The 57,671-nt window shown below is 71.4% G+C and carries 40 protein-coding genes (1 of these 40 running past the window's edge); 18 read left to right on the top strand and 22 right to left on the bottom strand.

Annotated features, from left to right (window positions below; translation table 11 throughout):
- The 8 genes from glgX to glgB form a co-directional block, all read left to right on the top strand.
- Positions 1 to 813: the final stretch of a glycogen debranching protein GlgX gene (gene glgX, locus MFF40_RS12380; RefSeq protein WP_238260651.1), read on the top strand. Its footprint begins 1,302 nt before the window's first position; 813 of the gene's 2,115 nt are visible here — the last part of the coding sequence; the start codon falls outside the window, past its left edge; its stop codon occupies positions 811 to 813.
- Positions 814 to 995: 182 nt separating this feature from the next.
- A complete protein-coding gene (locus MFF40_RS12375) occupies positions 996 to 1,220 on the top strand; it encodes a hypothetical protein (RefSeq protein WP_047170722.1) in 225 nt (74 codons plus the stop codon).
- 3 nt (positions 1,221 to 1,223) lie between these two features.
- Positions 1,224 to 1,784 (top strand): type II toxin-antitoxin system VapC family toxin, encoded by a 561-nt coding sequence (locus MFF40_RS12370; protein ID WP_238260649.1) that lies wholly within the window; start codon positions 1,224 to 1,226, stop codon positions 1,782 to 1,784.
- A gap of 174 nt (positions 1,785 to 1,958) precedes the next feature.
- A complete protein-coding gene (gene treZ, locus MFF40_RS12365; protein ID WP_238260647.1) occupies positions 1,959 to 3,764 on the top strand; it encodes a malto-oligosyltrehalose trehalohydrolase in 1,806 nt (601 codons plus the stop codon).
- A complete protein-coding gene (locus MFF40_RS12360) occupies positions 3,761 to 8,680 on the top strand; it encodes a malto-oligosyltrehalose synthase (RefSeq protein WP_147897970.1) in 4,920 nt (1,639 codons plus the stop codon). The genes treZ and MFF40_RS12360 overlap by 4 nt, the downstream gene beginning before the upstream one ends.
- Positions 8,681 to 9,234: 554 nt before the next feature.
- A complete protein-coding gene (locus MFF40_RS12355) occupies positions 9,235 to 12,621 on the top strand; it encodes a maltotransferase domain-containing protein (protein WP_238260645.1) in 3,387 nt (1,128 codons plus the stop codon).
- Positions 12,622 to 12,768: 147 nt separating this feature from the next.
- The gene (treS, locus tag MFF40_RS12350) at positions 12,769 to 16,047 is read left to right on the top strand and encodes a maltose alpha-D-glucosyltransferase (RefSeq protein WP_147897972.1); all 3,279 of its coding nucleotides are present in this window, start codon (positions 12,769 to 12,771) and stop codon (positions 16,045 to 16,047) included.
- A complete protein-coding gene (gene glgB / locus MFF40_RS12345) occupies positions 16,044 to 18,353 on the top strand; it encodes a 1,4-alpha-glucan branching protein GlgB (RefSeq protein WP_238260643.1) in 2,310 nt (769 codons plus the stop codon). The genes treS and glgB overlap by 4 nt, the downstream gene beginning before the upstream one ends.
- A 244-nt stretch (positions 18,354 to 18,597) precedes the next feature.
- On the opposite strand, the gene glgA is transcribed toward glgB, so the two are convergent.
- Both glgA and MFF40_RS12335 read right to left on the bottom strand, forming a co-directional pair.
- Positions 18,598 to 20,139, bottom strand: coding sequence for a glycogen synthase GlgA (gene glgA, locus MFF40_RS12340; RefSeq protein WP_147854645.1), 1,542 nt, complete (start codon positions 20,137 to 20,139; stop codon positions 18,598 to 18,600).
- Between the two features lie 213 nt (positions 20,140 to 20,352).
- The gene (locus MFF40_RS12335; protein ID WP_238260640.1) at positions 20,353 to 21,936 is read right to left on the bottom strand and encodes an alpha-amylase family glycosyl hydrolase; all 1,584 of its coding nucleotides are present in this window, start codon (positions 21,934 to 21,936) and stop codon (positions 20,353 to 20,355) included.
- 321 nt (positions 21,937 to 22,257) lie between these two features.
- Between MFF40_RS12335 and MFF40_RS12330 the strand changes: the two genes are divergently transcribed.
- On the top strand, positions 22,258 to 24,798 hold the full coding sequence (locus MFF40_RS12330; protein ID WP_147854647.1) for a glycogen/starch/alpha-glucan phosphorylase: 2,541 nt from the start codon (positions 22,258 to 22,260) through the stop codon (positions 24,796 to 24,798).
- Between the two features lie 481 nt (positions 24,799 to 25,279).
- Here MFF40_RS12330 and MFF40_RS12325 read toward each other — a convergent pair whose 3' ends face one another.
- The 7 genes from MFF40_RS12325 to thrC all read right to left on the bottom strand — a co-directional run bounded on the left by MFF40_RS12325 (position 25,280) and on the right by thrC (position 34,242).
- Positions 25,280 to 26,332 carry an SGNH/GDSL hydrolase family protein gene (locus tag MFF40_RS12325; RefSeq protein ID WP_238260638.1) on the bottom strand — a complete coding sequence of 351 codons (1,053 nt, stop codon included), beginning with the start codon at positions 26,330 to 26,332 and terminating at the stop codon, positions 25,280 to 25,282.
- A 115-nt stretch (positions 26,333 to 26,447) separates the two neighbouring features.
- Positions 26,448 to 27,371 (bottom strand): ferredoxin reductase domain-containing protein, encoded by a 924-nt coding sequence (locus MFF40_RS12320; RefSeq protein ID WP_238260636.1) that lies wholly within the window; start codon positions 27,369 to 27,371, stop codon positions 26,448 to 26,450.
- 29 nt (positions 27,372 to 27,400) lie between these two features.
- Positions 27,401 to 27,796: a hypothetical protein gene (locus tag MFF40_RS12315; RefSeq protein WP_238260634.1), complete on the bottom strand. Its 396-nt coding sequence runs from the start codon at positions 27,794 to 27,796 to the stop codon at positions 27,401 to 27,403.
- A gap of 103 nt (positions 27,797 to 27,899) precedes the next feature.
- Positions 27,900 to 28,313: a globin family protein gene (locus tag MFF40_RS12310; protein ID WP_238260631.1), complete on the bottom strand. Its 414-nt coding sequence runs from the start codon at positions 28,311 to 28,313 to the stop codon at positions 27,900 to 27,902.
- A gap of 67 nt (positions 28,314 to 28,380) precedes the next feature.
- Entirely contained in the window at positions 28,381 to 31,299 is a 2,919-nt protein-coding gene (locus MFF40_RS12305; RefSeq protein ID WP_147856512.1) for a sensor domain-containing phosphodiesterase, read from the bottom strand.
- 226 nt (positions 31,300 to 31,525) lie between these two features.
- Positions 31,526 to 32,821 carry a M16 family metallopeptidase gene (locus MFF40_RS12300; RefSeq protein WP_147897976.1) on the bottom strand — a complete coding sequence of 432 codons (1,296 nt, stop codon included), beginning with the start codon at positions 32,819 to 32,821 and terminating at the stop codon, positions 31,526 to 31,528.
- Entirely contained in the window at positions 32,818 to 34,242 is a 1,425-nt protein-coding gene (thrC, locus tag MFF40_RS12295; protein ID WP_147897977.1) for a threonine synthase, read from the bottom strand. Before thrC ends, MFF40_RS12300 begins: the two co-directional genes overlap by 4 nt.
- A 233-nt stretch (positions 34,243 to 34,475) precedes the next feature.
- Here thrC and MFF40_RS12290 point away from each other — a divergent pair, with 233 nt between their 5' ends.
- Both MFF40_RS12290 and MFF40_RS12285 read left to right on the top strand, forming a co-directional pair.
- Positions 34,476 to 34,832 carry a hypothetical protein gene (locus tag MFF40_RS12290; RefSeq protein ID WP_238260629.1) on the top strand — a complete coding sequence of 119 codons (357 nt, stop codon included), beginning with the start codon at positions 34,476 to 34,478 and terminating at the stop codon, positions 34,830 to 34,832.
- 70 nt (positions 34,833 to 34,902) lie between these two features.
- A complete protein-coding gene (locus MFF40_RS12285) occupies positions 34,903 to 35,349 on the top strand; it encodes a hypothetical protein (protein WP_147856685.1) in 447 nt (148 codons plus the stop codon).
- A 22-nt stretch (positions 35,350 to 35,371) separates the two neighbouring features.
- On the opposite strand, the gene MFF40_RS12280 is transcribed toward MFF40_RS12285, so the two are convergent.
- Positions 35,372 to 35,785: a DUF4864 domain-containing protein gene (locus MFF40_RS12280; protein WP_147856686.1), complete on the bottom strand. Its 414-nt coding sequence runs from the start codon at positions 35,783 to 35,785 to the stop codon at positions 35,372 to 35,374.
- Positions 35,786 to 36,101: 316 nt separating this feature from the next.
- On the opposite strand from MFF40_RS12280, the gene rutA reads away from it, so the two are divergent.
- Genes rutA through rutC form a run of 3 tightly spaced genes read left to right on the top strand, consistent with a single transcriptional unit; the run spans position 36,102 to position 38,364 of the window.
- A complete protein-coding gene (gene rutA, locus MFF40_RS12275; protein WP_147856689.1) occupies positions 36,102 to 37,196 on the top strand; it encodes a pyrimidine utilization protein A in 1,095 nt (364 codons plus the stop codon).
- A complete protein-coding gene (rutB, locus tag MFF40_RS12270) occupies positions 37,196 to 37,933 on the top strand; it encodes a pyrimidine utilization protein B (protein WP_147856687.1) in 738 nt (245 codons plus the stop codon). Before rutA ends, rutB begins: the two co-directional genes overlap by 1 nt.
- A 44-nt stretch (positions 37,934 to 37,977) precedes the next feature.
- Positions 37,978 to 38,364, top strand: coding sequence for a pyrimidine utilization protein C (rutC, locus tag MFF40_RS12265; protein WP_147856688.1), 387 nt, complete (start codon positions 37,978 to 37,980; stop codon positions 38,362 to 38,364).
- Here the strand turns inward: rutC and MFF40_RS12260 are convergent, their stop codons facing one another.
- Genes MFF40_RS12260 through MFF40_RS12250 form a run of 3 tightly spaced genes read right to left on the bottom strand, consistent with a single transcriptional unit; the run spans position 38,365 to position 40,494 of the window.
- Positions 38,365 to 39,303, bottom strand: coding sequence for a glycosyltransferase family 2 protein (locus tag MFF40_RS12260; protein ID WP_238260627.1), 939 nt, complete (start codon positions 39,301 to 39,303; stop codon positions 38,365 to 38,367).
- Positions 39,300 to 40,277, bottom strand: coding sequence for a glycosyltransferase family protein (locus tag MFF40_RS12255; protein WP_238260625.1), 978 nt, complete (start codon positions 40,275 to 40,277; stop codon positions 39,300 to 39,302). The genes MFF40_RS12260 and MFF40_RS12255 overlap by 4 nt, the downstream gene beginning before the upstream one ends.
- Positions 40,270 to 40,494: a hypothetical protein gene (locus tag MFF40_RS12250; RefSeq protein WP_238260622.1), complete on the bottom strand. Its 225-nt coding sequence runs from the start codon at positions 40,492 to 40,494 to the stop codon at positions 40,270 to 40,272. Before MFF40_RS12250 ends, MFF40_RS12255 begins: the two co-directional genes overlap by 8 nt.
- Before the next feature lie 198 nt (positions 40,495 to 40,692).
- On the opposite strand from MFF40_RS12250, the gene MFF40_RS12245 reads away from it, so the two are divergent.
- Together MFF40_RS12245 and MFF40_RS28845 are read left to right on the top strand one after the other, a co-directional pair.
- Entirely contained in the window at positions 40,693 to 44,595 is a 3,903-nt protein-coding gene (locus tag MFF40_RS12245; RefSeq protein WP_238260620.1) for a glycosyltransferase, read from the top strand.
- Positions 44,592 to 45,311 (top strand): CatB-related O-acetyltransferase, encoded by a 720-nt coding sequence (locus MFF40_RS28845; RefSeq protein WP_283206102.1) that lies wholly within the window; start codon positions 44,592 to 44,594, stop codon positions 45,309 to 45,311. The genes MFF40_RS12245 and MFF40_RS28845 overlap by 4 nt, the downstream gene beginning before the upstream one ends.
- Positions 45,312 to 45,314: 3 nt before the next feature.
- On the opposite strand, the gene MFF40_RS12235 is transcribed toward MFF40_RS28845, so the two are convergent.
- The 6 genes from MFF40_RS12235 to MFF40_RS12210 form a co-directional block, all read right to left on the bottom strand.
- Positions 45,315 to 45,455, bottom strand: coding sequence for a hypothetical protein (locus tag MFF40_RS12235; protein ID WP_187277887.1), 141 nt, complete (start codon positions 45,453 to 45,455; stop codon positions 45,315 to 45,317).
- Positions 45,456 to 45,541: 86 nt separating this feature from the next.
- Positions 45,542 to 46,744, bottom strand: a complete 1,203-nt coding sequence (locus MFF40_RS12230) for a Zn-dependent hydrolase (protein ID WP_238260618.1) — start codon at positions 46,742 to 46,744, stop codon at positions 45,542 to 45,544.
- 164 nt (positions 46,745 to 46,908) lie between these two features.
- Positions 46,909 to 48,336, bottom strand: coding sequence for a methylenetetrahydrofolate--tRNA-(uracil(54)-C(5))-methyltransferase (FADH(2)-oxidizing) TrmFO (gene trmFO / locus MFF40_RS12225; protein WP_238260616.1), 1,428 nt, complete (start codon positions 48,334 to 48,336; stop codon positions 46,909 to 46,911).
- Between the two features lie 78 nt (positions 48,337 to 48,414).
- Positions 48,415 to 48,561 (bottom strand): DUF1127 domain-containing protein, encoded by a 147-nt coding sequence (locus tag MFF40_RS12220; protein WP_147857367.1) that lies wholly within the window; start codon positions 48,559 to 48,561, stop codon positions 48,415 to 48,417.
- Positions 48,562 to 48,832: 271 nt separating this feature from the next.
- The gene (locus tag MFF40_RS12215) at positions 48,833 to 49,102 is read right to left on the bottom strand and encodes a GCG_CRPN prefix-to-repeats domain-containing protein (protein ID WP_147857368.1); all 270 of its coding nucleotides are present in this window, start codon (positions 49,100 to 49,102) and stop codon (positions 48,833 to 48,835) included.
- A 154-nt stretch (positions 49,103 to 49,256) separates the two neighbouring features.
- Positions 49,257 to 50,231: a S1C family serine protease gene (locus tag MFF40_RS12210; protein ID WP_238260614.1), complete on the bottom strand. Its 975-nt coding sequence runs from the start codon at positions 50,229 to 50,231 to the stop codon at positions 49,257 to 49,259.
- A gap of 255 nt (positions 50,232 to 50,486) precedes the next feature.
- On the opposite strand from MFF40_RS12210, the gene MFF40_RS12205 reads away from it, so the two are divergent.
- Together MFF40_RS12205 and MFF40_RS12200 are read left to right on the top strand one after the other, a co-directional pair.
- Positions 50,487 to 51,092, top strand: a complete 606-nt coding sequence (locus MFF40_RS12205; RefSeq protein ID WP_378996759.1) for a sigma-70 family RNA polymerase sigma factor — start codon at positions 50,487 to 50,489, stop codon at positions 51,090 to 51,092.
- Complete coding sequence (locus MFF40_RS12200; RefSeq protein WP_238260612.1) at positions 51,089 to 51,856, top strand: anti-sigma factor; 768 nt, start codon at positions 51,089 to 51,091, stop codon at positions 51,854 to 51,856. Before MFF40_RS12205 ends, MFF40_RS12200 begins: the two co-directional genes overlap by 4 nt.
- A 63-nt stretch (positions 51,857 to 51,919) precedes the next feature.
- Here MFF40_RS12200 and MFF40_RS12195 read toward each other — a convergent pair whose 3' ends face one another.
- The 3 genes from MFF40_RS12195 to uvrA all read right to left on the bottom strand — a co-directional run bounded on the left by MFF40_RS12195 (position 51,920) and on the right by uvrA (position 57,385).
- Positions 51,920 to 52,489 (bottom strand): fasciclin domain-containing protein, encoded by a 570-nt coding sequence (locus MFF40_RS12195; RefSeq protein ID WP_147897762.1) that lies wholly within the window; start codon positions 52,487 to 52,489, stop codon positions 51,920 to 51,922.
- A 239-nt stretch (positions 52,490 to 52,728) separates the two neighbouring features.
- Positions 52,729 to 53,712, bottom strand: a complete 984-nt coding sequence (locus MFF40_RS12190; RefSeq protein ID WP_238260610.1) for a transporter family protein — start codon at positions 53,710 to 53,712, stop codon at positions 52,729 to 52,731.
- A 523-nt stretch (positions 53,713 to 54,235) separates the two neighbouring features.
- Positions 54,236 to 57,385: an excinuclease ABC subunit UvrA gene (gene uvrA, locus MFF40_RS12185; RefSeq protein WP_238260607.1), complete on the bottom strand. Its 3,150-nt coding sequence runs from the start codon at positions 57,383 to 57,385 to the stop codon at positions 54,236 to 54,238.
- Between the last annotated feature and the right edge of the window lie 286 nt (positions 57,386 to 57,671).

Here is a 57,671-nt window from a genome sequence, read left to right as displayed (position 1 = left end):
TCCCGCCGCTCGCCGCTCGCCAGCGTCAACTTCATCGCCAGCCACGACGGCTACACCCTGGCCGACACGGTGGCCTACGAGCAGAAGCACAACGAGGCCAACGGCGAGGACAACCGCGACGGCCACGGCCACAACGTCAGCTGCAATTACGGCGTCGAGGGCGACACCGACGACGTGGGCATCCTGGCCGTGCGCGCCCGCCAGAAGCGCAACATGCTGGCCACGATGATGCTGGCCCAGGGCGTGCCAATGCTGCTGATGGGCGACGAGCGCTCCCGCAGCCAAGGCGGCAACAACAACGCCTACGCCCAGGACAACCCGATCAGCTGGATGGACTGGACCAGCGACCCGGACCCGCAGCTCACCGCGTTCGTGGCGAATCTCCTGGCCCTGCGCCGGGCCCAGCCGGCCCTGCGGCGGCGGAGCTTCTTCACCGGCGCCCCGGTCGCCCCCGAGGCGCCCCTCCGGGACGTGCACTGGCTCGCCCCCGAGGGCACCGAGATGGAGAACCACCACTGGGCCGACGACGGCCTGCAGGTGTTCGGCATGCAGATCGGCAACGACGGGGACGGCGACCGCCTGCTGCTGCTGTTCAACGCCGGGGTGGAGCCCCTCGACTTCCGCCTCGCCCCGGTGATCGGCGGCCCCTGGCAGCCGGCCTTCGACACCGGCGAGGCCGCCGGCACGGTCCCGCCGGGCGCCCCGTCCTACGGGCCGGACGCGCCGGTGCCGCTGCCGGGCCGCTCGGTGCTGGTGCTCACCGCGGCGGGCGTGGGGGCGGGGGTGTCGAGCGGTTGGGTGCCGAGGGGTTGAGAGCAGGCCCCAGTTCGAGCCGGTCGAAGCGAGATGATTGCGCGCGGGGGTCCTGCGCGTTACGTTGCCTGATCATACGATTTGTTGAACGTCATCGGAGCATCGCCATGGCTGGAGATCGTTCGCAGCCGAGGCAGGCCTCAGGAACTGAGACAGCCCTTGCCCCTTCCGTTACCGCTGTCATGGCCCGCGCGCAGGAAAGCGGCCTGACCCGGGGCAAGGCCAGCCGGATCTCCGGACGCGTCGCGCCGGAATTGATCGAACGCGCCAAGGCCCGGACGGGGCTTCACTCCGATACCGCGCTGATCGAGTTCGCGCTCGCCAACATCGCCATCGAGGATGGCTTCGCGGACGTATTCCGCACGCTGCGGGCCTCGGTCGACCCGGAACTCGACCTGAGCTTCTAGCGAGTGGCCTTCACCTTCAAGGCTGCGGAACGGCTGCGTCGGCAGGCACCGAAGACGGCGTTGCAGCGCCGGGACGATACCGCATTGCCCTTCCTGGAGGGGCAGGCGCAGGCAGGCCGTCCGCTCCTGCTCGATACCTGCGTCTACATCGACCAGATGCAGGGGAGGGCGCCGCCCCTGGTCGAGGATCTCCTCGGCATCCGGATCGTGAACCACAGCACTGTCGCCATCCAGGAGTTGATGCACACGGTAGGGGTCCTCGATCCCAAGGACCCTCGCAGCGCCCAGGCCGTCGCGGCAATCGGAACCGCGATCGACGCGATGCCGGCGCACCGGATCTTCACGCCCGACGCCGAGATCCTGGGAAGCGCCGCCGTCTATGCGGGCATGCTCTGCCGGATCCAGGGCTATGCAAAGGACGACCGCATGGGCGCACTCCACGATTGCGTCCTGTTCCTGCAGGCGCTCAAGCTCGGCTTCTGCGTGCTCACGCGCAACCTCAGGGACTTCGACGCCCTGTTGCAACTCCGCCCGGATAGCCAGGTCCTGTTCTATCGAACGTGACCCCACAGCCTACCACTTGGTCCCCCGCGCCATTTTTCGCACGCTGGCCGTCTCATCACGTCGCCATAGCTGCGCTGCGGGAACCGGATCGTGCGCGGGGCCTTCTCCCACGACAATGATCCCTGCCGCGCTTGTCCCTCGGGGCGCACGGCCAACGACGAGGACCGTGGCCCGATGCGGCGCGCCCACAGCATGGATTTCGGAGCCGAGATGGTGGGGGGCGGCGTGCGCTTCGCGCTCTGGGCGCCGACCGCCCAGAGCGTCGAGCTCGTCGTCGACGGCGTCGCGCATCCGCTGCCGGAATCCGGCGGCGGCTGGCGGCGCACCGCCCTGCCCGGGGTGAAGCCCGGCGCCCGCTACGGCTTCCGGGTCGACGGCGACCTCGTGGCGCCGGACCCGGCCTCGCGCTTCCAGCCGGACGACGTCTCGGGCCTCAGCGAGGTCATCGATCCGCGCGCCTTCGCGTGGACGGACGAGGCCTGGACCGGGCGCCCGTTCGAGGAGGCGGTGATCTACGAGTGCCATGTCGGCACCGCGACCCCGGAGGGCACCTATGCCGCCCTGCAGGCGCGCCTGCCCGATCTCAAGGCGCTCGGCGTCACCGCGATCGAGCTGCTGCCGCTCGCCGACTTCAAGGGCTCGCGCAACTGGGGCTACGACGGGGTCCTGCCCTACGCCCCCGACGGCGCCTATGGCCGCCCGGACGACCTCAAGCGCCTGATCGACGCCGCCCACGGGCTCGGGCTGATGGTCTACCTCGACGCGGTCTACAACCATTTCGGGCCGGCCGGGAATTACCTGCACGCCTACGCCAAGACCTTCTTCACCGAGCGCCACCAGACCCCGTGGGGCGCCGGCATCAACTTCGACGGCAAGGAGAGCGGCGCCACCGTGCGGCAGTTCTTCATCCAGAACACCCTGTACTGGCTGGAGGAATACCATTTCGACGGCCTGCGCTTCGACGCCGTCCACGCCATCCTCGACGATTCCCCGCGCCATTTCTTGGCCGAGCTCGGTGAGACGGTCCGCAAGACCTTCCCGGACCGCGACATCCACCTGATGCTCGAGAACGAGGCCAACCAGGCGCGCTGGCTCGAGCGCGACGGCGCCGGGCGGCCGAAGATGCACGACGCGCAATGGGCCGACGACCTGCACCATTGCTGGCACGTGCTGCTCACCGGCGAGGACGCCGGCTATTATCAAAGCTTTGCCGACAAACCAGTCGAGCGCCTGGCCCGCTGCCTGGCGGAGGGCTTCGCGTATCAGGGCGAGCCGTTCGCCACCCTCGACAACCACCCGCGCGGCGAGCCCTCGGGCCACCTGCCGCCCTCGGCCTTCGTGACCTTCCTGCAGAACCACGACCAGGTCGGGAACCGGGCGCTCGGCGAGCGGCTCTCGCATCTGGCCGACCCGAAAAAGCTCGATCTCGCCCGGGCCGGCTTTTTGCTGGCGCCGCAGATCCCGATGCTCTGGATGGGCGAGGAATGGTCGGCCTCGACGCCGTTCCTGTTCTTCGTGGACTTCGCCCCGGATACGGACCTCAACACCGCGGTGCGCGAGGGCCGCCGCCGGGAGTTCAAGAGTTTTGCGGCGTTCGCCGACGATACCTCGAAGATCCCGGATCCGACCGAGCGCGAGACCTTCGAGGCCTCGAAGCTCGACTGGTCGGAGCGGGCGCGCTCGCCGCACCGCGAGGTGCTGGCCGAGACGACACGGCTGCTCTCTCTGCGCCGGGACGTCGTGGTGCCGCTGGCGAAGTCCGGCTACCAGGGCGCCGCCGCCACCCTGCCGCGATCCGACGTGGTCGATTGCACCTGGCGCTTCGGCGCCGGCACCCTGCGGTTCGTCGCCAATGTCGGGGACGCGGCCTTCGCGGTCGATCCGGGCGATGCCCGGGTGGTCTGGACCAACGCCCCCGACAAGACCGGACGGGACCTGCCCGCCTGGACCGGCCTGTTCCTCGCGGAGACCCACGCGTGAGCCCCCTCGAAAAACTCGCCGCCCTCGTCGGCGTCGCCTCCGGATACACCGACGCCTTCGGCCAGCCGGTGGAGACCTCCCTGGAGGTCCGGCGCGGCCTGCTCGCGGCGCTCGGCTTCGCGGTCGAGGACGAGGCCGGCATCAGCGAGAGCCTGGCCCAGGTCGAGGCCCTGCGCTGCGGCCTGGTCCCGCCGCTCCTGCCCGTGGAGGCGCGCCGCGCCGCGCGAGTGCCGGTGCGCGTCCAGGACGGCGCCCCGCACACCCTGGTCTGGCGCCTCGTGGACGAGCGCGGCGCGGCGCGCGAGGGCCGGGCCAACCTGCAGGGGGCGGAGCCGGGCCAGGGTGCGGGCTTCGAGCTGCCGCCGCTGACCCCGGGCTACCACCGCCTCACCGTCCAGGCCGGCCGGATCCGGGCCGAATCCTGGGTGATCGCCGCGCCCCAGCGCTGCTGGCGCCCGCGGCCCTACACGGAGGAGGGCGCCTCCGACTGGGGCATGGCCGCCCAGCTCTACGGCCTGCGCTCGGCCACCAACATCGGCATCGGCACCTACGCGGATGCCGGCGAGGCCGCCCGCGAGGCGGCCCTGCGCGGGGCGGCGTTCCTCGGCTTGAGCCCGGTCCACGCCCTGTTCGGCTCCGACCGGACCAAGATCTCGCCCTACTCGCCGTCCTCGCGGCTGTTCCTCGAGACCCTCTTCATCGCGCCGCGCAGCCTGCCGGGGCTCGCCGGCTCAAGGGCCGAGGCGCTGCTCGCCGAGCGCGCCGAGGCGATCACGGCGCTGCGCGAGGCGGCGCTCGTCGACCACCAGGGCGTGGCCGACATGCTCGACCCGGTGCTGCGCGCCCTCTGGCTCGAATCCCCGGCCCGGGCCGGCACCGACGCGGACTTCGAGCGCTTCCGCCAGGAGGGCGGCGTCGACCTCGCCGCCCACGCGGTGTTCGAGGCCCTGTCCGAGCATTTCCGGCAGCAGGGCGCCCATTGGCTGGGCGACTGGCCGGAGGAGTACCGCCGCGCCGGAACCGACGCGGTCGTGGCCTTCGCGGCCGAAAAGGCCGAGGCGGTGGGCTACCACGCCTGGCTGCAATACCTCGCCGACCGCCAGCTCGCGGCGGCCTCCGCGACGGCGCTCACGGCCGGCATGCGGGTCGGGCTCTACCGCGACCTCGCGGTGGGCGCCGACCGGGGCGGCTCCGAGATCTGGTCCCATCCCGAGCGCTTCGCCGACCGGGTCTCGATCGGCGCGCCCCCGGACCTGCTCGCCCCCAAGGGTCAGAACTGGGGCCTGCCCGCCTTCGACCCGCTGGAGATGGAGCGCGACGGCCTCGCGGCGTTCCGGGCCCTGGTCCAGGCCAACATGCGCCATGCCGGCGCGATCCGCATCGACCACGCCTTCCAGCTCGCAAGGCTGTTCCTGATCCCGCTCGGGGCCGGCGCCCATGCCGGCGCCTACGTGGCGATGCCGTTCGAGCCGATGCTGGCGGTGCTGCGGCTGGAGAGCCACCGCAACAAGTGCCTGGTCATCGCCGAGGATCTCGGCACCGCGCCCGAGGGTTTTTCCGACGCCCTGATGCGGGCCGGCGTGCTCAGCTACCGGATCCTGGCCTTCGAGCGGGAAGGGGACGGACGGTTCAAGGCCCCCTCCGCCTACCCGCGCGACGCGCTCACCGCCATCACCACCCACGACCTGCCGACCTTCGTCGGCTGGTGGCGCGGGGTCGACACCGACACCCGCCAGTCGCTGGGCCTGTACGACCAGGACCGCGCCGAGGCCGAGCGCGGCGAGCGGGTGGTCGAGCGCCGCCGCCTCACCGAGGCGCTGGCCGGGGAGCAGCTCCTGCCGACGGCCGAGCCCCCCGAGGCCGCGCCGTTCGAGGCCGCCGCCCGCTACCTCGCCCGCGCCCCCTCGATGCTGACGGCCGTGCAGTACGAGGACGTGGTCTCGGAACTGGCCCAGGCCAACGTGCCGGGCTCCACCGAGGGCTATCCGAACTGGCGGCGCAAGCTCGACCGGGACCTCGTGGACATCGCCGCCCCCGGGGGGCCGCTCGCCAAGCTGGCGGCCTCGCTCTCGGCCGAGTCCCGGGGCCCGCGCTCGGGCTCCGCCCGGCTGGCCGTGCCGCCGCCGCAATCGACCTACCGGCTGCAGTTCCACAAGGACTTCACCTTCGCGGACGCGGAGCGGATCGTCCCGTATCTCAAGAAGCTCGGGATCAGCCACGTCTACGCCTCGCCGCTGCAGAAGGCGCGGCCCGGCTCGACCCACGGCTACGACATCGTCGATCACGGCGCGATCAACCCGGAACTCGGCGGCGAGGCGGATTTCGTCCGGCTCTCCGAGACCCTGCACGGGCACGGGCTGAAGCTGCTGCTGGACATCGTCCCGAACCACATGGGCGTCGGCGGCTCCGACAACCCGTGGTGGCTCTCCGTGCTCGAATGGGGCTCCCTCTCGCCCTTCGCGGACGCCTTCGACATCGACTGGCAGCGCCTCGGCGCCGGCCGCAACCTGGTGATCCCGTTCCTAGGCGAGCGCTACGGCGAGGCCCTGGAGCAGGGCACGCTGGAGCTGAAGTTCGATCCCGAGGCCGGCGCCTTCAGCGTCTGGCACTACGAGCACCAGCTGCCGATCCGCCCGTTGAGCTATCCGACCATCCTGAACCGGGTGATCGCCGCCATCGGCGCGGTGGACGACGACACCACCGCGGAATTGCTCGCCATCTCCGAGCGCCTGCGCGCCATGGCGATCGACGCCGACGAGACCCGCCGGACGGGCTTCCCGGAGGAGGCCGAGGGGCTCAAGCGCCGGCTCGCCGAGATCTACGGCGTCTCGCCGCTGATCCAGGAGGCCACCGCCAGCACCCTGGCGCTGCTCAACGGCTTCAAGGGCCGCCCGGACAGCTTCGGGCCGCTGCACCGGCTCCTGGAGGCCCAGGCCTACCGGCTGGCCCATTGGCGGGTGGCGTCGAGCGACATCAACTACCGCCGGTTCTTCGACGTGAACTCGCTCGCCGGCCTGCGGGTGGAATTGTCCGACATCTTCCACCGCTCGCACGAGACCGTGTTCCGCCACATCCGCGAGGGCCGGATCGACGGGTTGCGCATCGACCACATCGACGGGCTCGCCGACCCGCTGGGCTACGCCCGCGCGCTCCAGGCCGCCGTCGGCCCGGGCTTCTACGTGGTGGTGGAAAAGATCCTGGAGCCCGGGGAGCGGCTGCGGCCCTGGCCGGTGGCCGGGACCACGGGCTACGACGTGCTCAACCAGCTCGACGGCATCCTGGTGGACAAGGAGCGCCAGGGGAAGGTCCGGCGCCTGTACGAATGGGCCTCGGGCTTCGACGAGCCCTACGGGTTCCAGCTCCGCGCCGCCAAGGCCGAGATCCTGGAGATCAGCTTCGCCAGCGAGCTGGAAGTCCTGACCTCCGATCTCAAGGAGGTGGCCGACGCCGACCGGCGGACCCGCGACTTCACCGTCAACGCCCTGCGCCGGGCCCTGATCGAGGTCATCGCCCGCTTCCCGACCTATCGCAGCTACCTGCCGCCGGAGCTGGAGGAGGGCGAGGTCGAGCCCGAGGACGTGCGGCTGATCGAGGGCGCGGTCGCCAAGGCCAAGCGCTGGTCGAGCCTGCCGGACCGCTCGGTGCACGACTTCGCCGCCGACGTGCTGCTCGGGCGGATCGAGACCACGGGGCCGGGGCGCCCGGACCCGCGGGTGGTCCTGCGCTTCCGCCGCCGGTTCCAGCAGCTCACCGGCCCGGTCATGGCCAAGAGCCTGGAGGACACGCTGTTCTACCGGTACGCCTGCCTGCTCGGCCTCAACGAGGTCGGCGGCGATCCCGGCGAGTACGGCATCGACGCCGAGCATTTCCACGACCTCCAGATCGCCCGCGCCCGCGACTGGCCGAACGCCATGATCACCACGGCGACCCACGACACCAAGCGCGGCGAGGATGCCCGGACCCGGATGCTCGCGCTGTCCGAGATCCCGGAGGGCTGGGCCGGCGCCTGGGACCTGTGGCAGCGCACCGCCGGGCCGCACCTCGCCCGGATCGACGGCGAGCCGGCCCCGGATGCCAACGACCAGTGGATGTTCTTCCAGGCGATCCTCGGCGCCTGGCCGCTGGAACTGCTGGAGCGGGACGAGACGGCGGCGATCGCGGACTTCCGCGACCGTCTGATCGCCTACGGCGAGAAGGCCATGCGCGAGGGCAAGCGCCGGTCGAGCTGGGTCAACGTCGACGAGGTCTACGAGGGCGCGGTCAAGAAGCTGTTCTCGGCGCTGATCGCCCCGGGCTCGGACTTCCTGCGCGAGTTGCGCCCCTTCGCCCGGCGGCTCGCCCATCTCGGCATGCTGGCGGGGCTGGGCCGTACGGTCCTGAAATGCACCCTGCCGGGCCTGCCCGACACCTACCAGGGCACGGAGGTCTGGGACTTTTCCTTCGTGGATCCCGACAACCGCCGCCCGGTGGATTACCCGGCCCTGGAGCGGATGCTCGAACAGGGCGGCGAACCGGCCGCGCTCCTGGCGCACTGGCCGGACGGGCGGGTCAAGCAGGCGACCCTGGCGCGTCTGCTCGCCGAGCGGGCCGAGCGGCCGGCCTTCTACGCCAGCGCGGCCTACGAGCCGGTCGAGGCCAGGGGCGACCGGGCGGCCCACGTGATCGCCTACCGGCGGACCGACCCGGGCGAGGAGGGCGGCGACCTGTTCGTGGCGGTGCCGCGCCTGTTCGCCGGCATCGTCGGCGACGCGGTCTGGTCGGGCGAGGCGTTCGCCGGCACCCGGGTCGATCTCGGGGTCGGCACGATCTGGCGCGACCTCGTCTCGGGGCGGGTCGTGGAGACCGGAGGGGAGGGGGCCGACCTCGGCCAGCTCCTGCGCGACCTGCCCTACGCGGTCCTGCGGCGGGAATCGTGAGGGAATCGGCCGGATCGGCGGATCTCCCTCCCCCCTCTGCCGGCTACCGGATTCACAGATCAGGCTGGGCAACACGGTCGCAGGATCAGGCGCGGGTCCCCTCTCCCGTGCGGGAGAGGTCTGCTCTCGCAGAGAGCCGGGTGAGGGATCAGGTCTTTCCGGAGATGTCGCATCCCTCACCCCAACCCTCTCCCGCACGGGAGAGGGGGTTCGTCGCGCCCTATGAGTGCCGATGTCTGAACGTCGTAGCCTCTGCGGGGGAGGGTGGACCAGCATGAAGGCCGCGGCCTTCTCCTGCACCGTCGCTCCCCTCTTGCGGGACTTCGTCCCGGCCCGACCCCCTTCGAGAGCCACCCTCCCCCGCAAAGGGGGGAGGGAGGATGCACGGGTCCGCCGCTGCTACGAAGAACACGATCGGCAGGCCCCTCGCGGCCCTGTCATGCGAATCTGCTGAGAGGCGGGTGGCGCGGACCTGAACATCCGCGCCGTCCCACGTAAGGCACGCCCGCGCGGTTCGGGCGTTACGAGACATGGACCAGGAGCCAGAGACCAGCATGAACGCACCGACCAAAGCCGCCGCCGCGACGACCGGGGCCGAGGCCGTCCTGCCCGCCTCCCCGGCGCCCCGCGCCGCGGGGCCGCGGATCTACAACCTGTTCCCGCTGCTGGTCGGGCGCGTCTCCGACTGGGCGGCCGAATTGCCCCGGATCGCGGCGCTCGGCTTCGACTGGATCTACCTCAACCCGTTCCACCAGACCGGCGGCTCGAAGAGCCTCTACGCGGTGGCCGATCCCGAGCGGCTCGACGAGCGGTTCCGCGACCAGGACGGCACGCCCGACGACGAGCAGATCCGCCGCTTCTGCGCCGCCGCGGAGGCCGCCGGCCTGGCGGTGATGACCGACCTCGTGATCAACCACACCGCCGACAACGCCCGGCTCGTCACGGAGCGGCCCGACCTGTTCATGAAGGAGCCCGACGGCTCGATCATGCATCCGGCCGCCGTCGACCCGGACGATCCGTCGATCCGCACGGTCTGGGGCGACCTGGCCGAACTCGACTATCACACCCCCGCCGCCCGGGACGAGCTGACCCGGATCTGGGGCGCCTACGTGGCCCGGCTCCAGGCGCTCGGCGTCGCGGGCTTCCGGTGCGATGCCGCCTACAAGGTCCCGCCCGAGACCTGGCGCGTCCTGATCGGGCAGGCCAAGGGCCGCGACCCCGCCTGCCTGTTCGCCGCCGAGACCCTGGGCTGCACCTTCGAGGAGGCGAAGGCCACGGCCGGCGCCGGCTTCGACTACCTGTTCAACTCCTTCGCCTGGTGGGACCTGCAGAAGCCCTGGGCGCTGGAGCAGTACGAGCGCCTGCGGGTGCTGGCGCCCTCGATCGCCTTCCCGGAAAACCACGACATGAAGCGGCTGGCCGCCGAGGCCGGCGGCGGCCCCGAGGCGGTGGCGCGGCACCTGCGCACCCGCTACGCGCTGGCCGCCTTCTTCTCGGCCGGCGTGCTGATGCCGATCGGCTACGAATGGGGCTACCGCCGGGCGCTGCACGTGGTCGAGACCACCCCGCGCGACCGCGAGAACGACACCGGCCTCGACATCTCCGCCTCGATCCGGGCGATCAACGCCCTGCGGGCCGAGCTGCCGGCCGCCAACGTCGAGGGCGCGCAGATGCGCATCTCGGCCCCCGACAGCGACCTCGTGGCGCTCGCCCGCTTCGACACCGGCCATCCAGCCTCGGCGCAGAACGCCGTGATCGTGCTCTACAACCCCTCGGACAGGCCGGTGCCGGTGGAGGCCGGCACGCTCATCGCCCGCACCGGCGGCATGCTCGGCGCCTTCGTCGACCGGACCCCCGAGGCCGAGCCGATCGCCTTCCATCCCGGCAGCGCCATCGACCTGCTCCCGGGCGAGTTGCGCATCCTCAGCGCCGGGCCCGCCCAGGTCGCCCAGCTGCCCGAGCGCGACACGCCGACCGGCGAGGGCCGGGTGGTGATCGAGGCGGTGAGCCCGGAGATCGACGGCGGCCGCTCGGCGGTGAAGCGCGTCGTCGGCGAATCCCTGCGGGTCGAGGCCGACATCTTCTCCGACGGCCACGAGGTGCTCGACGCCGCGATCCTGTCGCGGGTCGCCGGCACCGAGGCGTGGCGCGAGGACCCGATGGTCTTCGCCGACAACGACCGCTGGGCCGGGCAATTCCCCCTGGAGCGCAACGCCCGCTACGAGTTCACCCTGATCGCCTGGCGCGACCCGTTCTCCTCCTGGGTGCGCGACACCCTGAAGAAGCGCGCCGCCGGCGTCGACATCCGCCTGGAGACGATCGAGGGCGTCACCCTGGTGGAGAGCGCCGCGTCCCTCGCCCGGGGCCGCGGTGCCGGGCGCGACGCGGAGCGGCTGGCCGCCCTGGTCGCGGCGCTCGCCGCGGAGGAGACCGGCTCGGCCGCCCAGCTTGAGCGGATCCTGCAGCCCGAGGCCGCGAGCCTGGTGCGCCGGAACGCCGAGCGGGTGAATCTCAGCCGCTATCCGGTGGTGCTGCCGGTGATCGCCGACCGCCTCGCGGCCCGGTTCTCCGCCTGGTACGAGATCTTTCCGCGCTCGCAATCGATGGACGTGAACCGCCACGGCACCTTCGACGACGTGATCAAGCGCCTGCCCGAGATCCGCGAGCTGGGCTTCGACGTGCTCTACTTCACGCCGATCCACCCGGTGGGCCGGACCAACCGCAAGGGCAAGAACAACACCCTCAAGGCCCTGCCGGGCGACGTCGGCTCGGTCTACGCGGTGGGCGCGGAGGAGGGCGGCCACGAGGCCGTGCACCCCGACCTCGGCACGCTGGAGGATTTCGAGCGGCTGGTGGCGGCAAGCCACGCCTCCGGCATGGAGATCGCCCTCGACTTCGCGATCCAGTGCTCGCCCGACCATCCCTGGATCAAGGACCATCCCGAATGGTTCGAGTGGCGCCCCGACGGGACGCTGAAATTCGCCGAGAACCCGCCCAAGAAGTACGAGGACATCTCGAACGTCCACTTCTACGGGGGCGCCCTGCCCTCGCTCTGGATCGAATTGCGCGACATCCTGCTCGGCTGGTGCTCAAGGGGCGTGCGCATCTTCCGGGTCGACAACCCGCACACCAAGCCGATCCCGTTCTGGGAATGGGTGATCGCCGAGGTCAACGGCCGCTATCCCGACGCGCTGTTCCTGGCCGAGGCCTTCACCCGGCCGAAGATGATGAAGAAGCTCGCCAAGGCGGGCTACCAGCAGAGCTACACTTACTTCACCTGGCGCAACACCAAACAGGAGCTCACCGAATACGCCCTGGAGCTGGCCGGCGAGATGGGCGAGTACTACCGCCCGAACTTCTTCGCCAACACGCCCGACATCAACCCGCACTACCTCCAGACCAGCGGCCGGGCGGGCTTCGTGATCCGCGGCACGCTCGCCGCCACCCTGTCGTCGGTCTACGGCATCTACAACGGCTTCGAGCTGTGCGAGGCGGCGCCGTATCCCGGCAAGGAAGAGTACCTGAACTCCGAAAAATACGAGCTGAAGGCCTGGGACTACGACCGGCCCGGCAACATCCGCGAGCACATCGTCGCGCTCAACAAGATCCGGCGCGAGAACCCCGCCCTCTGGGATTTCCGCAACGTGGTCTTCACCGGCGCCTCCAACGACCAGATCATCGCCTACGCCAAGGCGACGCCGGAGCGCGACAATTGCGTGTTCACGATGGTCAACCTCGATCCCAAGAACCGCCAGGAATGCACCTACGAGGTGCCGCTCTGGCTGTTCGGCCTGCCCGACGATGGCGCCGTGGAGGTTGAGGACCTGATCCAGGGCTACAGGTTCGAGTTGCGGGGCAAGACCCACCGCATCGCGCTCGATCCGGCCGAGCGATCCTGCGTCATCTGGCGTCTTCGGGCGCCGCGGCGGGTTGCGGGCTGAGGCGACCCGTGGCACCTCACCCTGACGTCTGACACCGGCGACGGGCCCGCCCGTCGCCGACCATTGCGCCGCGCGGCCGACCGCCCGCGCCCCGGCCGGTCCCGACCGCCGGTCCCCTTGACCTTCGACCGATGAGGCAGCGACGCGATGATCGATCGCAGCGACCCGCAATGGTACCGTGACGCCATCATCTACCAGATCCACGTCAAGTCGTTCTTCGACTCGAACGACGACGGGATCGGTGATTTCGAAGGGCTGACCCGGCGGCTCGACTACGTCCGCGACCTCGGGGTCACGGCGATCTGGCTGATGCCGTTCTATCCCTCGCCCCTGCGCGACGACGGCTACGACATCGCCGACTACGAGGGCATCAACCCGTCCTACGGGACCATGGAGGACTTTCGGGCCTTCGTGGCGGCGGCGCACGAGCGCGGCCTGCGGGTGATCACCGAGCTCGTGATCAACCACACCAGCGACCAGCACCCCTGGTTCCAGGCGGCCCGCGAGGCGCCCCCCGGCTCGCCCGAGCGCGACTTCTACGTCTGGTCGGACACCGACGCGCCCTACAAGGACACGCGGATCATCTTCCTCGACACCGAGTCCTCGAACTGGACCTGGGACCCGGTCGCCAAGCAGTATTTCTGGCACCGGTTCTACAGCCACCAGCCGGACCTGAACTTCGACAACCCGAAGGTGCTGGAAGCCGTCATCGCGACGATGCGCTACTGGCTCGACATGGGCGTCGACGGCCTGCGGCTCGACGCGATCCCCTACCTGATCGAGCGCGACGGCACGAACTGCGAGAACCTGTCCGAAACGCACGACGTCATCAAGGCGATCCGGGCCGCCCTCGACGTCAGCTATCCCGACCGGATGCTGCTGGCCGAGGCCAACCAGTGGCCCGAGGAGACCGCCCAGTATTTCGGCGACGGCGACGAATGCCACATGGCGTTCCACTTCCCGCTGATGCCGCGGATGTACATGGCGATCGCCCGGGAGGACCGGCACCCGATCACCGACATCATGCGCCAGACCCCGGAGATCCCGGAGGGCTGCCAGTGGGCGATCTTTTTGCGGAATCACGACGAGCTGACACTCGAAATGGTGACCGCCGAGGAGCGTGACTACCTCTGGTCGTTCTACGCCGCCGAGCGGCGCGCCCGGATCAACCTCGGCATCCGCCGCCGCCTCGCGCCGCTGCTGGAGAACGACCGGCGCAAGATCGAGCTGATGAAGTCCCTCGTCCTGTCGATGCCCGGCACGCCGGTGCTCTACTACGGCGACGAGATCGGCATGGGCGACAACATCTATCTGGGCGACCGCGACGGCGTCCGCACGCCGATGCAGTGGTCCCCGGACCGCAACGGCGGCTTCTCCAAGGCCAACCCGCAGCGGCTGTTCCTGCCGGCGATCCAGGACCCGATCTACGGCTTCGACGCGATCAACGTCGAGGCGCAGACCCAGTCGCAGACCAGCCTGCTGAACTGGACCCGGCGGATGATCGCCATCCGCAACAACAGCGTCGCCCTGGGCCGCGGCACGATCCAGTTCCTCTATCCCTCGAACCGCAAGGTCCTGGCCTGGATCCGCGAGCACGAGGACGAGCGGATCCTGTGCGTCGCCAACCTGTCGCGGGCCCCACAGGCGGTGCAGCTCGACCTGTCGGAGCTGCGCACCGCGGTGCCGATCGAGCTCACCGGCGGCACCGAGTTCCCGCCGATCGGCGACCTGCCCTACCTGCTGACCCTGCCGTCCTACGGCTTCTACTGGTTCTCCTTGAGCGCCGCCCGCTCGGGCGCGATCGGCCCGCAACAGGAGCCCCCGGAGCTGTTCACCCTGGTGCTCACCGGCGGCATCGAGAGCCTGATGTCGGGCCGCGAGCGCGTCGCCTTCGAGCGCACCGTGGTGCCGCCGTTCCTGCTCAGCCGGCGCTGGTTCGGCGCCAAGGGCTCGCGGATCCGGTCCGTGAAGGTGGTCGACTTCGCCGCCCTCAAGGACGTGGACGGCAGCGCCCGGTTCCTGCTGCCGCGGCTGCAGGTGCAGCTCGCCAACGGCGAGAGCCACGAATACTTCATGCCGGTCGGCGTCGAGGAGGGCCGCGAGGACGAGACGCTGCTGCCCTTCGCGGTGGCGCGGGTGCGCCGCGGGCCGCGCACCGGCCTGCTCTACGGGGCGGCCGGCTCCAACGACTTCGCGGCCTGCCTGATCGACGACATGCGCCAGGGCACCGAGATCCCCACCGAGAGCGGGCGGCTGGTCTTTTCCACCACGTCGGCCTTCGATCCGGACGTCACGGTGGACGTGGCCGACATCCGCCGGCTGTCGGCGGAGCAGAGCAACACCTCGATCGCCATCGGCTCGAAGATGATGCTCAAGCTGCTGCGCCGCCTGCAGCCGGGGATGCATCCCGAGATCGAGGTCGGGCGCTTCCTCACCGAGCAGGCGGGCTTCTCCAACACGCCCGCGCTGCTCGGCACCCTCGAGCACGTCGCCGAGGATGGCACCCGGACGGCGCTGGCGGTCCTCCAGAAGTTCGTCATGAACCAGGGCGACGCCTGGACGCTGATGCTGGAGGGGCTGCGCCGGGACTTCGAGACCGTCGTGCTCACCCCCGAGAGCGAGGCCGCCAGCCCCGGGGAGGCGTTCCAGGCCCATGGCCCCTGGGCGGACCTGCTCGGCCGGCGCACCGCCGAGATGCACGCCGCCTTCGCGATGGAGACGGACGACCCCGCCTTCGCGGCCGAGCCGTTCGCCGAGGACGACCTGGCGGTGCTCGCCCGGGACGCGCGCCACCAGGCCGACCGGGCCTTCCGGGCGCTGAAAGGTCTCGTCGAGCGCGGCCTCGATGCCGGCAAGCCCGCCTGCGCGGAGCTGGGGCAGCGGCGGGCCGAGGTCGAGGCGCTGATCGAGGCGCTGTCCACCGAGGCGCCGCGCGGGGCCCACAAGATCCGCATCCACGGCGACTATCACCTGGGTCAGGTGCTGGTTTCCGAGAGCGACCTGATCATCGTCGACTTCGAGGGCGAACCCTCCCGTCCGGCCGACGAGCGGCGGGCGAAGTCGATGCCGCTGCGCGACGTCGCCGGCCTGATGCGCTCCTTCGCGTACGGGGCCGAGACCGTGATCCGCGAGATCACCGTCCGGTTCGGCGATTCGGAGGAGCGGGCGCGGGACGCGGCCACGGCGTGGCGCGGCATGATCGAGGCGGCCTTCCTGGCCGGCTACGACGCGGCCGTGGCGGGGACGCGGGCGGCCGTGACCGACCCGGCCACCCGGACGCGGCTGCTGCGCCTCTGCCTGCTGACCAAGGCGCTCTACGAAGTCGATTACGAGGCCAACAACCGGCCGGACTGGATCGAAATCCCCGCCCGGGGGGTTCTCACCATTCTGGACACGGACGGCCACGAGCCCGGAGAAACCGAATGACGGCGACCGACGAGACCTTCGCACCGCGGATCGACCCGGAAGCGGCGAGCGCGCGGAACGCGGACGTCCCGAACGCCGGAGCCGCCTCGGCGCAGGCGGGCCCCCGTTCGGGCACCCCTTCGGGCGTCCATCCGGACGCGATCGCCGCGCTGATGTCCGCCAACCACGGCGACCCGTTCTCCGTGCTCGGCCCCCACCGGGTCGGCCCGAACGCCTGGGAGGTCCGCGCCGTCCTGCCCGAGGCGCGCTCCGCCGCCCTGGTGACGGGCGAACGCACCGTGCCGTTCGAGAAGCGGCACCCGGACGGGTTCTACGTCGCCCGGGTCGAGGGCGAGGGACGGCCGCTCTACGAGATCGAGGTCGAGTTCTGGGACGGGACCAGGCGGCGCCGCTTCGACCCCTACGGCTTCGGCTCCTCGATCGAGCCCTACGACGTCGCGACCCTGCGGGAGGTCGGCACCAACCTGGTCTACCGGATGCTCGGCGCCCAGTCGGGGCAGCTCGACGGCATCGACGGCTTCCGCTTCGCCGTGTGGGCGCCCAACGCCCGCAAGGTCAGCGTCGTCGGCGACTTCAACGAATGGGACGGGCGGCGCCACCCGATGCGCCTGTGGCAGGAAGGCGGGATCTGGGAGGTGTTCGTGCCCGGCCTCAAGGCCGGCGAGCGCTACAAGTTCGAGATCCGCGGCCCCGACGGCGCCCTGATCCCGCTCAAGGCCGACCCGGTCGCCTTCGCGGCGCAGCAGCCGCCGGAAACCGCCTCGGTCACCCACGGGACGGGCGAGTTCGACTGGCGCGACGCCGGCTGGATGACGACCCGCGGCGCCAAGGATCCGCGCCACGCCGCGATCTCGATCTACGAGGTCCACCTCGGCTCCTGGGCGCGGGTGCCCGAGGAGGGCAACCGCTACCTCACCTACAAGGAGCTGGGCGAGCGGCTGATCCCCTACGTCAAGGATATGGGCTTCACCCATATCGAGATGCTGCCGATCACCGAGTTCCCGTTCGACGGGTCCTGGGGCTACCAGCCGGTCTCGCTGTTCGCCCCGACCAGCCGCTTCGGCACGCCCGAGGATTTCGCGGCCTTCGTGGACACAGCCCACGAGGCCGGCATCGGCGTGATGCTCGACTGGGTGCCCGGCCACTTCCCGCTGGACGCGCACGGGCTCGGCCTGTTCGACGGCACGCACCTCTACGAGCACGCCGACCCGCGCCAGGGCTTCCACCAGGATTGGGGCACCTACATCTACAATTTCGGCCGGACCGAGGTCGCGACCTTCCTGGCCGCCAACGCCCGGTTCTGGCTCGAGCACTACCACCTCGACGGCCTGCGGGTGGATGCCGTGGCCTCGATGCTCTACCTCGACTATTCGCGCCGGCAGGGCGAGTGGATCCCGAACCGCTACGGCGGCAACGAGAACCTCGACGCCATCGACTTCCTGCGCAAGACCAACGAGGCGACCTACAGCCACGCCCCCGGCACCATCACGGTGGCGGAGGAATCGACCTCCTGGCCGGGGGTCTCGCACCCGACCTACACGGGCGGCCTCGGCTTCGGCTTCAAGTGGAACATGGGCTGGATGCACGACACGTTGAAATACGTGTCGGAGGATCCGATCCACCGCCGCTACCACCACCACAACCTGACCTTCGGGCTGCTCTACGCCTTCTCGGAGAACTTCATCCTGCCGCTCTCCCACGACGAGGTCGTGCACGGGAAGGGCTCGCTGCTCGGCAAGATGCCGGGCGACCGCTGGCAGAAATTCGCGAACCTGCGCGCCTATTTCGGCTTCATGTGGGGGCATCCCGGCAAGAAGCTGCTGTTCATGGGCGGCGAGTTCGGCCAGGAGCGGGAGTGGAACCACGACATCAGCCTGGACTGGCACCTGCTCGACGACCCCCTGCACAAGGGCGTCAAGGACGTGGTGCGGGACCTCAACCGGCTCTACGTCTCGACCCCGGCCCTCCACACCCGGGACGTCGAGGCGACCGGGTTCCAGTGGCTGGTGGCCGACGACCAGGACAACAGCGTCATCGCCTGGGCCCGCAAGGGCGCCAAGCCGGGCGAGGTCGCGATCGTGGTGTCGAACTTCACCCCGATCCCCCGGGAGGGCTACCGGGTCGGCGTTCCGGAGGCGGGTTTTTACAGGGAGGCGTTCAACTCGGACGCGGGCGTCTACGGCGGCTCGAACCTCGGCAACAACGGCGGCGGCCACACCGACGGCCAGGCGAGCCACGGCCAGGCCCAGTCCCTGTCGCTGACCCTGCCGCCGCTCGCGACGATGATTTTTTTGCTGGAGCGGTGACGTAAATCCCTCCCCCCTCTGCGGGGGAGGGTGGCCCCTGCGTCAGCAGGGGTCGGGAAAGGGGAGCGCCGTTTCCGGAAAGCGCGCGACAGGCGTGAGATCCTGAACCGTCGCGCTGCCCCTCTCCCGACCCGGCCTGACGGCCCGCCCTCTCCCGCAGAGGGGGGAGGGAACGCGTGTCAGGTCGGGACTGGATGATCCTGCCGCGCCGGGAATAGATTCGGAGCCTGCCGAAGCGCCAGCCCTACGCGGCGCGCCAGCGCAGCGCCGGGCTGTTGCCCATCGCACGGGCGTAGAGGCCGGCATAGCTGTCGGCGGCCTGGTCCCAGCCGAACCGGGCGGCCATGGCACGTCGGCGCATGGCGTTGAGGCGCTTCTTCTGGCCGAACGCCTCGAAGGCCCGGCGGACCGCCGCCCCGAAGGAAGGGGCGGAGGCCTCCGCGAAGGTGAAGCCGGTCACCCCGTCCTCCACCGTGTCGGCCAGCCCCCCGGTGCGGTGCACGATCGGCAGCGAGCCGAAGCGCTGGGCGTACATCTGGGCGAGCCCGCACGGCTCGAACCGCGAGGGCATCAGCAGGAAGTCGCTGCCGGCGAACATCCGCCGTGCCTGGGCCTCCTCGAAGCCGACATGCACGCCGACCGCGTCCGGGTGGCGCTTGGACAGGCCGCGCAGGGCCTGCTCGAACCGGCCCTCGCCCTGGCCGATCACCACGAGCTGTCCGCCCTCGGCCACGATCGCCTCGGCCGCCTGCAGGCTCAGGTCGATGCCCTTCTGGTGCACCAGGCGCGAGACGATGGCGAAGAGCGGCCCGCGGGAGACCGCGAGCCCGAATTGCTGGCGCACCGCCTCGGCGTTGGCGCGCTTGCCCTTCCAGTCGTCGACCTCGAACCGGGTGGCGAGGTGCTGGTCGGTGCTCGGGTCCCAGGTCTCGTCGATGCCGTTGAGGATGCCGGCGAGGCGGCCCTGGCCGGCGCGGGTGCGCAGCAGCCCGTCGAGGCCGCAGCCCATCTCGGGGGTCTGGATCTCCCGAGCGTAGGTCTCGCTCACCGTGGTGACCTGCGAGGCGTAGAAGATGCCGGCCTTGAGGAACGACAGCTGGCCGTAGAATTCCGCGCCGTCGACCTGGAAGGCCGAGTCCGGCACGCCGAGGCGGCCCAGGCTGTCGCGGGGGAACAGGCCCTGATAGGCGAGGTTGTGGATCGTCAGCACGCTCGGGATGCGCCGGCCGCGCCAGGCCAGGTAGGCCGGGGCCAGAGCCGCCTGCCAGTCGTTGAGATGCAGCAGGTCGGCGGCCCAGTCCGAATCGGCGCCGGCGGCGATCTCCGCGGCCGCGAGGCTCAGGCGGGCGAAGCGCAGGTCGTTGTCGCCGAAATCGCCGTTCGCGTCGCCGTAGGGCGTGCCGTCGCGCTCGTACAGGTCGGGGGCCAGCAGGACGTAGATGCGCAGGCCGTCGGCGGCCTCGACCAGGCCGAGGTCGCAGGGGGGCACGCCCGCGAAGCCCTCGAGCCGGGCGACCACCGGGATGTCGGGGAACGCGGCCCGGACCTGGCGGTAGCCGGGGATCAGGACGCGGATGTCGTAATGCGGCACCAGGGCCCGGGGCAGGGCGGCCGAGACCTCGCCGAGGCCGCCGGTCTTCACGAAGTCGGCCATCTCCGGGGTGGCGTACAGGATGCGGCGGCGCAGCGAGGCCGGCCAGGCCGGGTTGGTGAACGGCACTGCGGCACCGCCGCCTTCGCCGAAGGCCTCATCGGCGAGGGAGCCACCGCGGAGCGCATCGTGCATGGGCATCGATCCCGGCCGGGCGGAAGGCCCCGGTCTGGCAGAGGATCGGGCAGACACGGCTGTCACGGCCTCAACCATGTCCAATGCTCCTCCGTCGCACCCGTTCCGCTGCGACGCACAATTTAGGCCAGCGTCAGCCTTAAGCTTCGGTTACAGATTTCGCCATGGCGCGATGTCCGTGCTGCACTGCGACAAGAGATGGCAGGGGCGGGCTCAGGAGCGGCGCAGGATCACCCCCTCGTCGGGCCCGAGCGTCAGGGTCTCGCGGGCGCGCGCCCCCGCCCGGCCGGCCAGCGTCGAGAGCAGCACCGTCCAGTCGCCCTCGGGCAGGGACAGGCTGTGCGGATCGCCGCCGAAGTTCAGGATCACGCGCAGGCACGCGTCGTCGGCGCAGCGCTCGTAGGCGAGCACATCCCCGGCCTCGACCGGCAGGCCCCGGTAGTCGCCCACGCAGAGCGCCGGGTGGTCGCGCCGCAGCGCCAGGAGCCGCCGGTGCAGGGTCAGCATCGAGCCGGGATCCGAGCGTTGGGCCTCGACGTTGCGGGTGGCCCAATCCTCCGAGAGCGGCAGCCACGGCTCCGCGGCCGAGAAGCCGGCCTGCGGGGCCTCGTCCCACTGCATCGGGGTACGCTCCGGGTCGCGGCCGTGGCCGGGCTCGTTGCGCTCCCAGGGGTCCCGGGCGCGCCCCGGCGGGATCGCGACGCGGCCGAGCCCGATCTCGTCGCCGTAATAGAGGGTCGGGGTGCCGCGCAACGTCAGCAGCAGCATCGCGGCGATGCGGGCCTGGGCCTCGCCCACCCGGGCGGCGATCCGCGGCTGGTCGTGGTTGCCCAGCACCCAGTTCGGCCAGCCGCCCTCGGGGAGCGCCGCCTCGTACTGGGCCACGAGGTCGGCGACCGCGTCGGCCCGCCACGGGGTCTGGATCAGCTGGAAGTTGAAGGGCAGGTCGGCGCCGGTGAGGTCGGGGCCGTAATAGGCCACCAGCCGCTCGATCGGCAGGTAGATCTCGCCGATCAGCACCCGCTCGCCGTACTGGCGCAGCACCGCCCGCATTCCGGCGATCACGTCGAACACCTCCGGGCGGTCGGCGGAATAGACCTGGGTGAAGCGGTTGATCTCGGGCGTGCCCGGCGCGTAGTCGGGATTGGCCGGGTTGTCGCGGAATCCGGCATCCTTCATCAGGTGCCAGATCACGTCGACCCGGAACCCGTCGACCCCGCGGTCCAGCCAGAAGCGGAGCGCGTCGTGCATCGCGGCCCGGACGGCGGGGTTGCGCCAGTTCAGGTCCGGCTGCTCGGCCAGGAAGGCGTGGTAGTAGTACTGGCCGGTGGCCTCATCCAGCGTCCAGGCCGGGCCTCCGAAATTCGACACCCAGTTGTTCGGCGGACCGCCCCCCGGGGCCGGGTCGCGCCAGATGTACCAGTCCCGCTGCGGGCTGGAGCGCGACGACCGGCTCTGCGCGAACCACGGATGCGCGATCGACGAGTGGTTGGGCACGAAGTCGAGGATCACCTTCAGCTTGCGCCGATGGGCCTCGGCGACGAGCGCGTCGAAGTCGGCCAGCGTGCCGAACAACGGGTCGATGCCGCAGTAATCGGCGACGTCGTAGCCGAAATCCGCCATGGGCGAGGGGTAGACCGGCGAGATCCACACCGCGTCCACCCCGAGCCACGCGAGGTAGTCGAGCCGCGCCGTGATCCCCGGCAGGTCGCCGACCCCGTCGCCGTTCGTGTCCTGGAACGAGCGCGGATAGACCTGGTAGACGGTCCCGCGCTTCCACCAGACGGTCTCGGTCATGCTGCGCCTCGCGAATCCCCGGCCCAGGGTTAACCGCTGAGCCGCGCGCTGGCGACGGCGCAGATGCGCGCGACGCGGGCTGGCGGTGCCGGCCGTTGTGTCTAGAATGTCACGTAGTCGCGCCATATCTCCGGCCGCGCCGTCGCACGCCCCGGTCGGGGCGGCACCGCCACGACTTCGCCAGGAAGCCGGTCGCACAGTCGCGGCTTCGGGGCACGGATCGCCCGCCCGTTCACGCGGTGGCAATCCATCAAAAGAGATAATCCGCCCACGATAGCCCTGGCACTAGACTCCGGGGCGCTGACTTTGGGGGACCCGCACGTGCTGAACGACGTTCTCACTCCGCCCGCCCAGCGGGACGCCCTGCGCGACGACAGCGCGGCCGAGATGCCGATGGCCGCCGCCTGGACCGCGCCGCTCCTGTCGCAGACCGGTGACACCGTGGTCGACCTGCGGGAATCGATCCGCGCCAAGCTCACCTTCGCGCTCGGCCGGACCCCCGAATCCGCCCGTCCGCGCGACTGGTTCGTGGCCACCGCGATGGCCCTGCGGGAGCGGGTCGTGGCGGCCTGCATGGCCTCCGAGAAGGCCGTGCCGAACAAGCGGGTCTACTACCTCTCGCTCGAATTCCTGATCGGCCGGCTGATGTCGGACGCCATGAACAACCTCGGCCTCACCGACACGACCCGGGCGGCGCTGCGGGAACTCGGGGTCGATCTCGACGCCGTGCAGGATGCCGAGCCGGACGCCGCGCTCGGCAACGGCGGCCTCGGGCGGCTGGCCGCCTGCTTCATGGACAGCATGGCCAGCATCGGCATCCCGGCGATCGGCTACGGCATCCGGTACGATCACGGCCTGTTCCGCCAATCCTTCGAGGACGGCTGGCAGCGCGAGGCGCCGGAGACGTGGCTCGCCGAGGGCAATCCCTGGGAGTTCGTCCGGCCCGACGCGACCTACGCGATCGGCTTCGGCGGCACCGTCACCCTGTCCTCGCCCGGCGAGGGCGTGATCCGCCGCCACTGGCAGCCGGCCGAGACCGTGCGGGCGGTCGCCCACGACATCCCGGTGGTCGGCTGGCGCGGGCGCCACGTCAACCGGCTGCGCCTGTGGAAGGCGGAGGCCGGCGAGCCGGTCGACCTCGGCCGCTTCAACGACGGCGACCATGTCGGCGCGGTGGCGGCGCGCATGCGGGCCGAGGCGATCTCCCGGGTGCTCTATCCGAGCGATTCCTCCGCCGACGGGCAGGAACTGCGCCTGCGCCAGGAATACTTCTTCACCTCGGCCTCGCTCCAGGACCTCATCGCCCGCCACGTCATGGAGCGCGGCGACGTGCGGTCCCTACCGGACCACGCCGCGATCCAGCTCAACGACACCCACCCGGCCATCGCGGTGCCGGAGCTGATGCGCATCCTGATGGAGGACCACGACCTCTCCTGGGAGGATGCGTGGCACGTCACCACCCACACGCTGAACTACACCAACCACACCCTGCTGCCCGAGGCGCTGGAGACCTGGCCGGTGGAGCTGATGGAGCGGCTGCTGCCGCGCCACATGCAGATCATCTACCTGATCAACTGGATGCACCTGGAAGAGCAGGCCAAGCACGGCCGCCAGGACGCCGCCCACCAGGACGCCGCCTACCTGGCCTCGATCTCGCTGATCGACGAGGCCCATGGCCGCCGGGTCCGGATGGGGCACCTCGCCTTCCACGGCGCCCGGCGGGTCAACGGCGTCTCGGCGCTGCACACCGACCTGATGCGGTCCACGGTGTTCGCGCCGCTCCACGCGCTGGATCCGGACAAGATCGTCAACAAGACCAACGGCATCACCTTCCGGCGCTGGCTCCACAACGCCAACCCGGGCCTCACCCGGCTCGCCGTGGAGACGGTGGGCGCGGGCGTCCTCGACGATCCCGAGCTGCTCCGGGGCCTCGAGGCCCATGCCGAGGATCCGGCCTTCGTGGCGCGCTACGCCGCCGTGCGCCGGCAGCGCAAGGAGGCGCTCGCCAAGGTCGTGGCCGAGCGCACCGGCATCGACATCGATCCGGACGCGCTGTTCGACATCCAGGTCAAGCGCATCCACGAGTACAAGCGCCAGCTCCTCAACGTCGTCGAGACGGTGGCGCTCTACCAGGCGATCAAGGCCGAGCCGCACCGGGACTGGACGCCCCGGGTCAAGATCTTCGCCGGCAAGGCGGCGCCGAGCTACGTCCGGGCCAAGCTGATCATCAAGCTCGCCTGCGACGTGGCCAAGGCGGTGAACGACGACCCGGAGGTCGCGGGCCGGCTGAAGGTGGTGTTCCTGCCGAACTACTCGGTGAGCCTCGCCGAGACGATCATCCCGGGCGCCGACCTGTCGGAGCAGATCTCCACCGCCGGCATGGAGGCCTCGGGCACCGGCAACATGAAGTTCGCCCTCAACGGCGCGCTCACGGTCGGCACGCTGGACGGGGCCAACATCGAGATCCGCGACCATGTCGGGGCGGACAACATCTTCATCTTCGGCCTCGACGCCGCCGGGGTGCAGGCGCGCGAGGCCGAGCCGGGCTACGCCGCGAAGGCGATCCAGGCCTCGCCCCGGCTGGCGGCGGCGCTGGACATGATCGCCTCCGGGCGGTTCTCGCCGGAGGAGCCGGGCCGGTTCCGGCCGCTCACCGACGACCTGCGCCAGCGCGACCAGTACCTGCTCACCGCCGACTTCGACGATTACTGGCGGGTGCAGCGCTCCATCGACGCCGCCTGGCGCGACCCGCGCGGCTGGTGGGCCAAGGCGATCCGCAACACCGCCCGGATGGCGTGGTTCTCCTCCGACCGCTCGATGCGCGAATACGCGGACGAGATCTGGCGCGTCCGCCTGGGCTGAAGAAGAAGTCCCGGTTTCGAAAGGAAGTCCTGGTTTCGAAAGGAAGTCCTGGTTTCGAAAGGAAGTCCTGGTTTCGAAAGGTCTTGCACCTTTCGCGGGTCCAGGGCGGAGCCCTGGTGCCGGGCTCCGCCCGAAGTCGGGGCCAAGTCCTGGATGTCTTGCCCCGACACCCCGCCGAAGGGCCTCAAGCCCTTCGCTTTCAAGGTGTTCGGCCCCGTGCGCGCCGTGGGATCGGCGCTCCCGAGCGGATCACGCGCGTCCCTTTCCCGGACAGGTGAAGCGAAGCGGAACCTGATCCGGGACCCAGCACACGAAGCGCCGCGCCAGCGGCACAGGTCGATCAGGCGGACGCTGCGCGCCGTCGTGTGCTGGGTCCCGGGTCGCATTCCGCTGGCGCTGCATGCGCCCGGGAAAAGGACCGTGCAGACCGGCTCGACGCCATATCCTGGCTCTCAGCCTAACACCTTGAAAAGGTAGGGCCTCAGGCCCTCGGGAAACCCGTGAGCCGGCGCAGGTTGCGGAGAAGCCGGTGGCGGATCAGCGCCGCGCGCTCGGCGAGCCCGAGCCTGCGCCGGAAGAACACGTGCGACACCCGGCCGAGACGCGGCCCCCGGTCCGGCTCGCCCTTGCGCAGGGCGATGTCGGGCAGCGCGGAGTCCTGCGTGATCGTCAGGGAGCGCGCGGCCGGGAACAGGGCGGTGCGGTAGACCGAGCGCATGTAGTACGAGAATTCGTCGTAGGCGGTGATCGCGCGCGTCCGCCCGCGTGCCGGATCCCGGATCGTGAGCGTGCCCGCCTGCGGCCCGTAGGTCACGAGCAGGCCGATCACGCGACGCGGTCGCCCGAGCGGGATCTCGACGCGCGCGCCCTCGGGGATCTCCAGGAAGTGCAGCGGGATGCCGTTGCGGCGCAGTTCGAACCCGCATTCCAGGCCGGGGAGGGTGCGCAGCGGCAGGGATTCGAACCGGGCCGGCAAGCCCCGGAACCGGTCGACATAGGCGCGGCCGGGGGGCGGCGCCCGCATGAAGGCGTAGACCAGGGTGCCGTAGAGTTCGGCCCCGGCCGGGGCGACATGGGTCCCGTCCTTCAGCAGGTAGGTGATGTCCCCGGCCCCCGCGGCGGCCACCGGGGCGGCGATGTCGAGACAAACGATGCCGTAGAGGGCGCGGTACTCAGCGAGCAGGGCGGCGACGGGCTCGGCCGCGTAATCGACCCCGCCCTGGTGGAGGTTGAGGAAGGCCACCGGCAGGCCCCGCCGGGCGGTGGCCGCCAGGATGTCGTCCAGGTAGGCCCGCATCGTCGCGCCGTCGAAGTAGCGGACGTTGCCGGTGAACAGCTCCAGCAGGACGTGGTCGCAGGGACAGGCGTCGAGGATCTCGTCGATCAGGCAGGCGATCGAGGGGAGGGAGTGGCCGCCCCAGCCGCTGCGCAGGAAGGTGACCGGCCGCCCCTCGGCCGCCGCCAGGGCGTTGGCGCGCTCGACATAGCCCGCCAGCTCCGTGACGCTGTAGCCGAGGCAGAGCACGCGGAGCATCGACGCAGACCGACTCACGGGAAATGACGGGATCCCAAAGGGCCCCCGGCCCTGCGGCGGGGTCTCGGGGCGGAGCCCTGATGGTCCGGGCGCGGTCCGCGGACGGCCGTCGTGGTCAGTCGAGCACGATCGGGTAGCAGCGCGCGCCCACCGAGGCGGCGAGCACCTGCACGGCGCCGATCGTGGCGATGTCGCCGGCCACGTGGACGACGTCGGTGGCGCGCAGGCTCGGCAGGTGGGCGGTGAGCGGGCCGGAGCGCACGTCCGGCGGGCGCTGGCCGCCGCGGTCGGCGCAGAGCACGATCCGGCCGACGCCGGTGCAGCGCAGCCAGTCCAGGCTCTCGCGCATGTAGAGGTCGAGGGCGTCCCGGGCGCCGACCGCCAGCGCCATCTCGCGGGCGGGCTCGACGTAGCGGGCCGCCCGGGCGATCGCCCAGATCGGGCCGAAGCCGGCTCCCGCCGCCACCAGCACGAGCCGCCCGCCGCCGGGCCGGTACTGGCCGCGGCCGACGGGGCCCTTCAGGCGCACGGGCTGGTCGAGCCGGATCGCGTCGACCGGGCCGCCCTCGGGGTCGCGGGGGATGTGGAACACCGCCTCGTTGATCTCGGCCGAGCCGTCGATCCGCAGGGTCGGGGCCAGGGTCAGGGCGGGCAGGCCCGCGAAGGTGACGAGCGCCTGGTGGCCGGGCTCGAGGTTCGGGCGCCGGGTCAGGGTCGCCACGACCTCGACGATGCCGGGGCAGAGCCGCCGGATCTGCGAGACGGTGCCCTTGCGGATGGCGACGGCCGGGGGCGGGGCCTCCTCCTGGCCCAGGATCGGGGCGCCGGGCAGGCTCGGCCGCAGGGCCTCGGCCCGGGCCCGGCGGGCCGGCGGCCGGCGGCTCGACGGGGCGGCACTGCCCTGGCCGGCGACCTGGTTGGCGAGCTGCGCCTGCACGGGCGCGATCATGCCTTCGGCCAGCGCCGCCTCCAGCGGCGTGTCGCCGGTCGAGACGCGCACCGACCGGCCGTTGACGACGAGCGAGCAGCGCGCGCCCATGGCCGTACCCCGCTTGGTCTGGAGAGGGATCACCGGGCGCGGATCAGCAGGGTGTCCACCAGGGACGCCCAGCGCTCGCGGGTCGCCCGCACGTCGTCGCTGGCCGCGGACTCGGTCAGGAGCTGGCGCTGCGCCCGGAGGGCCTCGACCTCCTGCCGCTGGGCCCGGAGCACCGCCTTCATCACCTGCAGCTCGGTCTCGAGCCGGGCGATCTCGTCGGCCTCGTCGAAATCCTCGGACAGGTCGTCCTGGGCGGCGCCGGAGACGCGCGGATCCTGTCCGGACAGAGCTTGGCCGGACAGAGCCTGGCCGGGGAGCGGCAGCCGGGTGCGGGCCTGCTGCTCCAGCCGGACCGGCCGGGCGATCAGGCGCCGCACGAGATCCGAGCTGCCCGCCTGCTGGTAACGCCTCGCCGCCTCGGCCATCCGCCCATCCCCTCCACGGGCGCCGGAGCGCCAATCCATCAACAGGAGCTTGCGCGGGCATGGTTAAGGGGGGCTTAAACTGATCGTCGACTCTCGGGGGTGTTCACCCCACCTCCGCCGCAGCCCCCGTCATCAACCCGGCCACCAGCATGTAGGTCTCGGTCCAGACCGCGCGGACCTCCGGGGTGAAGTCCGGGCCGAGGCCCTGTTCCAGGGTCCAGAGCAGCGCGGCGCCGACCGGGGCGTAGTGGGCGGCCTGGGTGCCGTAGGCCACGTGCTTGCGCCCGAGATCCCGGATCGCCGGGGCCACGGTCTCCGGGTGGCCGAGATGGGCCACCGCCAAGCCCAGCATGGCCATCAGTTTTTTCTTCTGCTCGGCCATGTCGTCGGGGAAGAGCGGGCGGACCTCGGGGGCGATCTCGAACAGGCGCCCGTAGAACAGGTCGGCCGCCGTCCCGGCGATCGGCCGCACCTGCGCGAAGCTGTCCTGGACGAGCCTGACCTGTTCGGGCGTCATCGCATCCCCTGCCACCGCCTTCATCGCTGGTCGGCAGTATACCTGATTGGGCCGACCCGAACCAGGATCAGGCCGCTTCCGGCGCCGCCCCGACGATCTGGCGGGCCTGCAGCATGGTCATCGGCTCGCCGAAGGCCGGCCCGAGGGCGTATTCGCAGCCGAGCCCGGCCAGCGCCTGGGCGTCGCCCTCCGATTCGCAGCCCTCCGCCACGATGGCGAGGTTCAGCTCGCTCGCCATCCGGACGATGGAGCGCAGGATCGCGGTCTGGCCGGTGCCGATCTGGCGCACGAAGGTGGCATCGACCTTGATCGTGTCGAACGGGAAGCGCTGGAGGTAGGACAGCGCCGAGTAGCCGGTGCCGAAATCCGACAGGCACAGGCCGGCCCCGAGGTCGTGGATGCGCGCCAGCATCTGGGCGGCGTATTCCGGGTTCTCCATCACCAGGCTCTCGCTGAACTCCAGCTTGAGCGAGCCGGGGAGCGCCCCGGAGCGGGCCAGCACGGTCTTCACGTCGTGCAGGAGGTCGTGGCGCAGGAGCTGGCGGGAGGACAGGTTGCAGGCTGCGAAGATCGGCGGCTCGACCTCGAGGGAGCGCTGCCAGGCGGCGAGCTCCAGGGCGGTGCGCTCCAGGGCGAAGATGCCGAGGTTGACCACGAAGCCGCTCTCTTCGGCGAGCGGCATGAAAGTCGAGGCCGGGATGCGGCCGAGCTTCGGGTGGTCCCAGCGCAAAACGGTCTCGAACCCCGCCACGGTGCGGTCCTCGAGGCGGACCACGGGCAGGAACAGCACCCGCAATTCGTTGCGCTCGATCGCCTTGCGCAGGTCGCTCTCCAGCATCAGCCGGTCGGAGCGGTCGGTGCGCATGTGGGCGCGGAACACCTCGATCCGGTCGCCGCCGTTGCGCTTGGCCTGGATCATGGCGATCTCGGCGCTCTTGAACACCTCGTCGCGCTTCAGGTTGGCCCCGGCCTCGTAGAGCGCGAGCCCGATCGAGACGGTGAGGAAGATCTCCCGGTCGGCGTAGGTGATCGGCGTGGCGATGGCGCGCCGGATCATCTCGGCGAAGGCCAGGATCCGGTCGGGGTCGCGCTCGGACAGCAGGATCACGGCGAACTCGTCGCTGGAGATCCGGGCCAGGCTGTCCTGCGGCCGCAGCAGGCGGCCGAGCCGGCGGGACAGGGTCAGCAGGATCGAATCGCCCGCCGACAGGCCGATGGCGTCGTTGATGCCCTTGAACCGGTCGACATCCAGCACGATCACGGTCGGCTTGAGCCGCTGGTCCTGGCCGGCGAAGGCGAGGGCCGCGTCGAGGCGGTCGCCGAACAGCTCGCGGTTGGGCAGGCCGGTCAGGCTGTCGTGCACCGCGTCGTGGAGCAGGCGCTCCTCCGCGGTCTTGATCTCGGTCACGTCCGCGATGGTGCCGACCACGCGGATCACCTCGCCGTCGGCGCCGATCACGGGGCGCGCCTTCAGCCGGTACCAGAAATAGGTGCCCGCGGCCGAGCGCAGGCGGAAATCGTGGACGATGCGCCCGCGCCGCTCCTCGATCACCGTGTCGAGGGCCGCCGAGTAGCGCTCCACGTCGAACGGGTGGAGCGTGCCGAGCCAGTTCGTCGCCGGGCCCTCCAGGGTGCCCCGGGGCAGGCCGAGCTGCGCCTCGATCTCGGGGCCGGCGAAGACCCGGTCGGCCGGCACGTCCCAGTCGAACACCACGTCGCCCGCGCCGGTGAGCGCCAGCGCCCGCCGCTCGGTGTCCGACACCAGGGCGTGGCTGAGGCCGCCCCCCGCGAAGGCGTGCTGGAGCACCGTGAAGCCGATCAGCATCACGATCAGCACCAGGCCGCCGATGAGCGCCGGCTGCACCAGGTCGCTGCCGATCTGGCCGGTGACCGCGAAGCCCGCCGCCGTCACCCAGACCACCAGGAGCAGCCAGGTCGGCACCAGCAGGATCGCCCGGTCGTAGCCGTTATGGGCGGCGAGGTAGACGATCAGCAGCAGGCCGATCCCGGCCACCGCAGCGATGGAGATGCGCGCCACCCCCGCGGCCACCGGCGGGTCGAACACCGCGAGCCCGACGAGGCCCGCCAGGAAGGCCAGCCAGAAGAACGCCACGTGGCTGTAGCGCACGTGCCAGCGGGCGAGGTTCAGGTAGGCGAACAGGAACACCAGCAGCGTCGCCCCGAGCACCGCCTCGGCGGAGGCCCGGTAGACCCGCTCGGCCAGCTCGGTGACGGGGAACACCCGCTGCAGGAAGCCGAAATCGATGCAGGCATAGGCCAGCACCGACCAGGCCAGGGCCGCGGCGGCCGGGAAGATGATCGCACCCTTGACCACGAACACGATGGTCAGGAACAGGGCCAGCAACCCGCTGATGCCGATGATGATGCCCTTGTACAGGGTCAGCCCGGCGGTCTTGCGGCGATAGGCGTCCTGATCCCACAGGTGCAGCTGGGGCACGTTGGGGCCGCGCAGCTCGGCGACGTAGGTGACCGTGGTGCCGGGATCCAGGGTGATCGTGAACTGGTCGGCCTCGGGGTTCTCGTCGCGCTCCGGGCGGATGCCCTGGCTCGCCGTGATGGCGGCGATCCGAGAGCCGCCGAGATCGGGCCAGATCACCCCGGAATCCACCAGCCGGAAATGCGGCGCCACCAGGATGCGGTCGATCTGCTCGTCGGTGTCGTTGGTGAGCGCGAACACGATCCAGTCGGGCCGGGCGCCAGCGTCGCGCGCCTTCACGACGATGCGGCGGACGATGCCGTCCTTGCCGGGCGCCGTGGAGATCTGGATCAGGTCGCCGTCCGAGCGGTAGCGCTCGATCGCGGTGGTCAGGTCGATCACCGGCGCGTCGAGGGTGACGCGCACCGCCTCGACGGCTTGAGCCGGCCCACACAGCGCGAGGGCACCGACGAGACCGCCGACCAGTGTCAGGAGGAGGGCGAGGATGCGCAAGGGTGTCTTGAGTTCCGGCCGTGCGAGCTTCGGCATCGGCCACCCGGGCGGCCGCGATCGAAAGGAAGTCCCCGACCCCGGGGCAGCCGCCCCGGTCCGGATCCGGACTCCGCGGATCGCGCCCCTTTGCGGCCAAATCAAGTTGGGCGGGGCAGGGGGCGTCGGCGCGGGGCCCGAACAGGGCGTCTCAGAGCCTGTCCGGCCCGGATTCTCTTAACCCTCACCGTGCGGGGCGCGCGCGGTCAGGCGCTCCGGCGGAGGCTCAAGCCCCCCGAAGCGCGGCGGCGATCCGGTCGAGGGCGGGCAGCTTGCGGATCGGGCCGATCGCCGCGAGCGTCGGGGCGCCCTTCAGCATCGCGGCCGCGGCGGCCCGCACGTCCGCCACCGTGACGGCGTCGACCTTGTCGATCACCTCGCCGGCCGGGATCACCCGGCCCCAGGCCAGGATCTGGCGGGCGTTGCGCTCGATGCGCCCGCCCGGCGTCTCCAGGGCCGAGAGCAGGGACACCTTCAGCTGCGCCTTGGCGCGGGCGATCTCGGGCTCGGCGAGGTCCCGGGCGGCCCGGGCCGTGGCCGCCAGCGTCACGTCGACGAGCTCGGGCAGGTCCGCCCCCGAAGTTCCGGCGCCGATGCCGAACAGGCCGCAATCGGAGAACGGCCAGTGGAAGGCCTGGATCTCGTAGGCGAGGCCGCGGGTCTCGCGCACCTCCTGCCACAGCCGCGAGGTCAGCCCGCCGCCGAGGACCTGGGCGAACATGTGCAGCGCGTAGTAGCCGTCGTCCCGGAACGACAGGCCGGGCAGGCCGATCACCACGTTGGCCTGTTCGAGCTTGCGCGGCATCCGCCGCTCGCCGCCGCCGTAGACGCCCGGCACGGCAGCCGGCGCCACCGTGGCCGGCAGGGCGCCGAAATGGCGCTCGGCCGCCTCGACGATCGCCTCGTGGGTCACCGCGCCGGCCCCGGCCACGACGATGCGGTCCGGCGTGTATTCCCGGGCGAGGTAGGCGCGGATCCCGGCCTCGTCGAAACTCCGGATCGTCTCGGGGCGCCCGAGGATCGGGCGGCCGACCGGCTGGTCCGGGAAGGCGGCCTCCGTGAAGGCGTCGTAGACCACGTCGTCCGGGGTGTCCTCGACGGCGGCGTATTCCTGCAGGATCACGCCCTTCTCGCGGGCGAGCTCGCCGGCATCGAACACCGAATCGGTGAGGATGTCGCCGATCACGTCGAGGGCGAGGCCGGCATCCTCGCCGAGGACCCGGGCGGTGTAGCTCGTCCCCTCCGTGGAGGTGGCGGCGTTGATCTCGCCGCCGACATTCTCGATCTCCTCCGCGATTCCGTGGGCCGAGCGCGTGCGCGTGCCCTTGAACGCCATGTGCTCGATGAGGTGGGACAGCCCGGCCTCGTCGGCGCGCTCGTTGCGCGAGCCGGCCCCGACCCAGACGCCGAGGCTCGCGGTCGCGACCCCGGGCATCGGCTCGGTCACCACCGTCACGCCGTTGGCGAGCCGCGTGGTGCGCAGGGACGGGGAGGCGGCGTGCGTGGTGAAATGCTGGTTCATCGCGGGTTTGCCCCACCCCGGGTGATGCGGGCGCGCTCGCGGATCAGCCGCTCCACGGCGGCCTGATCGTTGGCCACCGGGGTCATGCGCTCGGGCCGGTCCATGAGGTCGGCGAGGTGCGGCGGCAGGGGCGGGCGCAGGCCGCCGGTGGCCTTGGCGACCGCGTCCGGGAACTTGGCCGGGTGCGCGGTGGCCAGGGCGACGACGGGGGTTGCGGGATCCCGCTCCAGGAGCCGGCGGCCGGCGCGCACCCCGATGGCGCTGTGGGGATCGAGCACGATCCCGGTGGCGGCCTGGGTCAGGGCGATCTCTTCCATCACGTCGGGCTCCGGCACCGCGACGGCGTCGAACTCGGAGCGGATTGAGGCCAGGATCTCCGGGCTCAAGGAGAAGCCGCCGGACTGCTTCAGCCCGGACATCAGCCGCGACAGCGCCGAGGCGTCGCGGCCGAGCGCCTCGAACAGCAGCCGCTCGAAATTCGAAGAAATCTGGATGTCCATGGAGGGGGAGGTCGTGGGCACGACGCCGCGCAGCGCGTAGGCGCCGTGCTCCAGGGTACGCACCAGGATGTCGTTGGCGTTGGTGCCGATCATCAGCCGCTCGATCGGCAGCCCCATCCGCTTGGCGACCCAGCCGGCGAGCACGTCGCCGAAATTGCCGGTCGGCACCGCGAAGGAGACCGGCCGGTGGGGCGCGCCGAGCGCCACCGCGCTGGTGAAGTAGTACACCGCCTGCGCCGCGACCCGGGCCCAGTTGATCGAGTTGACCCCGGACAGGCGCACGGAATCGGCGAAATCCGCGTGCTGGAACAGGGCTTTGACCAGGTTCTGGCAATCGTCGAAGGTGCCGTCCACGGCGAGCGCGTGGACGTTCTGGGCCGGCACCGAGGTCATCTGCCGCCGCTGGACCTCCGACACGCGCCCGTGCGGGTAGAGGATGAAGATGTCGACCCGGTCGAGGTCCCCGAACGCCTCGACGGCGGCCGAGCCGGTATCGCCCGAGGTCGCGCCCACGATGGTGGCGCGGGTGTCGCGCTTGGTGAGCACGTGGTCCATCAGCCGCCCGAGCAGCTGCATCGCCACGTCCTTGAAGGCCAGCGTCGGCCCGTGGAAGAGCTCCAGCAGGAACAGGTTGTCGTCGAGCTGGGTCAGCGGGCAGACCGCCGGGTGCCGGAAGGTGGCGTAGGATTCGTCGATCATCCGGTCGAGATCGGTGTCTTCGATCTCGCCATCGATCAGCGGGCGCAGCACGCGCTTGGCCACCTCCGCGTAGGGCTTGCCGGCGAAGCCGGCGATCTCCGCCCGGCCGATCTGCGGCCAGGTCTGCGGCACGTAGAGTCCGCCGTCGCGGGCGAGGCCTGCGAGGAGGGCATCCGAGAACGAGAGCGGCGCGGCCTCGCCGCGGGTCGAGACGTGGAGCACAGGGGCCTCCGGGAGGAAGGCGCCCCCTCTACACGATGCGGGCGGACCTGTCGAAAATCCGGGCGGTCGCGGCGGGCCCGCGCGGTTTAACCGGGCCTGAACGGGCCGGTTCAGGACCGGTTGCGCCGCCGCGCCTAGGACCGGATCACCCCCGCGGCACCCCGGTTCGACCGGCCGGCGCCGCCGGGGCGGCCCGACCCCGCCCGCGGGGTGCTTCCTCAGAGAGAGCCGACATGATTCGAACCCGCGCCGTTCGCCCCCTCGCCATTCGACCCCTCACCTTGGCCGGCGCCGCCGTGCTGCTGCTCGGCACCGCCGCCATCGCGCAGACCCCGCCCCCCGGCGGCCCGCTTCCGGGCCCGGAAGCGGGCGCCCCGCCGCCCCCGCCCCCGGGCGGTCCCCGGCGCGGTCCCGGTCCGGACGGAGCGCCCCCGCCGCCCCCGCCGAAGGGCGCGCATTTCCGGCTCGAGCGCGGCGATGCCCGGATCGACGTGAAATGCGCCGACGAGGACTCGATGAAGGCCTGCGCCGACATCACCCTGCAGCTCCTCGACAAGCTCGCGACGCTGCGGCCCGCCGACGCCCGATAGTTCTTTGCCACGACGGCGGGGCTCGGAAACGACCCCGCCGCCCGCCGGCACCCACGACAGGATCACCGACATGACCGATACAAAAACCGATTCACACCACGCCGCCGGCACCGTCTGGGCGGTGTTCGGACACCGCTTCGCCCTCGACGGGGCCGGGGGGCGGATCCTGGCGGATCTCGGACCGAAGGGAGCCGCGGGGATCGCCCTGGCGGTGGGCGATCGGGTCTCGCTGCAGGGCACGCGGAAGCCCTCCGAGATCAAGGTCACCCGCCTCACCCTGGCGGACGGCTCGACCCGCACGATCGACTGGCCCGAGAGGGAGACGCACGACCATCCGCCGGCCGATCCCGCCCTGGCGATCCGGGCCGCGGAAGCGGCGGGCTACGCGGTGGCCGGCGCGCCCGCACGCAAGCCCAAGCATTTCGAGCTGCGGGGCGCGAAGGATGGCGTGAGCCACGAAATCCACGTCGCGCTCGACGGCCGGATCCGGAAGACCAAGGTCCTCGCCGCCGCGTAAGGCCGGGCGCGCGGGCGCCCGTTCAGGCGCTCGTGCCCGGCGCCTTGATCAGGCGGCAGCCGGTGATGCGCCAAGCCCCGTCCGCGTCCCGGGCGAGGCTGTATTCGGCGGTCCAGTCGACGCCGTACTCATCCTGGATCGCCACCGACTGCACCACCCCCGCCTCCCCGGTGTCCCGGCCCTCGCCGAACACGAAGCTGCGGTGGCGGTAGACCGGGCGGTACTGGGTGCGCACCATGCCGATGAACAGGTCGGCGTTCGGGAACATCTCCCGGATCGCCGGGGCCGCCTGGGCGTAGGCGGTCGGCGCGTCGTCGCGCCCGAGCGCCTCGACCTGCCGGGTGATCACCGCCCGCGCCTCCGTCCGGGCGCCGTCATCGGCCAGGGCCGGCCCCGCGAGGCCGAAGACCAGCAGGAGGGTGAGCCACGCGCGCATCGACGGTCACTCCGATCGGGCGCCTCCCACGAGACACCTGAGCCGACTGATCATCTAGACGGACGAAGGCGGTCGGCAAGCACCGCGCGCGCAGGATGTGCAGGCATCGCGCGCCGGTTGTGCAAGTCGCTGGAAAGAGAGGCATTTCCGGCCCCGGGCCGGTGTGCGGGTTTGCTTCTGTGCCCAGGTTTTGCGAGCGTCCGCAGACCGACTCGCGCCCACATGGCGCGGTCGCGCGGAGCAGAGGGCCATGGTGCAGAGCCAGGCGGACGCGGAAACCCTTCCCGAGCCCATTCCGGCCGGGGACGTCGCCCCGATGAGCGTCGGGGTGTTCATCCCGATCGGCAACAACGGCTGGCTGCTGTCGGAGAACGCCCCGCAATACCGGCCGAGCTTCGCGCTCAACAAGGAGATCACCCTCAAGGCGGAGGCGCACGGGCTCGACTTCGCCCTGTCGATGATCAAGCTGCGCGGCTTCGGCGGCAGGACCGAGTTCTGGGACCACAACCTCGAATCGTTCACCCTGATGGCGGGGCTGGCCGCGGTCACCACCCGGATCAAGCTGTTCGCCACCGCGGCGACCCTGTGCATGCCGCCGGCGATCACCGCCCGCATGGCCGCGACCATCGATTCGATCTCGGACGGCCGCTTCGGCCTGAACCTCGTCACCGGCTGGCAGAAGCCGGAATACGACCAGATGGGCCTGTGGCCCGGCGAGGCGTATTTCTCGAAGCGTTACGACTACTTGGCAGAGTATGCTCAGGTTCTGCGCGACCTGTGGGAGACGGGCGCCAGCGACCTCAAGGGCACGTATTTCCAGATGAACGATTGCCGCTTGAGCCCCCGACCGCAGGCGCCGATGAAGATCATCTGCGCCGGGCAGAGCGGGGCCGGCCTGGATTTCACGGCCCGCTACGCCGACTACAATTTCTGCCTGGGGAAAGGCCTCAACACGCCCACCGCGTTCGCCCCCGTGGTCGAGCGGCTGGCCGAGGCCAGCGCCAGGACCGGGCGGCGCGTGACCGCCTACGCGCTGTTCATGATCATCGCCGACGAGACCGACGCCGCCGCGATGGCGACCTGGGCGCATTACAAGGCCGGCGCCGATACCGAGGCGATCGCCTGGCTCGGCCTCCAGGGCGCGGCCGACACCAAGTCCGGCAGCGACACCAACGTCCGCCAGCTCGCCGACCCGACCTCCGCGGTGAACCTCAACATGGGCACCCTGGTGGGCAGCTACGCCCAGGTGGCCGCGATGCTGGACGCGATCATGACGATCGACGGCGTCGAGGGCGTGCTGCTGGTGTTCGACGACTTCCTGAAGGGCCTCGACGCGTTCGGGACCCGGATCCAGCCGCTGATGCAATCCCGCCGGCACGTGGTGCCGGCGCCGCTAGCCGAGGTCGCGTGATGGATAGGCCCGCCGGATTCCACGACGCCCAGGGCCGCCACGGCGGCGTCATCCTACCGGCCCGCCCGGAGCCGATCGCCTTCGACCCGGCCGCGACGGCGCTGATCGTCGTGGACGTGCAGAACGCCTACGCGAGCCCGGGCGGCTATCTCGATCTGGCGGGCTTCGACGTGTCGGGCACCGGCCCGGTGATCGCGCAGATCGTCCGGGCCGTGGCGGCGGCCCGGGCAGCGGGCATCCGGGTCCTGTGGTTCCAGAACGGCTGGGACCCGGACTATGTCGAGGCCGGCGGCCCGGGCTCGCCGAACTGGCACAAGTCCAACGCCCTCAAGACCATGCGGCGGCGGCCCGAGATGAACGCCCAGCTCCTGGCCAAGGGCTCGTGGGACTACGCCCTGGTCGACGCCCTGAAGCCGGAGCCCGGCGACATCGTGCTGGGCAAGCCGCGCTACAGCGGCTTCTACAACACGCCGCTCGACAGCATGCTGCGGGCCCGGGGGGTGAACACGCTGGTCTTCACCGGCATCGCCACCAATGTCTGCGTCGAGTCGACCCTGCGGGACGGCTACCACCGGGAGTATTTTGGAATTGTGCTCGCCGATGCCACCCACCAGGCAGGCCCGCGGAGCCTGCACGAGGGGGCGCTCGCCAACATCGAGACCTTCTTCGGCTGGGTCTCGGACGTTGCCGCGTTCGAGGCGGCGCTGCGCGCGCAGACCCGCGCCGCCGCCGAATAGACCGCCCGCCGTCCCCAAACCCGCACCGCGAAAGTCCCAAAAAAATGCCGAAGCAGGTCGTCATTCCGCCGGGGTCGGGCAAGCCGCTCGCCCCCTACGTGCCCGGCACCCTGGCCGACGGGGTGCTGTACGTCTCGGGCACGCTGCCGCTCGATGCCGAGGCCAACGTGGTCCATGTCGGCGACGCCGGCGCCCAGGCCCGGCACGTGCTGGAGACGATCAAGGGGGTGGTCGAGGCCGCGGGGGGCACGATGGACGACGTGACCTTCAACCACGTCTTCCTGAAGGACTGGGCCGATTACGCGGCGATCAACGCGGTCTACGCGGCCTACTTTCCCGGCGAGAAGCCGGCGCGCTACTGCATCCAGTGCGGCCTCGTGAAGCCCGAGGCGCTGGTGGAGATCGCCTCGGTGGCCCATATCGGCCGCTGATCAGGGGCCCCGCAACAGCTTCGGCGCGAGGCCGGGCAGGGCGGCGGCCAAAAGTCCGGCCGCGCGCAGCACCTCGGCGGCTTCCTCCGGCGAGCGGCGGGCCAGTGCCAGGGCGAGCCGCAGCGGCACCTGCGCGCAAAAGCTCGCCAGCGTGAGGGCGAGGGCCGCAAGCCGGCCGTGATGCTTGTGCGCATACAGGATCTGGCTGCGCAGGAAGTAGAACAGGCGCCGGGCCCGCACCTGCCGGGTCGTGCCCTGGCCGACATGGTGGGCGACCGCCCCGGCCACGTGCCGCACCGCGAAGCCGGCGGCCCGGGCGCGGGTGCACAGGTCGGCATCCTCCCAGTAGACGAAGAAGCGCGGGTCGAAGCCGCCGAGCGCCGCGAACAGGTCCCGGCGGATCATCAGGAACGCGCCCATCACCTGCCCGACGGCGCGGTCCTCGGCATGGTCCCATTCGACCAGAAAATGCGGCCGCACGAGGCCCAGCCGGTCGAGCGCCAGGGCGCGGCCGAGGAGGCCGCGACCCGTGGGCGCCCGGGCGCAGGAGCGCGCGGTCCGCCCGTCCGGGTCGACCAGCCGGGCGCCGACGATCCCGGTGCGCGGGTCGGCCGTCAGGGCGTCCAGGGCCACTCTGGGGGCGTCGGGGGCGACCTGCGTGTCCGGGTTGAGGAACAGGATCGCCGGGGCGTCCCCGGCGGCGGCGCCCTGGTCGCAGGCCCGGCCGAAGCCCAGGTTTTCAGCGTTGCGGATCAGCCGGAACGGGCGGGGCAGGGCGGGCAGGTCGTCCGCCGAACCGTCCTGCGAGGCGTTGTCCACCACGATGACCTGCACGGCGGCGGCCTCCTGCACGGCCGCGAGGCTCGCCAGGCAGGCCCGGAGCAGGGCGCCGCCGTTCCAGTTGACGATCACCACGTCGAGGACGGCGCGGTCGGTCATGGGCGATCCCGCGGGGGCCCGAGACGCCCGAGGGCGCCGTCGCGGGCGGCTCCGAGCAACCGCAGCAGGACGGCGGGCCGCCAGCCCGAATCCGCCCAGTACAGCCCGGCCTGGAGCGGCAGGTAGGCGGCCTGGGCGAGCTTCCAGCGCAGGGGCACGTGCGGCAGGCGCCAGGCATAGACCGCGTTGCGCAGGTAGGTCGCCATCCGGAACAGGGGCTGGCGCGGCATCGCGATCCCGAAGCCGCGGATCACCCCGCCCCCGACCCGGTGCGGGATCGCGACGTCCCGGGCGAGGTAGCAGCCGTAACCGAGACTCCAGGCGCGAAAGCACCATTCCAGCTCGACGCCGTCGATGAAGAAGTCGGCGCGGAACGGCCCGACCCGGGCGAGGGCATCGAGGTCGATCAGCGAGCCCGAGGTCGCCAGGAACTGCACCGGGGCGAGGGCGCCGCAGGCTTGAGAGTTGACGCCGCAGGCTGGGGGGAGGCCGCCGCAGGCTTGAGAGATGACGCCGCAGGCCGGCGCGAGGTCGCCGCAGGCCGGTGCACCAGGGCGGGCCGGGTAGGCCGGCGCCTTGTGGCCGGCGGCCGGCGCGGGGGCTGGCCCCACGACGGCCGCCGGGATCCCGGCCTCCCGGAGCCGGTCGCGGGCGGCCAGCAGCGCCGCGGCCAGCCCGGCGGGCGGCGCGGCATCCTGGTCGAGCAGCAGCAGGGTGTTCGCCCCCGCCGCCCGGGCCGCCGCCGCGATCCGGTTGAGCGCCTCGGCGATGCCGACATTGCGCCCCGCCGACAGCAGGCTCACGCCGGCCCGGACGAGGCGCTCCGCCTCCGCATCCGCCAGGCCGCCATCGTCGAAGGCGATCACCCGGGCGAATCCGGACGCGGCGTGCGCCAGCACCCGGTCCACCTGGTCCCGGCTCGGCCGGAACAGGGTGATGCCGAGCGCGAGGCGGTCCAGTCCGGGATCAGGCACGGGCCGGGCTCCGGCGGCTCACGCCCGCTCCACCGCGGCGTTGCGGGTCGGCATCGGTCGAGCGGGGATGCCGGAAGGGAAAGCCGGCGAGGCGGCGCATGGCGTCGATCCGGTCCCGATGGGTCGGCGTTTCGATATCGCGAGGCCCGGTCCCCGACAAGCGGCCAGGTCGGGTCGCGCAGCCGCGCAGGCCGAGGTCGAGGTCGAGCCGACCCATGGTTTACGGACTCGGCCGGTTCCGTTAGTTCGACGGGCGAAGAATGCGACGCCCGCCTCCGCGCCACGCACGCCCCCGACGCTGCCGACCATGAGCCGATCCGAGACCAGCGCCTCGACCGCGTCGACCCCGAAGGCGGCCGACGGATGCCGCGCCTCGTGACGGCGCGCGGCGCACGTTCCCCCGCAGAGCCCTGAGATGCGCCTCGGTTTGCCCCCGACCCTCGGGCGGTTCAAGCGCCGCCTCGGCCGGCCGGTCGCGCGCGGCGTCACGGATTCCGCGCGCGCCCTGCGCCTCGGCTGGCGCCGGATCAGCGACCCGCTGGGCCGGCCCGCCGCGCTGCAGGCCCGCTGGGCCGGCGCGGGTGCCGGCGACACCCCCGAGGCGCGCCTGGTCGCGGCGCTGGAGCCCCATGTCGACGCCGGCTTCTACGCGAGCTGGTACGGCATCACGGTCGATCCGGTACGCGACTACCTCACGGTCGGCTGGCGCGCGGGCCGGGATCCGCGACCGGATTTCTCGACCGCCGACTACCTCGCCGCGCGGCCGTACTTGGCCGCCGCCGGCATCAACCCGTTCCTGCACTGGGTGACGGCCCAGCGCGCTCAAGGCGGCGCCCTGCCCAGGCCCGACACCAGGCAGGCCGAGCGCCTGGCCCGCCGCCTCGTGGACGGTCCCTTCTACCTCGCCCACAACCCCGACCTGCAGGCCGCTGGCGTCGACCCGGCGGCCCATTACATGATCTCCGGCTGGCGCGAGGGCCGCGAGCCGTCGCCCCGCTTCGACACCCTGGCCTACTGCCTGACCCGAAACATCTCCTACGCGACCCAGAACCCGCTGGTGCACTACGTCCTGCACGGCGGCCCGGCCCGGCCCGAGCCGGAGGATCTTTTCGGGGTGCAGGCCGAGACGCTCGCCCCCTATTTCGACGCCGCCCATTATCGCCAAGGGCTGGACGGAGCGGAGGGGGCCTCCGACACCGAATTGCTCCGCACTTATGTAGCCGGCGGCTGGCGTGCGCTGCGCAGCCCGCGCCAGGATTTCGACCCGGCCGGCTTCGTGCAGGCGCGGGCCGGCAGCCGGGCGGTGATCGGCGACCCGTTCTTCCGGTACGTGGCCGAGACGCGGCTCGCGGGGAAAAAGCCGTTCGCGGGCCCGGACCGGTTGAACGTCCCGGCCGTGGACGAGGCCTGGTACCGGGCGACCTACGCGGATGTCGGGGAGGCCGGCCCCTACCTCCACTTCGCCACAGCCGGCTGGCGGGAGCTGCGCGATCCGGGCCCGGGCCGCTCGACGCTCGATGCGCTGCTGCGGGTCTGCGGCCTGCGCCCGGCGCGTCCGCCCGTGGAGGACACGCTCTGGCTCGGCGCGGTCGGCCGGGAGCCCCTGGACCGGGCGGCGTCCCTGGACCTGCAGGCCGGGCTGGCGGCGCTCCATTTCGACCACGCCTTCTACCAGCAGCGCTACGGCCTGGCGGAGGACGCCGACGCGGTCCGCGACTATTGCGACGCCGGCTGGCGGGCAGGCCGCAACCCGCGCGCCGACTTCAACGGGCAGGCCTATGGCGACGCGCATCCCTGGGTGCGGGAGACCGGCATCGCGCCCCTGGTCCACCACCTCGCCACCGCGCTGCTGCACGGCGCCGATGTCTCGTCGGGGGCGTTCGATCCGCGCTACGGCCCGCCGCCCTCCGGGGCGGACGCCCTGGCCGAGCAGGCCCGGCTGATCGAGCCCTTCTTCGACGCCGCGTACTACGCCAAGCGCAATCCCGACGTCGCCGGCGCGGCGGGCGGCCCGCTCGCCCATTTCGTCGCCTACGGCCAGCACGAGGGCCGCGACCCGAGCAAGAGCTTCTCGATCGCGTTCTACGCGGAGACCTACGGGCACCTGTTTGCGCCGGGCGAGTCGCCGGCCCTGCACTACGTCCGCACCGGCCGGGCCGCCGGGCTGATGGGCGGCCCGGAGGATCTCGGCAGCTGGCCGGCCATGGAGGCCCCCGAGCCGCGGGACTGGGACGGCCTGCCCCGGGCCCTCACCCTCGCCCAGGCCCGGGTCGTCGTGATCATGCCGGTCTACAAGGGCCGCGGCGAGACCCTGCGCGCCATCCACGCGTGCCTCTCGGCCCCGCAAAAGACCCCGTTCACCCTGCTCGCGGTCAACGACCGGTCCCCCGACCCGCAGCTGACCGCAGACCTGAAGGACCTCGCCGGCCGCGGCCTGTTCCACCTCGTCGAGAACCAAGACAACCTCGGCTTCGTCCGCTCGGTCAACCGCGGCCTGTCCCTGCGCCAGGGCCGCGCCGTGGTCCTGCTCAACTCCGACGCCCAGGTGTTCGGCGACTGGCTCGACCGGCTGGTCGCCCACGCCGAGGCCGCCGAGGCCGAGGGCCGCCCGCCGGTCGGCAGCGTCACGCCCCTGTCCAGCAACGCCACGATCTGCAGCTACCCGAAGTTCAACGCCAACAACGCCATGGCGCTGGAGATCCCCCGGCCCGAGCTCGACCGGGCGGCGGCCAGGATCAACCGCGGCCGGGCCGTGGAGGTGCCCACCGGGGTCGGCTTCTGCCTGTACATGACCGCCGCCGCGCTCGATGCCGTCGGCACCCTCGATGCGGTCGCCTTCGGCAAGGGCTACGGCGAGGAGAACGACTGGTGCATGCGCGCCCGCAAGGCGGGGTTCTCGAACCTGCTCGCCGAGGACGTGTACGTCTACCATGCCGGGCAGATCTCGTTCGGGCTCGATCCGGGCGGCGAGTACGACCAGGGCCAGGCGGCGCTGCTGGCCAAGCATCCGGATTACCCGGCTTTGGTCGGCCAGTTCGTCCAGGCCGATCCGGGCCGGCGCGGCCGGGCGCGGCTCGACCTGTACCGGCTCGCCCGGCACTTCCGCGGCCGGGCGGTGCTGTTCGTGACCCACAGCTGGGGCGGGGGCATCCAGCGGCACATCGACGACATGATCGCCCGGCTGAAGGAAGAAGGCACCGCCGTGGTGCTGCTCTCGGTCGACCGGGCCCGCAACATCCAGGTCAACGTCTCGTACCGCAGCCGGGAGTTCGTGTACCTGCCGAGCCTGGACAGCCTGTACCTGCCCCGCGACGCCGAGGCGGTCGCCGCCTTCGTGGAGCAGCTGGCGCCGGTTCTGATCCACGTCCACTCGCTGGCGGGCCTGCGCTGGAATGCGGCGCGCGCCCTGATGGATCTGGTCGCCGGGTCGGGGCGGCCCTATGCCTGGACGCTGCACGACTTCTCGCCGGTCTGCCACCGCAACCACCTGGTGATGCCGGACGGGCGCTATTGCGGGCTGGCGCCGGTGCCCGTGTGTCGGGACTGCCTGGCCTCGGACGCCGACGGCTACGAGGAGCCGGACCCGGAGGAGCGCCGGGCCGCGTTCGGGCGGTTCCTGGCCGGGGCGGCGCGGGTGTTCGCGCCGTCGGCCGACACGGCGGGGCGGATCGGGGCGGTGTACCCGGAGCTGGCGATCACGGTGCGGCCGCACGTCGAGCACGACCGGAGCGTGCGCTCCACCGCCCTGCGCCGGCCGGGCCGCGTGCGCCGGGTCGCGGTGCTCGGCGCGATCAGCGCCACCAAGGGCGGCCTGTTCCTCCAGGCGCTGGCGACCGACGCGCAGGACCGCAAGCTGCCGCTGCGCTTCGCGATCGTGGGCTACACCGATCCCGCGCTCACGGGCGGCCTGGAGCGGGCCGGGGTGACCCAGACCGGCCGCTATGCCGGCGACGCCGAGGCGCTGGATCTCGTCGGGCGGGTTGCGGCCGACCTGATCCTGCTCCCGGCGATCTGGCCGGAGACCTACTCGTACGCCCTGACGCTCGGGCTGCGGACCGGCCTGCCGGTGGCGGCCTTCGACCTCGGCGCCCAGGGCGACCGCCTGCGCGCCTACCCGAACGGCCATGTCCTGCCCTACGCCCTGGCCAACGACCCGGCCGCCTTCAACGACCGGCTGCTGGCGATCGACATCTCCCCCGCCGGGGAGCTCTCGATGCCGATCCAGGCGGCCGCGTACGACGACCTGATGCGCGACTACTACGTCCTGGACCTGAATCCGGCCGGCGCGCAGAACCCACTCGACGAGGACGCCGCATGATCTCCGTCAACGAGGACATGAAGCAGGAGATGCTGCGGCGCGGCATCTCGGTGCTGCATCCGGCTCCGTTCGGCCTGCCGGAGGATTGCACCTTCGAGCCGCCATGCAGCATCAAGTGGATGGGGATCGATTACTGCCTCACCATGGGGGCGTTCTCGTACGCGGTGAGCGGCTATTATTTCGGCGCCGACATCGCCCGCTACTGCTCGATCGGCGAGAGCGTGCAGGTCGGGCGCGGCAGCCACCCGGTGCATTGCGGCTCGACCTCGCCGCTGTTCTACACGCACCATTCGGCGGTGTTCGACCACCACGATCCGCGCGCCGAGGATTACGAGATCTGCGGGCCCTACCTGTGGCCCAAGCGCGTGCGCATCGGCAACGACGTCTATATCGGCCACGGCGCCTTCCTGATGCCCGACATCACGATCGGCGACGGGGCGATCATCGGCGCCATGGCGGTGGTGACCAAGGACGTGCCACCCTACGCGATCGTGGCCGGCAGCCCGGCCCGCATCGTGAAGATGCGGTTCCCCGACGCGCTGATCGAGCGCTACCTGGCGGTGCGCTGGTGGCGCTACGCCTTCTGGGACCTGCGCCAGTGCTCGATCACCGACCCGGAAAAGTTCCTCGACGCGGTGGAAGAACGGATCGCCGGCGGGATGCAGGAATACCGCCCGGACCTGATCCCGATCCAGTCGCTGATCCCGGGCGCCTGAGGCTCACGCTTCCGCGTCGGCGAACCGCGCGAACGCCGCCACCAGTGCGTCGGCGGCCGGTTCGCTCAGGTCGCTGAAGCAGAGACCGTCGCCGACGAACACGGTCCACACCCCGTCATACGTCGCTTCCTTGCGAATCCGCATGGCCGCCCTCCGGCATCGATGCGGATCAACGGTTGGGTGCGCGGGGCGTTGCTTCGGCGCTCAGAGGCGCGGCGCTCTACCGGCCCTCACCCCGCCAGCACCCGCGCCGCCGCCGCGCCGAGCGCCCGCACGCCGAAGGCCAGGTCGGCGTCGCTGGTATCCTCCGCCCAATGATGGCTGATGCCGCCGATCGACGGGACGAACAGCATGGCGGCCGGGAGGATCCGGGCGATGTTCTGGGCGTCGTGGCCGGCGCCCGAGGGCATCACCTGCCATTGGCCGGGACAGACCTGCTCGGCAGCCTCGGAGAGGGCCCGCATCAGGTCCGGGTCGCAGGGGGCGGGAACGGCCTTGGACAGGACCGTGAGCGTGGCGGGGCAGCGCTCGCGCCGGTTGGATTCGCGCACCAGTGCCTCGAGGCAGGCTTCCATCCGCTCCAGCACCGGCATCGATACGTCGCGGAACTGGAACGCCACCTCGGCTCGGCCCGGGATGATGCTGTAGCCGCCGGGATCCAGGGTGATCCGCCCCGTGGTCCAGGTGCTGCGCGGGCCGCAGACGTTTGGGAATTCCCGGTCGATCGCCGCGAGCAGGCGCACCGCCGAAAGCCCCGCATCCCGGCGCTCGGCCATGGTGGTGCCGCCGGCATGGTCCTGGTTGCCGTCGAACACGATCCGGAATTGCCAGATCGCCACGATGCCGCTGACCACGCCGAGATGCAGGCCGGCGGATTCGAGCTGCGTCCCCTGCTCGATATGCAGTTCCAGGAAGCCCCGGTAGCGGGCCGGGTCGATCCGCAGCCGCGGCAATCCGGCGAGCCCGGCGGCTTCGAGGGCCGCGCGGAGCGGCGTGCCGTCGGTGCGGTTGTAGGCGGCGTCGATCTCGGCCTCGGCGAGGTCGCCGATCGCCGAGCGGCTGCCCAGGAAGCCGCCGGAGAAGTGCCCCTCCTCGTCCGCGAAGGCGACGACGTCGACGGGCAGCCCGGCCCGGGCCAGGGCCAACCCGGCGACCACACCCAGCGCCCCGTCGAGCCAACCGGCCTCGTTCTGGGTCTCGATGTGGCTGCCGACCAGGAGGTGGGGTCCGGGCCCGCGATGGCGCCCGAGCACGTTGCCGATCCCGTCGATCGACGCCTCCAGCCCGCAGGCCTCGAGCCGGTCCATCAGCCAGCGGCGGGAGTCCATGTCCTGGGGCGAGAAGGTCGGCCGGTGGACGCCGGTGCGGAACCGGCCGATCGCGCGCAGGGCGTAGAGGTCGGCCAGGAAAGTATCGGTGTCGATCTCGGTCATGCGGTCCCCGGGGCTGAACGCCCGGGCCGTGCAAGCGCCATGCGCGTCTATGGGGTTTCCAAAGGGCGAGCCCTTTGGCGGGGTGTCGGGGCGGAGCCCGACAGCAGGGCTCTGCCCTGCACCCGCGAAAGGTCACAGACCTTTCGAAACCATGACGTGCCGCGCTACTCGGCCGCCGCCTGTTTCCAATCCGCCACCGGCCCACCCGCCATCCAGGCGGCGAGGTCGGCCCGGGCGCGGTCGGTGAGCGCCCGCCGCTTCAGCACGGCCTTTTCCGGGCCGCGCAGGCGGCGGCCGGTCTCGTTGCGGGGGGCCTGGGCCAGGGGCGGGAACAGGCCGAAATTGACGTTCATCGGCTGGAACGAGCGCAGGGCGTTGGCCTCGCCGTCGGCCGCGACGTGACCGCCGGTGATGTGGGCGATGAGGGCGCCGAGCGCCGTGGTCTGGGGCAGGGGGGGAAGCGGCCGGCCGGCGGCCTCGGCCACCGCGAAGCGCCCCGCCATCAGCCCGACCGCGGCGCTCTCGACATAGCCCTCGCAGCCGGTGATCTGGCCGGCGAAGCGCAGGGCCGGCCGGGCCTTCAGCCGGAGGGTGGCGTCCAGCAGCCGCGGGCTGTCGAGATAGGTGTTGCGGTGCAGGCCGCCCAGCCGCGCGAACTCGGCCCGCTCCAGGCCGGGAATCGTGCGGAAGACCCGGACCTGCTCGGCATAGGTCAGCTTCGTCTGGAAGCCGACCATATTGTAGAGGGTGCCCAGCGCGTTGTCCTGGCGCAGCTGCACGATCGCGCAGGCCTTGACCTGCGGGTCGCGCGGGTTGGTGAGCCCCACCGGCTTCATCGGGCCGTGCCGCAGGGTCTCGGGGCCGCGCTCGGCCATCACCTCGATCGGCAGGCAGCCGTCGAAATACGGCGTCCCCTCCCACTGCTTGAACCCGATCTTGTCCCCCGCCACCAGGGCAGCCACGAAGGCATCGTACTGCGCCCGGTCCATCGGGCAGTTGAGATAGTCGGCCCCGGTGCCGCCGGGACCGGGCTTGTCGTAGCGGGACTGGAACCACGCCACATCCATGTCGATCGAGTCGCGGTGGACGATCGGCGCGATGGCGTCGAAGAAGGCGAGCGATTCGGCGCCGGTGAGCGCCCGGATGCCCTCGGCGAGCGCCGGGGCGGTCAGCGGGCCGGTGGCGACGATGCAGGGCCCCCACTCCTCCGGCGGCAGGCCCTCGACCTCGCCGCGCGCGATCGTGACGTTGGGATGCTCCTCGAGGGCCCGGGTCACCGTGGCGGAGAAGCCCTCGCGATCCACCGCCAGGGCGCCCCCCGCCGGCACCTGGTTGGCGTCGGCCGCCCGCATGATCAGCGAGCTCAACGAGCGCATCTCCTGGTGGAGCAGGCCGACGGCGTTGCTCTCCGGGTCGTCGGACCGGAACGAGTTCGAGCAGACCAGCTCGGCCAGGCCGTCGGTCTGGTGGGCCTCGGTGCCGCGGACCGGCCGCATCTCGTGGATCACGGCGCGATGGCCGGCCTCGGCCACCTGCCAGGCCGCCTCGGATCCCGCCAGGCCGCCGCCGACGATGTGTAGGGTCTGTGTCATGGCCCAGAATAGCGAAGGACCGTCGCCCGGATCAACGGGCGGCGGTCCTTTGAGTCGAATCGCGATGGTGCCGGGAGATCAGACGCGGGCGATGCCGTGGATCTCGCTGCGGTTGATGCCGAGATCGGCAAGGTCGCGATCCGAGAGGCGGGACAGCTGGGAGACGGTGTCGCGGTACCGGAGATAGGCGCGGACGCGACCCAGGACGCTACGAGCGGCGGACATGGAGTGTATTGACCTCTGTTCGGGCAGTGAGTGGCGCGCCGTTGCGCATCGCTGCCTCTTGTTGGTGCAACGCACATATAAACCTCCCGCGGCGCAGCAGGAGTCGAAAGGCCAAGGATCTGGTCTGCGTGGGCCGCATGCGCGGATTAAGAAACCGGCAACCTTCCCGGCTGGTCATTCTTTGTGCGCATGCGGGGACCCGTCCCGAACGCGCGAAGGGCGCCCCACCGGCCGGCGGGACGCCCTTCGCAGCGCAAAACGGAGGCGGCGCTCAGTAGAACGGGCGCGGGCCGTAGAAACCGTAGGGGCGATCATAGGGCCGGTAGAACGGCCGTGGCCGAACGTAGCCGCCGTAATAGACCGGCCGGCGCCCGTAATAGGGGCGGGGGCCCCAGTTCGGGCGGCAGAGGCCCCAGGGATTCGGGTGGAAGCCCGGGCCGCAGCCCCCCGCCGCCTGGGCGGAGCCCGCGAGCCCGAGGCCGCCGGCGATCGCGGCGGCCACAACGAGTGCCTTCGCGCGCGGTGCGCTCAGAATCGCCATGACAGATCTCCTCGAAGCGTCCGGCGGATCGGTGCCGGTCGGGGGAGACTCGGCCGCGCCGCCTGAACCGATGCTGAGCCTGTGGTTGTATCCGGTGCAGGCTCCGCGGCCGGGAAACGCGGCCCCGGCGGAGACGGTTTCCCGCACCGGGCCTTCAGTGCAGCGAGGGCGTGCGCAGGAACCGCTCCCGGTCGGCCGAGACCAGGGCGAGCTTCACGCCGCGCCCGTCCCGGCGCACGGTGAGGGGAACCCGGACGCCGGCCTCGCCCAGCGCCCAGATGCTGCGGAACAGGGCGGCGAGGTCCGGGATCGGCTCGCCGGCCACCGCCTCGATCACGTCGCCGCTGCGCAGGCCGCCGGTCTCGGCCGGGCCGCCGTCGGCGAGCCCCATGACCACGATGCCCTCCTCGCTCTCGGTGGCGTAGAGGCCGAGCCAGGGCCGCGGCGGCCGGTTGGCGCGCCCGCGCGTGGCCAGGTCGTCGAGGATCGGCGGCAGCAGGTCGATCGGCACCACCATGTTGATCGGGCGGGCATTGCTGCTGCCGCCCTGCTGCAATTGCAGGGAGCCGATGCCGAGCAGCTCGCCCTGCGCGCCGATCAGCGCGGTGCCGCCCCAATGGGGGTGGGCCGGGGCGGTGAACAGCGCCTCGTCGAGGACATACTCCCAGTACCCGGCGAATTCCTGCCGGGCGACGACCTCGACGGCGACGCAGCGCTGGCGCCCCCCCGCCCCCGCCACCACGGCCCGGTCGCCGGTCTTCAGGCCGGCCGACTGGCCGAGCGGCAGGGCCGGGACCCCGAGATCGCCCAGCGCCTGGACCAGGCCGAAGCCGGTTGCGGCATCGAAGCCGAGCACGTGGCCCTGGACCGAGCGGCCCTCCCGGGTGGTGAGCCAGACGCTCTCGGCCTCCGTGACGAGGTAGCCGACCGTGAGCACCAGCCCGTCTTCCCGGATCACCACGCCGTTGCCGGCGCGCTCGGTGCCGAGGGTCTCGGCCGTGAACGCGCTCTCCGGCACCCGCGCCGACAGGGCGAGCACCGACGAGAGCGCCCGATCGAGATCGTAGCCGTAATCCGCAGGCCTGGGCTGGGCCTGCGCGGGGATCTTCCACTCGCCCTGCGTCGCCATGAGATTCCTTCGACTCGTTCGCTCTGCTCCGGCGCCGCCGGACGCGCGAAATCAGACTAAGATAGGCTGTCGGCACGGCCTGCGACACCCGTGGCGCGGCGCCGCGCGCGGATCGCTGAGCCGGCGAACCCGTCGCGGGTCCCGCGCGGAGCCGGCGATGTGACAGGACGCGCGGGGGCGCTTAGAACTATCTTACGGGAGCGCGACCGGCAGGGGAACGGCGCGCGGACGCTGGAACGGATCTTGGCCGGACCGATCTTTGCCGCGGGGGCGCCTCAGGACCGGGTGCCGCCGGGCCTTCACGGCGCCGACGATGCGCGGCTGCGCCGATTGCTGTTCGAGATCGGGCGCGGCGAGGCGGCCGCCCTGGCCGAACTCTACGACCTGACCAGCCCGAAACTCTTCGGCGTGATCCTGCGTATCCAGCGCGATCGGTCCCTTGCCGAGGACGTCCTGCAAGACGCGTATCTGCGGATCTGGCAGGCCGCCGGGAGCTACGACCCCGAGGCCGGACGCCCGTTCGCATGGCTGTGCACGATCGCCCGGAACCGGGCGATCGACGGCCTGCGCCGGAAGGGATCGGCCGAGGTTCAGGGACCGGTGCGGGATGACGGCGAGGATTGGGTGGCGCGGTTGATGGACCCGCACGACGACGCCGCGGCGTTCCTGGACCGGGACGCGCTCGGGGCCTGCCTCGGCCGGCTGGAGCCGGCGCACCGGGATTGCGTGGTGCTGGCCTATTGCGAGGGCCGCTCCCGGGACGAGCTGGCCGAGCGCTACGACCGGCCGGTCAACACGATCAAGACCTGGCTGCACCGGGCGCTCGCATCGCTGAAAACCTGCCTGGAGGCGGTCACGTGACCGGCGGACCGGGCGACCTGACCGCGGATCCCGGCTCGGACCCGGACCTGCGCGCGGCCGAGTACGTGCTCGGCACCCTCGACCGCGAGGAGCGGGCCGCGATGGCGCTCGCGCTCGCCACCGATACCGCCGCGGCGGCCCGGGTGCAGGCCTGGGAGCGGCGGTTCTCGCCCCTGCTCGGCGCCATCCCGCCGGTGATGCCGTCGCCGCGGGTGCGGGCGGCGCTGCTGCGCGCGCTCCCGGTTGGGCCCGGCGGATCGACCGCTGCGCGGGCCGGCGACCCCGTCACTCAAGATCCCGTCACCCGCGATCCCCGTCTGCGCGATCCCGTCGCCCATCTGCGGCGGCAGGTCCGGCGCTGGCGCATCGCCACCGCGGGGGCCGGGCTGCTGGCGGCCGGGCTGGCGCTGTTCGTGGCGGTGGGCCTGCGGCCGGAGCCGGAGGGCGGCCGCTACCTCGCGGTGGTCCAGGGCGGCGGCGCGCTCCCGGCGCTGATCGTGCGCGTCGACACCCGCACCGGAACCGCCCAGGTCCGGCCGGTCGGGGCCGAGGCGCCCGCGGGCCGGAGCCTGGAGCTGTGGTATGTCGGCGCCGAGGGCCCGAAGCCGCTCGGCCTCGTCGGGGGCGGTGCGACCCGGGTGACCCTGCCGCAGGGCGCCGCGCCGGACGGGGTGCTGGCGGTCTCCGTGGAGCCTCCGGGCGGCTCGCCGAGCGGCCAGCCCACGGGACCGGTGGTCTATACCGGCAAGCTGATCGCCGAGTAGCCACAGAGAAGAACCCGCAGCGCCGGAGCGGCGCCGCGGGTGGGTCGGATCACGAAATCCGGATCAGGGGGTCAGCACGGCGTTGATCACGTGGATCACGCCGTTCGACTGCATGACGTTCGGGATCGTCACCGTGGCGGTGTTGCCCTTCACGTCGGTGATCAGGACCTTCTTGCCCTGCACCGCCACGGCGAGCGGCTCGCCCTCGACCGTGGTGAGCTGGCCCTGGCCGCCGCCCTTCTTGACGAGCGCCACCAGGTCCTGGGCGGTGTAGACGCCCGGGACCACGTGGTAGGTCAGGATCTTGGTCAGCGTCGGCTTGTTCTGCGGCTGCACCAGGCTCTCGACGGTGCCCGGCGGCAGCTTGGCGAAGGCGGCGTTGGTGGGCGCGAACACCGTGAACGGGCCGGGGCCGCTCAGCGTCTCGACGAGGCCGGCGGCCTTCACGGCGGCGACCAGGGTGGTGTGGTCCTTGGAGTTGACCGCGTTCTCGACGATCGTCTTGCTGGCATACATCGGCGCGCCGCCGACCATCGGGTTCTTGGCGTAGGCCGCGCCGGTCGCACCGAGGCCGAGGGTCAGAGCGAGGGCGACCGCCCGGGCCGCGCGCCGGCTTCCGATAACGTTGAGCATCCTGGTATTTCCTTCCCTGACGTATCCCGGGATCGAGCGAGCGCCGGGATTGCGTCGGCGCCTACGGGGCTTCGGGCGGAAAGGTTTCGCAGGATTGGATTATTGCCCGTGTCCTGCGTCAGGCATGAAAAAACCGCCCGGCGGGGAGCGGGGCGGTTCGCCGTCCTGGCGGACGGTGTCGTCGAGATCCGGGATCCCCCGCCGCCTGCGCGGCGGGGGATCGGAATCCTGGGGGTCGATCAGTACTTGCGGACCAGGGCGGTCGGGACCGGCGAGACCGGGGCCGGCGAGTACAGCGGAACGATCAGGCGGAGCCAGCCGTCCGTGGAGTAGTTGTCGCGGGTGCGGCCGAACGCGGTCGTGTAGGTCGCGCTGGTGACGACGTCGCGGGCAACATAGGCCTGCACGGTGAAGACCTTGAAGTCATAGCCGATCAGGCCGCCGATAGCGAACCGGCCGCGGTTGCCGGCCGCAGCGCTGAACTGGCCGATGTCGAAGTTGTAGGTGCCGTAGGCGACCGGACCGATTTCGAAGTTGCCGAACTTCTTCGTCGCGGTGATGTCGAAGTTCAGGGAGTCGGACAGGTAGAACGGGCCGCGGGTGGGACCGAAGCCGGGGAAGCGGCCGGGCGAGTCGTAGATGTTGGCGGTCAGGTTGCCGGTGATGTTCCAGCCGTCGCCGGTATAGCTGGCAGCTACGCCCATGCGGTAGGTGTTCGAGGAGAGCTGCGGCAGGACCGGGCTCGGGCCGCCGACGCTGGCAAGGGTGCCGCGGTCGCCGTTGAGGTCGTTCAGGTACGCGCCGCCGAGCAAGCTGACGCCGAAGTTGTTGCCCAGGTCGAACGCCCAGATGCCGCCGACGAAGGTGCCGACGTTGATCGAGATGTCCTTGTTGTTGCGGCCAGCACCGTTACGGGTGAAGGCGAACACGGTCGGGGGAGCGACGAGCAGCTCGATGCGGCCGCCGAGCGGCACCAGCGGGGTCGACCAGACCAGCACCGGGATGTTGACGGCCGTGTCGAGAGCACCGCCAACAGCGGTCGACGGCGCATCGGCGCGGCGGTACGTGAAGGTGTTGATCGCGTAGATGCCTTCCGGCAGCGGCGCGCCGATGGCGAGGCCGACCTGCTCGCCCGGGATGGTCGTGGTCTGCGCCTGAGCGATCGTCGAGGTCATGCCGACCGTGAGCGCGACCGCGCCGGCCGCGAGCCAGTTCTTCATCATTGTTTCAATCCTTCCCAAGGTCTCAAGGCATCCGTCCCGCATTCGGCACTACCCTGCCGGTCTGCTCGCCATTGGCGGCTGCCGACTTCCGGTGTGCCGAGCGCCCCCACGGAGCCCGCCCGTCTCAACGCCAATGACTATTCTACAGAGACCTGCGGAATGACAGTGGAATGCCGGTCGAAGCGGCAAAACCGGCCGAACCGTTGCGCAAAAGACGCATTTTTGCGGCGATGCAACACAGTCCCCAGGATTGAATAGCGGGCGGCCGGCCGGCAAAATATCGTTGAACGGTCAAGCTGTTGCCCGGGACCTCCCGGCACTTTGGCGGGAGAATCCGGCAACTGTGGGTGGGTGAACGGGCATTCGTCCCAGCCGGGCGCCGAACCCGGAAACCCCGCTCCGGACGGCCGATCCCCGGCCGAAGACGGGCGAGAGGCGCCCGAATCACGGGGCGCGGAGGCGGTCCCGGGCGGATTTTCGGGCCGCACCCGGCAGAATCTGCCGCCTCGAGCCCGGCCGGCGCCTATTCGGCGGCGGTGCGGCGGCCGGATTGCGGAGCCGGGCGACGGGCCAGCACCTCGCGTAGGAACCGGCCGGTATGGCTCGCCTTCGAGCGGGCGATCTCCTCCGGGGTGCCGAGCGCCACCACCCGGCCGCCGCCATCGCCGCCCTCGGGACCCATGTCGATCACCCAGTCGGCGGTCTTGATCACTTCGAGGTTGTGCTCGATCACCACGACCGTGTTGCCCTGGTCCACCAGCTCGTGGAGCACCTCCATGAGCTTGGCCACGTCGTGGAAGTGCAGCCCGGTGGTCGGCTCGTCGAGGATGTAGAGCGTGCGGCCCGTGGCACGCTTCGACAGCTCCTTGGACAGCTTCACCCGCTGCGCCTCGCCCCCCGACAGGGTGGTGGCCTGCTGGCCGACATGGACGTAGTGCAGGCCGACCCGCTTCAGGGTCTCGAGCTTCTCGCGGATCGCCGGCACCGCCTTGAACAGCTCGGCCGCCTCCTCGACGGTGGAATCCAGCACGTCGGCGATGGACTTGCCGCGGTACTTCACCTCCAGGGTCTCGCGGTCGTAGCGCTTGCCCTTGCACACGTCGCAGGTGACGTAGACGTCCGGCAGGAAGTGCATCTCGATCTTGATGACGCCGTCGCCCGAGCAGGCCTCGCAGCGGCCGCCCTTCACGTTGAACGAGAAGCGCCCCGGCTGGTAGCCCCGGGCCTTGGCCTCGGGCAGGCCCGCGAACCAGTCGCGGATCGGCGTGAAGGCGCCGATATAGGTGGCCGGGTTCGAGCGCGGCGTGCGGCCGATCGGCGACTGGTCGATGTCGATGACCTTGTCGAGATGTTCCAGCCCCTCGAGCCGGTCGTACGGGGCCGGGTGCTCCAGCGCCCCGTTCAGTTTTTTCGCGACGGCCTTGTACAGGGTGTCGATCACCAGGGTGGATTTCCCGCCGCCCGAGACGCCGGTGATACAGGTGAAAGTGCCGAGCGGCACCTCGATATCCACGTCCTTGAGGTTGTTGCCTCGCGCGCCGAACACGCCGAGCTTGCCCTTCCGGCTCTTGCGCCGCGCGGCCGGGGTGCGCACCGACATCGCGCCGGTGAGGTACTTGGCCGTGAGCGAGGCCGGGTTGGCCAGCACCTCGGCGGGGGTGCCCTGGGCGATGATCTCGCCGCCATGGATGCCCGCCCCCGGGCCGACATCGACCACGTAGTCGGCCTGCAGGATCGCGTCCTCGTCGTGCTCGACCACGATCACCGAGTTGCCGAGGTCGCGCAGGCGCTTGAGCGTGCCGAGCAGACGCTCGTTGTCGCGCTGGTGCAGCCCGATCGAGGGCTCGTCCAGCACGTAGAGCACGCCGGTGAGCCCGGAGCCGATCTGCGAGGCCAGCCGGATGCGCTGGCTCTCGCCCCCCGACAGGGAGCCGGAGCCGCGGGCCAGCGTCAGGTATTCGAGGCCGACATCCACCAGGAAGCTGAGCCGGTCACGGATTTCTTTGAGAATTCTGACCGCGATCTCGTTTTGCTTGGCCGTCAGCTTCTCCGGCAATTCGGAGAACCAGCGATGGGCTTCCGAAACGGACAGCGCCGTCACGTCGCCGATATCGGCCATGGCGACCTTCACGGCGAGCGCCTCGGGCTTCAGCCGCTTGCCGCCGCAGGACGCGCAGGGCGTCTCGCTCATGAACCGGCCGATTTCCTCCCGCACCGCGTCGGACTCGCTCTCCTTGTAGCGGCGCTCCAGGTTCGGGATCACGCCCTCGAACGGCTTGTTGACCGCATACTTGCGCAGGCCGTCGTCGTAGGCGAAGCGGATCGCCTGCTTGCCGGAGCCGTACAGCACGACGGCGCGGGCCGCCTCCGGCAGGCTCTGCCAGGCCACGCTCGTCTTGAAGCCGTAATGCTCCGCCAGCGCGTCCAGCGTCTGGCCGTAATAGGGCGAGGTCGACTTCGCCCAGGGGCCGACCGCGCCGCGCTTCAGGCTGAGCGCGGGATCCGAGATCACCAGCTCGGGGTCGATCCGCATCTCGTGGCCGATGCCGCCGCAGGTCGGGCAGGCGCCGAACGGGTTGTTGAACGAGAACAGCCGCGGCTCGATCTCGGCGATGGTGAAGCCCGAGACCGGGCAGGCGAAGCGCGACGAGAACGTGATCGCCCGGGGCTCCTCGCCCTCGGGCGCGTCCGCGAACACGATCTCGCTGATGCCGTCGGCGAGCTCCAGCGCGGTCTCGAACGAATCCGCCAGCCGCGCGGCGATGTCGGGCCGCACCACGATCCGGTCGACGACCACGTCGATGTCGTGCTTGAACTTCTTGTCGAGCTTGGGCGCGTCGTCGATCGCGTAGTATTCGCCGTCGACCCGCAGCCGCTGAAACCCTTTCTTTTGGTACTCGGCGATTTCCTTGCGATACTCGCCCTTCCGGCCGCGCACCACCGGAGCGAGCAAATACAGCCGGCTCTTCTCCGGCAGCTCCAGCACCCGGTCGACCATCTGCTGGACGGTCTGGCTCTCGATCGGCAGGCCGGTGGCCGGGGAGTAGGGGATGCCGACCCGCGCCCAGAGCAGGCGCATGTAGTCGTAGATCTCGGTCACCGTCCCGACGGTGGAGCGCGGATTCTTGGAGGTGGTCTTCTGCTCGATGGAGATGGCCGGCGACAGCCCGTCGATCTGGTCGACATCGGGCTTGGACATCATCTCCAGGAACTGGCGGGCATAGGCCGAGAGCGACTCGACGTAGCGGCGCTGCCCCTCGGCGTAGATCGTGTCGAAGGCGAGCGACGACTTGCCCGAGCCCGACAGCCCGGTGAACACCACGAGCTTGTCCCGGGGGATCGTCAGGTCGACGTTCTTGAGGTTGTGCTCCCGGGCGCCCCGGACCGTGATCACCCGCCGGTCGGCGGCGCTCGGCGGCGCGGCGTCGAACAGGGCCTCCAGCTTGGCGTCGACGGCGGCCTCCGCGGCCGCGCTCCGGCTGCTGCCCGGGCGGACGGGGGCGGGGGCCTCGGCCTTCTTCGTACGCGCGGGCTTGTTCGTCCGCTCAGGCTCGGCCGGAACCGCCTCGGCCGGCGCTTTGGCGGACGACGCCTTCACGGGAGACGGTTTGGGGGCGGCTTTGCTGGCGCCGACGCGGGGTCCGACTCGGGTTCCGGCTTGGGCTTTGGCCATGAGGGCGGCGGTCTTTCGAGGCGTCGACGCGGTCGGGGCTGGCTTTGCGCGCGGGTCAGCCGCCGCACCCGCTCATGTCGAGCCCGGAGCGGTCGACGGCAAGGTGAGGCCGGCGGGACGCAGGCCCGACATCCAACGCCCTTGCTAGAACGAAACGCGTACGCCGGCAACCGCTCGCCGGAAGCCTGTCGTTTCGCGGCCGAGAAGACGGGATTTCCAAAGGGCCTGCGGCCCAGCCCTTTCAAGGTGTTTGATTTGCCAGAACCCTGGCGGTTGCGACATGGGC

It is taken from the genome of Methylobacterium mesophilicum (assembly GCF_022179445.1).
Classification (GTDB): domain Bacteria; phylum Pseudomonadota; class Alphaproteobacteria; order Rhizobiales; family Beijerinckiaceae; genus Methylobacterium; species Methylobacterium mesophilicum.
This window is presented reverse-complemented; position numbering and strand designations above follow the sequence as displayed.

What these genes read in the sequence shown, in the direction of transcription:
- MFF40_RS12375 (WP_047170722.1), top strand. Translation starts at nt 996, where the DNA reads ATGGCCCGCGCGCAGGAAAGCGGCCTGACCCGGGGCAAGGCCAGCCGG.
- treZ (WP_238260647.1), top strand. Translation starts at nt 1,959, where the DNA reads ATGCGGCGCGCCCACAGCATGGATTTCGGAGCCGAGATGGTGGGGGGC.
- MFF40_RS12355 (WP_238260645.1), top strand. Translation starts at nt 9,235, where the DNA reads ATGAACGCACCGACCAAAGCCGCCGCCGCGACGACCGGGGCCGAGGCC.
- treS (WP_147897972.1), top strand. Translation starts at nt 12,769, where the DNA reads ATGATCGATCGCAGCGACCCGCAATGGTACCGTGACGCCATCATCTAC.
- glgB (WP_238260643.1), top strand. Translation starts at nt 16,044, where the DNA reads ATGACGGCGACCGACGAGACCTTCGCACCGCGGATCGACCCGGAAGCG.
- glgA (WP_147854645.1), bottom strand. Translation starts at nt 20,139, where the DNA reads ATGCACGATGCGCTCCGCGGTGGCTCCCTCGCCGATGAGGCCTTCGGC.
- MFF40_RS12335 (WP_238260640.1), bottom strand. Translation starts at nt 21,936, where the DNA reads ATGACCGAGACCGTCTGGTGGAAGCGCGGGACCGTCTACCAGGTCTAT.
- MFF40_RS12325 (WP_238260638.1), bottom strand. Translation starts at nt 26,332, where the DNA reads ATGCTCCGCGTGCTCTGCCTCGGCTACAGCGTCACGGAGCTGGCGGGC.
- MFF40_RS12320 (WP_238260636.1), bottom strand. Translation starts at nt 27,371, where the DNA reads ATGGGCGCGCGCTGCTCGCTCGTCGTCAACGGCCGGTCGGTGCGCGTC.
- MFF40_RS12315 (WP_238260634.1), bottom strand. Translation starts at nt 27,796, where the DNA reads ATGGCCGAGGCGGCGAGGCGTTACCAGCAGGCGGGCAGCTCGGATCTC.
- MFF40_RS12310 (WP_238260631.1), bottom strand. Translation starts at nt 28,313, where the DNA reads ATGACGCCCGAACAGGTCAGGCTCGTCCAGGACAGCTTCGCGCAGGTG.
- MFF40_RS12305 (WP_147856512.1), bottom strand. Translation starts at nt 31,299, where the DNA reads ATGCCGAAGCTCGCACGGCCGGAACTCAAGACACCCTTGCGCATCCTC.
- MFF40_RS12300 (WP_147897976.1), bottom strand. Translation starts at nt 32,821, where the DNA reads ATGAACCAGCATTTCACCACGCACGCCGCCTCCCCGTCCCTGCGCACC.
- MFF40_RS12290 (WP_238260629.1), top strand. Translation starts at nt 34,476, where the DNA reads ATGATTCGAACCCGCGCCGTTCGCCCCCTCGCCATTCGACCCCTCACC.
- MFF40_RS12285 (WP_147856685.1), top strand. Translation starts at nt 34,903, where the DNA reads ATGACCGATACAAAAACCGATTCACACCACGCCGCCGGCACCGTCTGG.
- MFF40_RS12280 (WP_147856686.1), bottom strand. Translation starts at nt 35,785, where the DNA reads ATGCGCGCGTGGCTCACCCTCCTGCTGGTCTTCGGCCTCGCGGGGCCG.
- rutA (WP_147856689.1), top strand. Translation starts at nt 36,102, where the DNA reads ATGAGCGTCGGGGTGTTCATCCCGATCGGCAACAACGGCTGGCTGCTG.
- rutB (WP_147856687.1), top strand. Translation starts at nt 37,196, where the DNA reads ATGGATAGGCCCGCCGGATTCCACGACGCCCAGGGCCGCCACGGCGGC.
- rutC (WP_147856688.1), top strand. Translation starts at nt 37,978, where the DNA reads ATGCCGAAGCAGGTCGTCATTCCGCCGGGGTCGGGCAAGCCGCTCGCC.
- MFF40_RS12260 (WP_238260627.1), bottom strand. Translation starts at nt 39,303, where the DNA reads ATGACCGACCGCGCCGTCCTCGACGTGGTGATCGTCAACTGGAACGGC.
- MFF40_RS12250 (WP_238260622.1), bottom strand. Translation starts at nt 40,494, where the DNA reads ATGGGTCGGCTCGACCTCGACCTCGGCCTGCGCGGCTGCGCGACCCGA.
- MFF40_RS12245 (WP_238260620.1), top strand. Translation starts at nt 40,693, where the DNA reads ATGCGCCTCGGTTTGCCCCCGACCCTCGGGCGGTTCAAGCGCCGCCTC.
- MFF40_RS28845 (WP_283206102.1), top strand. Translation starts at nt 44,592, where the DNA reads ATGATCTCCGTCAACGAGGACATGAAGCAGGAGATGCTGCGGCGCGGC.
- MFF40_RS12235 (WP_187277887.1), bottom strand. Translation starts at nt 45,455, where the DNA reads ATGCGGATTCGCAAGGAAGCGACGTATGACGGGGTGTGGACCGTGTTC.
- MFF40_RS12230 (WP_238260618.1), bottom strand. Translation starts at nt 46,744, where the DNA reads ATGACCGAGATCGACACCGATACTTTCCTGGCCGACCTCTACGCCCTG.
- trmFO (WP_238260616.1), bottom strand. Translation starts at nt 48,336, where the DNA reads ATGACACAGACCCTACACATCGTCGGCGGCGGCCTGGCGGGATCCGAG.
- MFF40_RS12220 (WP_147857367.1), bottom strand. Translation starts at nt 48,561, where the DNA reads ATGTCCGCCGCTCGTAGCGTCCTGGGTCGCGTCCGCGCCTATCTCCGG.
- MFF40_RS12215 (WP_147857368.1), bottom strand. Translation starts at nt 49,102, where the DNA reads ATGGCGATTCTGAGCGCACCGCGCGCGAAGGCACTCGTTGTGGCCGCC.
- MFF40_RS12210 (WP_238260614.1), bottom strand. Translation starts at nt 50,231, where the DNA reads ATGGCGACGCAGGGCGAGTGGAAGATCCCCGCGCAGGCCCAGCCCAGG.
- MFF40_RS12195 (WP_147897762.1), bottom strand. Translation starts at nt 52,489, where the DNA reads ATGCTCAACGTTATCGGAAGCCGGCGCGCGGCCCGGGCGGTCGCCCTC.
- MFF40_RS12190 (WP_238260610.1), bottom strand. Translation starts at nt 53,712, where the DNA reads ATGATGAAGAACTGGCTCGCGGCCGGCGCGGTCGCGCTCACGGTCGGC.
- uvrA (WP_238260607.1), bottom strand. Translation starts at nt 57,385, where the DNA reads ATGGCCAAAGCCCAAGCCGGAACCCGAGTCGGACCCCGCGTCGGCGCC.